General features: G+C 48.9%; 52 protein-coding genes, 2 tRNA genes, 1 rRNA gene and 2 other annotated features (1 of these 57 running past the window's edge). Of the genes, 4 read left to right on the forward strand and 51 right to left on the reverse strand.

Going from position 1 to position 57,671, the window contains the following annotated elements:
* The 15 genes from D328_RS0112690 to D328_RS0112760 form a co-directional block, all read right to left on the reverse strand.
* Window positions 1-152 (reverse strand): 16S ribosomal RNA (locus D328_RS0112690); the annotation flags it as partial.
* A 315-nt stretch (window positions 153-467) separates the two neighbouring features.
* On the reverse strand, window positions 468-2,141 hold the full coding sequence (locus tag D328_RS30285; protein WP_018885395.1) for a LysM peptidoglycan-binding domain-containing protein: 1,674 nt from the start codon (window positions 2,139-2,141) through the stop codon (window positions 468-470).
* 287 nt (window positions 2,142-2,428) lie between these two features.
* Window positions 2,429-3,313: a branched-chain-amino-acid transaminase gene (gene ilvE / locus D328_RS0112700; protein ID WP_018885396.1), complete on the reverse strand. Its 885-nt coding sequence runs from the start codon at window positions 3,311-3,313 to the stop codon at window positions 2,429-2,431.
* A gap of 19 nt (window positions 3,314-3,332) precedes the next feature.
* Entirely contained in the window at window positions 3,333-4,220 is an 888-nt protein-coding gene (gene pheA, locus D328_RS0112705) for a prephenate dehydratase (RefSeq protein ID WP_018885397.1), read from the reverse strand.
* Window positions 4,217-5,188, reverse strand: coding sequence for a homoserine kinase (thrB, locus tag D328_RS0112710; RefSeq protein ID WP_018885398.1), 972 nt, complete (start codon window positions 5,186-5,188; stop codon window positions 4,217-4,219). The genes pheA and thrB overlap by 4 nt, the downstream gene beginning before the upstream one ends.
* 138 nt (window positions 5,189-5,326) lie before the next feature.
* Window positions 5,327-6,613, reverse strand: a complete 1,287-nt coding sequence (locus D328_RS0112715; protein ID WP_018885399.1) for a homoserine dehydrogenase — start codon at window positions 6,611-6,613, stop codon at window positions 5,327-5,329.
* A 22-nt stretch (window positions 6,614-6,635) separates the two neighbouring features.
* Window positions 6,636-7,088: an ACT domain-containing protein gene (locus D328_RS0112720; protein WP_018885400.1), complete on the reverse strand. Its 453-nt coding sequence runs from the start codon at window positions 7,086-7,088 to the stop codon at window positions 6,636-6,638.
* Window positions 7,089-7,366: 278 nt separating this feature from the next.
* Window positions 7,367-8,677, reverse strand: a complete 1,311-nt coding sequence (gene obgE, locus D328_RS0112725; protein ID WP_018885401.1) for a GTPase ObgE — start codon at window positions 8,675-8,677, stop codon at window positions 7,367-7,369.
* A gap of 15 nt (window positions 8,678-8,692) precedes the next feature.
* Entirely contained in the window at window positions 8,693-9,430 is a 738-nt protein-coding gene (locus D328_RS0112730) for a Spo0B domain-containing protein (RefSeq protein WP_018885402.1), read from the reverse strand.
* A 216-nt stretch (window positions 9,431-9,646) separates the two neighbouring features.
* Window positions 9,647-9,958 carry a 50S ribosomal protein L27 gene (rpmA, locus tag D328_RS0112735; RefSeq protein WP_018885403.1) on the reverse strand — a complete coding sequence of 104 codons (312 nt, stop codon included), beginning with the start codon at window positions 9,956-9,958 and terminating at the stop codon, window positions 9,647-9,649.
* A gap of 18 nt (window positions 9,959-9,976) precedes the next feature.
* Window positions 9,977-10,303: a ribosomal-processing cysteine protease Prp gene (locus tag D328_RS0112740; protein ID WP_018885404.1), complete on the reverse strand. Its 327-nt coding sequence runs from the start codon at window positions 10,301-10,303 to the stop codon at window positions 9,977-9,979.
* Between the two features lie 13 nt (window positions 10,304-10,316).
* Window positions 10,317-10,628 carry a 50S ribosomal protein L21 gene (gene rplU, locus D328_RS0112745; RefSeq protein WP_018885405.1) on the reverse strand — a complete coding sequence of 104 codons (312 nt, stop codon included), beginning with the start codon at window positions 10,626-10,628 and terminating at the stop codon, window positions 10,317-10,319.
* Between the two features lie 12 nt (window positions 10,629-10,640).
* Window positions 10,641-10,727 (reverse strand) — a sequence feature (ribosomal protein L21 leader region).
* 89 nt (window positions 10,728-10,816) lie between these two features.
* Window positions 10,817-12,001 carry an Rne/Rng family ribonuclease gene (locus D328_RS0112750; RefSeq protein WP_018885406.1) on the reverse strand — a complete coding sequence of 395 codons (1,185 nt, stop codon included), beginning with the start codon at window positions 11,999-12,001 and terminating at the stop codon, window positions 10,817-10,819.
* A gap of 88 nt (window positions 12,002-12,089) precedes the next feature.
* Window positions 12,090-12,971: a M50 family metallopeptidase gene (locus D328_RS0112755; protein WP_018885407.1), complete on the reverse strand. Its 882-nt coding sequence runs from the start codon at window positions 12,969-12,971 to the stop codon at window positions 12,090-12,092.
* Entirely contained in the window at window positions 12,964-13,905 is a 942-nt protein-coding gene (locus D328_RS0112760; RefSeq protein ID WP_018885408.1) for a peptidoglycan DD-metalloendopeptidase family protein, read from the reverse strand. Before D328_RS0112760 ends, D328_RS0112755 begins: the two co-directional genes overlap by 8 nt.
* Window positions 13,906-14,091: 186 nt before the next feature.
* Between D328_RS0112760 and D328_RS0112765 the strand changes: the two genes are divergently transcribed.
* A complete protein-coding gene (locus tag D328_RS0112765; protein WP_018885409.1) occupies window positions 14,092-14,799 on the forward strand; it encodes a DUF421 domain-containing protein in 708 nt (235 codons plus the stop codon).
* 42 nt (window positions 14,800-14,841) lie between these two features.
* Here the strand turns inward: D328_RS0112765 and minD are convergent, their stop codons facing one another.
* The 29 genes from minD to D328_RS0112910 all read right to left on the reverse strand — a co-directional run bounded on the left by minD (window position 14,842) and on the right by D328_RS0112910 (window position 49,732).
* Window positions 14,842-15,639: a septum site-determining protein MinD gene (minD, locus tag D328_RS0112770; RefSeq protein ID WP_018885410.1), complete on the reverse strand. Its 798-nt coding sequence runs from the start codon at window positions 15,637-15,639 to the stop codon at window positions 14,842-14,844.
* Window positions 15,640-15,642: 3 nt separating this feature from the next.
* Entirely contained in the window at window positions 15,643-16,305 is a 663-nt protein-coding gene (gene minC, locus D328_RS0112775) for a septum site-determining protein MinC (RefSeq protein ID WP_018885411.1), read from the reverse strand.
* A 74-nt stretch (window positions 16,306-16,379) separates the two neighbouring features.
* Window positions 16,380-16,910, reverse strand: coding sequence for a rod shape-determining protein MreD (gene mreD / locus D328_RS0112780; RefSeq protein WP_018885412.1), 531 nt, complete (start codon window positions 16,908-16,910; stop codon window positions 16,380-16,382).
* Complete coding sequence (mreC, locus tag D328_RS0112785) at window positions 16,907-17,740, reverse strand: rod shape-determining protein MreC (RefSeq protein ID WP_407667792.1); 834 nt, start codon at window positions 17,738-17,740, stop codon at window positions 16,907-16,909. The genes mreD and mreC overlap by 4 nt, the downstream gene beginning before the upstream one ends.
* 43 nt (window positions 17,741-17,783) lie before the next feature.
* The gene (locus D328_RS0112790; RefSeq protein ID WP_018885414.1) at window positions 17,784-18,818 is read right to left on the reverse strand and encodes a rod shape-determining protein; all 1,035 of its coding nucleotides are present in this window, start codon (window positions 18,816-18,818) and stop codon (window positions 17,784-17,786) included.
* A 134-nt stretch (window positions 18,819-18,952) separates the two neighbouring features.
* On the reverse strand, window positions 18,953-19,645 hold the full coding sequence (gene radC / locus D328_RS0112795; RefSeq protein WP_197031731.1) for a RadC family protein: 693 nt from the start codon (window positions 19,643-19,645) through the stop codon (window positions 18,953-18,955).
* Window positions 19,646-19,660: 15 nt separating this feature from the next.
* The gene (locus tag D328_RS0112800; RefSeq protein ID WP_018885416.1) at window positions 19,661-20,266 is read right to left on the reverse strand and encodes a Maf family protein; all 606 of its coding nucleotides are present in this window, start codon (window positions 20,264-20,266) and stop codon (window positions 19,661-19,663) included.
* Window positions 20,267-20,293: 27 nt separating this feature from the next.
* Window positions 20,294-20,536 (reverse strand): DUF4321 domain-containing protein, encoded by a 243-nt coding sequence (locus D328_RS0112805; protein ID WP_018885417.1) that lies wholly within the window; start codon window positions 20,534-20,536, stop codon window positions 20,294-20,296.
* A gap of 122 nt (window positions 20,537-20,658) precedes the next feature.
* Window positions 20,659-21,783, reverse strand: coding sequence for an SPOR domain-containing protein (locus tag D328_RS0112810; RefSeq protein WP_018885418.1), 1,125 nt, complete (start codon window positions 21,781-21,783; stop codon window positions 20,659-20,661).
* 133 nt (window positions 21,784-21,916) lie between these two features.
* On the reverse strand, window positions 21,917-23,296 hold the full coding sequence (gene murC / locus D328_RS0112815; protein ID WP_018885419.1) for a UDP-N-acetylmuramate--L-alanine ligase: 1,380 nt from the start codon (window positions 23,294-23,296) through the stop codon (window positions 21,917-21,919).
* A 9-nt stretch (window positions 23,297-23,305) separates the two neighbouring features.
* Complete coding sequence (locus tag D328_RS0112820) at window positions 23,306-24,685, reverse strand: bifunctional folylpolyglutamate synthase/dihydrofolate synthase (RefSeq protein ID WP_018885420.1); 1,380 nt, start codon at window positions 24,683-24,685, stop codon at window positions 23,306-23,308.
* A gap of 151 nt (window positions 24,686-24,836) precedes the next feature.
* Entirely contained in the window at window positions 24,837-27,503 is a 2,667-nt protein-coding gene (locus D328_RS0112825) for a valine--tRNA ligase (protein ID WP_018885421.1), read from the reverse strand.
* 94 nt (window positions 27,504-27,597) lie between these two features.
* Window positions 27,598-27,854: a binding site (T-box leader), on the reverse strand.
* A 231-nt stretch (window positions 27,855-28,085) separates the two neighbouring features.
* Window positions 28,086-29,333, reverse strand: coding sequence for a LysM peptidoglycan-binding domain-containing protein (locus D328_RS0112830; protein ID WP_018885422.1), 1,248 nt, complete (start codon window positions 29,331-29,333; stop codon window positions 28,086-28,088).
* 290 nt (window positions 29,334-29,623) lie between these two features.
* Window positions 29,624-30,529 carry an RluA family pseudouridine synthase gene (locus D328_RS0112835; protein WP_018885423.1) on the reverse strand — a complete coding sequence of 302 codons (906 nt, stop codon included), beginning with the start codon at window positions 30,527-30,529 and terminating at the stop codon, window positions 29,624-29,626.
* Window positions 30,526-31,827, reverse strand: a complete 1,302-nt coding sequence (gene hemL, locus D328_RS0112840; protein WP_018885424.1) for a glutamate-1-semialdehyde 2,1-aminomutase — start codon at window positions 31,825-31,827, stop codon at window positions 30,526-30,528. Before hemL ends, D328_RS0112835 begins: the two co-directional genes overlap by 4 nt.
* 1 nt (window position 31,828) lies before the next feature.
* On the reverse strand, window positions 31,829-32,839 hold the full coding sequence (gene hemB / locus D328_RS0112845) for a porphobilinogen synthase (RefSeq protein ID WP_018885425.1): 1,011 nt from the start codon (window positions 32,837-32,839) through the stop codon (window positions 31,829-31,831).
* 36 nt (window positions 32,840-32,875) lie between these two features.
* Entirely contained in the window at window positions 32,876-34,438 is a 1,563-nt protein-coding gene (gene cobA, locus D328_RS0112850) for a uroporphyrinogen-III C-methyltransferase (protein WP_018885426.1), read from the reverse strand.
* A 5-nt stretch (window positions 34,439-34,443) separates the two neighbouring features.
* Window positions 34,444-35,373, reverse strand: a complete 930-nt coding sequence (gene hemC / locus D328_RS0112855; protein WP_018885427.1) for a hydroxymethylbilane synthase — start codon at window positions 35,371-35,373, stop codon at window positions 34,444-34,446.
* Window positions 35,374-35,397: 24 nt separating this feature from the next.
* Window positions 35,398-36,042 carry a precorrin-2 dehydrogenase/sirohydrochlorin ferrochelatase family protein gene (locus D328_RS0112860; protein WP_018885428.1) on the reverse strand — a complete coding sequence of 215 codons (645 nt, stop codon included), beginning with the start codon at window positions 36,040-36,042 and terminating at the stop codon, window positions 35,398-35,400.
* Window positions 36,043-36,046: 4 nt separating this feature from the next.
* Window positions 36,047-36,874, reverse strand: a complete 828-nt coding sequence (ccsA, locus tag D328_RS0112865; protein ID WP_018885429.1) for a cytochrome c biogenesis protein CcsA — start codon at window positions 36,872-36,874, stop codon at window positions 36,047-36,049.
* A 14-nt stretch (window positions 36,875-36,888) separates the two neighbouring features.
* On the reverse strand, window positions 36,889-38,286 hold the full coding sequence (hemA, locus tag D328_RS0112870; protein ID WP_018885430.1) for a glutamyl-tRNA reductase: 1,398 nt from the start codon (window positions 38,284-38,286) through the stop codon (window positions 36,889-36,891).
* Between the two features lie 304 nt (window positions 38,287-38,590).
* Window positions 38,591-39,229, reverse strand: coding sequence for a ribosome biogenesis GTP-binding protein YihA/YsxC (yihA, locus tag D328_RS0112875; RefSeq protein ID WP_018885431.1), 639 nt, complete (start codon window positions 39,227-39,229; stop codon window positions 38,591-38,593).
* Window positions 39,230-39,245: 16 nt separating this feature from the next.
* A complete protein-coding gene (gene lon / locus D328_RS0112880) occupies window positions 39,246-41,585 on the reverse strand; it encodes an endopeptidase La (protein WP_025680826.1) in 2,340 nt (779 codons plus the stop codon).
* 169 nt (window positions 41,586-41,754) lie between these two features.
* Complete coding sequence (lonB, locus tag D328_RS0112885; RefSeq protein ID WP_018885433.1) at window positions 41,755-43,464, reverse strand: ATP-dependent protease LonB; 1,710 nt, start codon at window positions 43,462-43,464, stop codon at window positions 41,755-41,757.
* A 402-nt stretch (window positions 43,465-43,866) separates the two neighbouring features.
* Entirely contained in the window at window positions 43,867-44,991 is a 1,125-nt protein-coding gene (ispG, locus tag D328_RS0112890; RefSeq protein ID WP_018885434.1) for a flavodoxin-dependent (E)-4-hydroxy-3-methylbut-2-enyl-diphosphate synthase, read from the reverse strand.
* A 113-nt stretch (window positions 44,992-45,104) separates the two neighbouring features.
* Window positions 45,105-46,361 carry an ATP-dependent protease ATP-binding subunit ClpX gene (clpX, locus tag D328_RS0112895; RefSeq protein ID WP_018885435.1) on the reverse strand — a complete coding sequence of 419 codons (1,257 nt, stop codon included), beginning with the start codon at window positions 46,359-46,361 and terminating at the stop codon, window positions 45,105-45,107.
* Window positions 46,362-46,373: 12 nt separating this feature from the next.
* Window positions 46,374-46,964, reverse strand: coding sequence for an ATP-dependent Clp endopeptidase proteolytic subunit ClpP (gene clpP / locus D328_RS0112900; protein WP_018885436.1), 591 nt, complete (start codon window positions 46,962-46,964; stop codon window positions 46,374-46,376).
* A gap of 475 nt (window positions 46,965-47,439) precedes the next feature.
* Window positions 47,440-48,747 carry a trigger factor gene (gene tig / locus D328_RS0112905; RefSeq protein WP_018885437.1) on the reverse strand — a complete coding sequence of 436 codons (1,308 nt, stop codon included), beginning with the start codon at window positions 48,745-48,747 and terminating at the stop codon, window positions 47,440-47,442.
* Window positions 48,748-48,886: 139 nt separating this feature from the next.
* On the reverse strand, window positions 48,887-49,732 hold the full coding sequence (locus D328_RS0112910; protein WP_033413012.1) for a hypothetical protein: 846 nt from the start codon (window positions 49,730-49,732) through the stop codon (window positions 48,887-48,889).
* 315 nt (window positions 49,733-50,047) lie between these two features.
* Between D328_RS0112910 and D328_RS0112915 the strand changes: the two genes are divergently transcribed.
* Window positions 50,048-50,121 (forward strand) — tRNA-Arg (locus tag D328_RS0112915).
* A gap of 460 nt (window positions 50,122-50,581) precedes the next feature.
* Here D328_RS0112915 and D328_RS0112920 read toward each other — a convergent pair.
* The 4 genes from D328_RS0112920 to D328_RS0112935 all read right to left on the reverse strand — a co-directional run bounded on the left by D328_RS0112920 (window position 50,582) and on the right by D328_RS0112935 (window position 54,110).
* Window positions 50,582-51,823 (reverse strand): DUF418 domain-containing protein, encoded by a 1,242-nt coding sequence (locus D328_RS0112920; protein ID WP_018885439.1) that lies wholly within the window; start codon window positions 51,821-51,823, stop codon window positions 50,582-50,584.
* A 331-nt stretch (window positions 51,824-52,154) separates the two neighbouring features.
* On the reverse strand, window positions 52,155-53,081 hold the full coding sequence (locus D328_RS0112925) for an aldo/keto reductase (RefSeq protein ID WP_018885440.1): 927 nt from the start codon (window positions 53,079-53,081) through the stop codon (window positions 52,155-52,157).
* Between the two features lie 118 nt (window positions 53,082-53,199).
* Entirely contained in the window at window positions 53,200-53,622 is a 423-nt protein-coding gene (locus D328_RS0112930) for a GNAT family N-acetyltransferase (protein ID WP_018885441.1), read from the reverse strand.
* A 29-nt stretch (window positions 53,623-53,651) separates the two neighbouring features.
* Window positions 53,652-54,110, reverse strand: a complete 459-nt coding sequence (locus tag D328_RS0112935; RefSeq protein ID WP_018885442.1) for a MarR family winged helix-turn-helix transcriptional regulator — start codon at window positions 54,108-54,110, stop codon at window positions 53,652-53,654.
* A gap of 291 nt (window positions 54,111-54,401) precedes the next feature.
* On the opposite strand from D328_RS0112935, the gene D328_RS0112940 reads away from it, so the two are divergent.
* Complete coding sequence (locus D328_RS0112940; protein ID WP_018885443.1) at window positions 54,402-55,172, forward strand: methyltransferase domain-containing protein; 771 nt, start codon at window positions 54,402-54,404, stop codon at window positions 55,170-55,172.
* Between the two features lie 68 nt (window positions 55,173-55,240).
* Here D328_RS0112940 and D328_RS0112945 read toward each other — a convergent pair.
* The 3 genes from D328_RS0112945 to D328_RS0112955 form a co-directional block, all read right to left on the reverse strand.
* Window positions 55,241-55,314, reverse strand: a tRNA-Arg gene (locus D328_RS0112945).
* A 153-nt stretch (window positions 55,315-55,467) separates the two neighbouring features.
* Window positions 55,468-55,602, reverse strand: a complete 135-nt coding sequence (locus D328_RS31765) for a hypothetical protein (protein WP_018885444.1) — start codon at window positions 55,600-55,602, stop codon at window positions 55,468-55,470.
* 81 nt (window positions 55,603-55,683) lie between these two features.
* The gene (locus D328_RS0112955; RefSeq protein ID WP_018885445.1) at window positions 55,684-56,037 is read right to left on the reverse strand and encodes a hypothetical protein; all 354 of its coding nucleotides are present in this window, start codon (window positions 56,035-56,037) and stop codon (window positions 55,684-55,686) included.
* Window positions 56,038-56,205: 168 nt separating this feature from the next.
* On the opposite strand from D328_RS0112955, the gene asnB reads away from it, so the two are divergent.
* Window positions 56,206-57,671, forward strand: partial view of an asparagine synthase (glutamine-hydrolyzing) gene (gene asnB, locus D328_RS0112960; RefSeq protein WP_018885446.1) — the 5' portion only. The gene runs 379 nt beyond the window's last position; the window shows 1,466 of its 1,845 coding nt (coding positions 1-1,466); the start codon lies at window positions 56,206-56,208; the stop codon falls past the right edge of the window.

Here is a 57,671-nt window from a genome sequence, read left to right on the forward strand (position 1 = left end):
TATCCCAGTCCAGAGGGCAGGTTGCCTACGTGTTACTCACCCGTCCGCCGCTAACTCTCAGGAGAGCAAGCTCTCCATCAAGTCCGCTCGACTTGCATGTATTAGGCACGCCGCCAGCGTTCGTCCTGAGCCAGGATCAAACTCTCCAATAAAGTTATTGAAAAGAGCGATAGCTCATTTTGAATCTGACGAGATTTAATATCTCATTGTTTGAATCTCACTTGCGTGAAATTCGCTCACTCGTTGTTCAGTTTTCAAAGATCAACTTCATTTATTTATTTCTTTTCTTGCGTCATCACTGCATTTCAGCGGCGACTTAAATAATATATCATGATGAATTATTAATTGCAAGCATTATTTTAATAATTAATTTTCCTATCACTTGTAAGCAGCTCATTATCCCCGAGTATGAGAAGAAGCGGTGAGTGCAAGCCTTCACCGCTCCATGTTATTTCACTATAATTGCACTAGCCTTGCAGCCAGGGATTTTTTCGAGAGCTTCCCTTCGTGGTTCGACGTGACTTCGTCACGCTACTCGCCGTTGACTTTTTCTTGGATGAAGATCGAGCACTCGATATTGAAGCTTTACCTGTGGACTTCGTTGCACTCTTCTTCTGCTTCTTTTGTGGAGTCACCCTCGTCGAATCATAGTCTGCTCCTTCTTCAGCACGACATCCGCAATTATAGGGAGGATAAGGTAGCATATTAGCATTAGTGCTTTGAACCTCTGCCTTTTTAGTGACATGCTCCCCTAGTGGCGAATAAGACGTGTTCTCTGTATTCAAATAGCCTGGCGACTGATTATAGTATGGCATATGCTCTCCATGCCCCCAAGGCGTTGGTGAGAATGGATGGCCACCATAATAGGATGGATACTGTGCAGGGTAGCCCCAAGGCTGCATCGGCCACATATACCCTGGAGGACATGAATAGGGCGATTCAGTCGCTTGAGAACTAGGCGCCCATGTATTTGCTTCAGCCTGTGGAGCACTTGTATACTCCGGACTGTAGCCATAAGGCATGTTCATATTTTCTTGGTATCCCATATTTACCATAGGCTGCATGTTCTCATCCGTTGCTGGCATTATATAACTGTTCTCATCACCCGCACCAATCCCTGGAAACATCGGGTTAGATGCCATGGAGACGTTAGCTCCAAGGGTAGGATTAGACCCCATGTAAGGACTGCTCCCCATTCCCATAGGTGAATTACCCTCAGGATAAGCCGGGGAGTAGGCCTCATAGGCAGGAAGCTGGTAAGACATATAGGGATGCTCTACCGTCTCAGACTGCTCCCCCCATGGAGCTACTTGTTGTTTTCCCTTTCCCTTGGACGCAGGCTGGTACATAGGCTGAATATTAGCATTATTGTAGTCAGGCTGGGATAAAGGACTTAATTGAGGATTGATATTGGACTTCTGCGCTGGTGACATACTTTGAGGCTGATAGGCTACGGGTTCAGGCTGCTTCTTGAAAAGCTCGGAGGCCATCTGTTGAAGGTCTGGCATTTTCGGCAGCTCAGGCATCGGCTGGCTCTTCTTCGTTTCTTTCGCTTCCACTTTTGCCATATTCTCTTTTGCGTGTTCTATGGCCTTCTCTTCCTTCCAAGGCTCATTGTACTCAGCCTCTAGCTTCTCATTTTCTTCATTCTCTTCATGCCCTTCATTACTCTCATTAGCTACATTCGTATCTTTTTCCTCAGGTTTCTCCATCTCTTCCTTGACGGCTGTATTTTTCTTTTTGGCATTCATCTCCCCAGACACAGAAGGCATTTGGGGATTAGCGGAATTAGAAGGTGTATTGGCTGCGACGGTACCCGGAATATACACAACCTCACCAACCAGCAGCGCATTTGGATTTTTAAGTTGCGGGTTCGCATCAATCATATCCTTCAGGCTGACTCCCCACGCCTTGCTGAGCTTCCATAGCGTATCTCCCTGCTGCACCTTGTGCTCATGGACGATTGGTTTTGTTGGCTGGGTGGCGACCGGTGCAGTCGGGATTTTCACTTTATCCCCAACGTTCAGGACATCCGGATTTGTAATCTGTGGATTCATGCTGATCAGCTTATCTAGCTCGACATTATACTTTTTAGAGAGAGAGTACATGCTGTCTCCCTTTTTAACAATGTGTATCTTCACCTGTTCGCTAACCTCCTCGGCATTCCTGGGCATGGCATTCGCCCTTGTTCGTTAATACATCCTATGCAGTTTCTGGGCATATGACATCCTATAAACGAAAAAAATACCGTTCCTCACCAAAAGCAATAATGCAATGACGAGAAAAAACCTCTTCAGCCGTAGGTAGCCAAAGAGGTTAACAGAGAATACATACCCATGTAGGACAAATATCCTGGGGCAATAATTAGGTTGTACTTGGAGGAGAGCAAAGCCACTTCTCCAATAAAAAGACTATTCGAATTAAAAAGTTACTCGGACCATACCTTGTAGCCATCTACAGTTACAATTTTACGGAACTCTTCCAGCAGCTTCAATGTGATTGGGCCTGCAACGCCAGCACCAATGGTACGTCCATCCACTTCATAAGCAGCAATGACCTCAGCTGCCGTTCCCGTAAAGAACACTTCATCCGCGACATAGACATCATGCAGGGTAAATGGTTGCTCCTTCAGCGTGTACCCCAGCTTATCGCACAGCTCAATAATGGCATTACGAGTAATCCCCTCAAGGGCACCAAGATAGCATGGAGGAGTAAATACCGTACCGTTTTTGATGATGAAAATATTGTCGCTGGAGCCTTCGGTTACATAGCCCTGCGAGTTCAACATAATCGCTTCCCCAGCACCGGCGTAGTTGGACTGGATTTTTACGAGAATGTTGTTGAGGTAGTTCAAGGATTTGATCTTCGGATTCAACGCATCCGGAATATTACGACGTTGGGAGACGGAGACCGTCTTGAGGCCTGTTTTGTAGGCTTCCTCTGGATAGATCGCAAGCTGCTCTACAATTATGATAACGCTAGCCTTCGGACAGCGATTCGGGTCCAGACCGAGGTTACCAGGGCCACGGGACACGATGAGACGAATATAGCCGTTACGCATGTCGTTTCGGCGGATGGTCTCAGCCATCACATCACGCATTTCGTCCTGAGTCAATGGAATGTTCAATTGAATGGACTTGGCGGAGTCATACAGACGGTCCAAGTGCTCCTTGCATTTAAAGATATTTCCTCCATAAATCCGAATACCCTCAAAGATTCCGTCTCCGTACAAAAATCCGTGATCGTATACGGATACCTTAGCATTTTCTTTCGTAACATATTCTCCATCCAGATAAATCCACTGCTCTGCCATCATGGCCACCTCCGCTAATTCAATCAATCTTTATAGTATTGTCTAAATATGGGAAGCACGGGTAAGAACCCAGCACTCGCACTTGGCATTTCAGAGCTTCAATCTCTGCAAAGGCTGCCGTGAGCAGTACTGATTCAACCGACTCCATCACTTCAATGTAAAAATAATAACTGCCGAGCTGCTTCTTCGTCGGTCTGGATTCGATCCGCAGCAGGTTCAAACGACGCCATGCGAAAGCAGCCAGCACCTGATGCAGCGCTCCAGGATAGTCTGATGGGAGCATGACCAATACGCTCGTCCGATGCCCCTCCGGCTGCCGTTGCAGTACAAGAGGCTGCTGGCCAATCAGGACAAATCTTGTAAAATTATTGTGATGATCCGTGATGCCACTCGCCAATATGTCCAGCTGATGAGTCTGCGCAGCAAGAGTCGTGCCGATGGCTGCCCAGCCTTGGCCCGGATTTTGCTTCACAATCTCTACTGCCTGTGCTGTACTGCTGACGCTTTCCAGCTGTGCTTGCGGAACATGCTCTCGTATGAATTTCTGACACTGGGGAATAGCCACTGGATGAGACATAATCTTTACAATTTTGCTTAAATCCAGCTCTCCCGACGGAAGGGTGAACTCCTGACTTGATCCGATCAGATTCTGCTTGGAAGGATATACCCACTCCACCTGCATGGGAATATCCACCTCATGCACGAGCCAATCCAGATGCAGGCTTACGGAACCGTCGATCGTGTTCTCGATGGGAATGACACTATAATCCGTAGTCCCCTGTGCCGTTGCCCGGAAAACATCCGTGATCTGCTGATAATGAACCAACTGTGCTGGCTCGCCCGCAAGCAGGTTGTTCACTGCCTCGTGGGATACTGTTCCTTCCTGAAGCAATGCAATTCGTTTCATGATTCCGTTTCCCCTTTTATCATATCCAAGAAGGGAAGAACATCCTCCCCGTTGTATACCTTAACTCCATTCGGCTCTGGACGCAACCACATAACCGTAGACTCAATACCCGCTTCTTGCATTTTGCTCGTGACATAATTCTCTAGCTCAGCCTTACGGTCTGATCGTCGATCAGCAAGCACAAGCAACGTTGGCCCAGCTCCGCTAAGAGCAGCTCCCAGCGCACCATGCTTATGAGCGTCCTCCAGTACCTCTGTCATGCCAGGCACAAGTGCAGCACGGTATGGCTGGTGAACACGATCCTTCATAGCTGCTGCGACCTTATCCAACTGCCCCGTCGCCAAAGCCGCCACCAACAGCGATGAATGACTGATATTGTATACCGTGTCCTTCATGCCGAATTCCGAAGGCAGAACTTGTCTGGCCTTGGAAGTGGATAATTGAAAATGAGGGATCACGACGAGCGCCTCCAGATTTACGTCAGGCTCCAATCGAATACAGTCCGCATGCTGTCCATCCCAGATCGCTGTTACAATTCCTCCATACAAAGAAGCCCCGACATTGTCAGGATGATCCTCAATGGAGGTCGCCATATCAAACAGCTTGGCATCAGATAAAGGCGAGCCAATCAGTGCATTCGCCGCAGCCAGTGCACCAACAATCGCTGATGCACTGCTCCCCAGCCCTCTGGTGAGCGGAATATCCGAGTACATCGAGATCTCAAGCTCAGGGACGGCCACATCTGCTGCTTCAAACACCTGCTGTGCCACCTGATAGATTAGATTACTCTTGTCACCAGGCACCCCCTCCAGCTGCTCACCATACATGTGGAAAACTGTATGTTCAGAAGGCTTCATTTCAATCCAGGCATATAGCGACAGGGCCATTCCCAAGGTATCGAAGCCTGGACCGAGATTGGCGGTACTGGCAGGTATCTTGACTCTGGAGACTTTGCCTATGGTCGGCATGGGCTACAAGCCTCCTTCCAGCAACACCTTAAGACTGTTCCTTGATTCATATCACTTGCAAGCATTTCGGGATAATCCAATGGTTACAGCTCCTTTTATCGTCCACGTTTCAGCAAGGGGCTGCTAGAGCTCCCTCTCCTATCCTTCTACGCGGTATACGCTTTTGATTCGGCGAATGACACTCAGTGACTCAAAATGGCTCAGTACCTTCTTCATGTTGGCCTTGCTCGCCATATGGGTCACTATTATAATTTCGGCATTCGGATTATGCTCATTCGGCTGCTGCACTACAGACGCAAGGCTAACTCCAAACTCTGCGAACACCTGCGTAATTCGGGCCAGAACGCCAGCCTTATCATCGACATGGAGCAGAATGAAGTTCTTGCAGTACACCTCTTCGTCACTTGTGATGCTCTTGGTCTTATACGGCACGATCCCCTTCAGTCCGTTCACACCCAGCTTCAGATTCTTAATGACAGCCACCAGGTCTGCTACAACAGAGGTTGCCGTGGGCATCTCACCCGCTCCAGCACCGTAGAACATCGTCTCTCCTACGGCCTCACCATGAACGAAGACCGCATTAAAGACCCCATTCACAGAAGCCAGTGGATGGTTCTGTCTTACCAGCGTAGGCTCGACGCTAATGCTGAACTGATCATCCTTACGCTCAGCTATGCCGAGCAGCTTCACTTCGTAGCCGAGACGCTTGGCATACAGGATATCCTCACTCGATACCCCGGAGATTCCCCGGACTTGAACGTCGCTTAGCTCCACATTGGATCTAAAGCCAAGTGTACCGAGAATCGCCATTTTACGTGCAGCATCCAGCCCTTCTACATCGGAGGTAGGGTCCGATTCTGCATAGCCGAGCTCCTGAGCCTCCTTAAGCACCTCTGCATAGGATGCACCTTCCTTGCTCATTTTCGTCAATATATAGTTGGTCGTCCCGTTCACAATGCCCATGATCTTGGTAATTCGATCCGAAGAGAAGCCCTCAATCAGCGTTCTGATAATCGGGATACCTCCGGCAACACTCGCCTCATAGAACACATCGCATTGCTTCTCCTGTGCCTTGGCCAGAATTTCGGAGCCGTGCAGAGCCATGAGATCCTTGTTGGCTGTCACAATGTGCTTGCCACGCTCCAATGCCTCCAGCAGATAAGTCTTGGTCTTATCTACACCGCCCATAACTTCAATAATGACATCGATCTCCGGGTCGTGAATGACCTCCCAAGGATCCTCGGTGAGCTTGGATGGTTCAATCGGAATGGAACGAGTCTTCTCTGTGTTCTTTACTGCGATTTTCTCGATAACGATCGGTGAGCCAACCTGGCTGCTGAGATCCTCTTGATTGCCTTCCACAATTCGGACAACCCCAGTACCTACAGTCCCTAATCCCAATAAGCCTATCTTCACCGGTTTCATGATATCCCCTCACTATTCCAACTTAGATCACACCCATGTACCCCTGTCCAATCATACGGACTCTCTTGACTCCTGCAACGCTTTGCAGATCCTCCAGCATACCCCCAAGATCCTCATTCAACCTCGACATTTCCACAGAAATGACCACGTTGGCTCGGCCCTGCAGTGGAATGCTCTGCTGAATCGTCAAGACATTCCCTCCATGCTCTGCTACCATTGCCAATACCCTGGATAATAATCCTGATTGATGCTCTAGATCAATAGAGACATTCACAATGCGCTCTCGTTCGAGCTGATTGATCAGGTGGATACCATCTTTGTATTTATAAAAAGCGCTTCTACTCAGGCCCACCTGCTCTACGGCTTCATGAACTGTCTTGACGTCCCCGGAGGCTAGAAGCTGTTTCACTTGAATCGTCTTCACAATGGCTTCAGGCAAAATATCCTCATTAACCAAATAGTAGCGTTCTTTCACAAACGTCCTCTCCTCAAAGACTTATGTTTTCATATAGAGGACATTATATCGAAAGAAATGAATTAGAGCAATAACTTTATGTCCCGATGAGCCAAGTGTCCCTATTACACCAGATGTAAGGTAAGACTCCCATGAATCATTTGTATATGCAAAAACACGACCCTCGCTCTATAGCAAGGATCGTGTTCTTCATATGTGAATCTAATATTCATGCATAGAGGCTTTGCCCCTATGACCTTCTGATCAGTATCCACTACAATTGAGGGATGTCTGCTGACTTAGTAGTAACTGCTACCCTCAACGAATTCAAATTCAAAATCATTAATGCGCACAATCGTGCCATCCTTGGCACCGCGCTTCCGCAGCTCGTCATCCACCCCCATGTGGCGCAGTGTTCTGGCCAGCTTGAGAATTGCCTCATGCGACGTTAGCTGCATCCGCTTCATCATACGTTCGATCTTCACGCTCTCGACAACGAAGATGTCGTTCTCTCTCACGATACGGAAGCTGTTATCTTCCTCCGTCTCCAGCTTGTACACCTTACGCTCCTGAAGCTCTGCTACTTCCTCAACGTCTGGCTCATCAGGAATCTGATCCAGCAGCTCGGCTGCGCGATATAGTAGCTCCTGAATACCTTGGCGTGTAAGTGAGGAAATCGGAAGAATTTCGAGATCCGGACGTACCTCAGCTACCTGACGGCGGAACTCCTCCAGATGCTCAGCAGCTTCCGGCATATCCATCTTGTTGGCTGCAACGATCTGCGGACGGGACTCCAGATTCGCATTGTACTGTCTAAGCTCCTCATTGATCTTCAACCAGTCATCATAAGGATCACGGCCCTCTGAGCCTGCCATATCCACGACATGGATAATGATGCGTGTACGCTCAATGTGACGGAGGAACTCATGACCAAGCCCTACACCCTCACTGGCACCTTCAATCAGCCCTGGAAGGTCAGCCATAACAAAGCTACGTCCATCTCCCGCTTCGACAACACCAAGATTCGGTGTAATGGTTGTAAAATGATAGGCTCCAATCTTCGGAGTAGCAGCCGATACAACGGACAGCAGTGTGGATTTGCCGACACTAGGGAATCCGACAAGTCCGACGTCAGCCATGACCTTAAGCTCCAGCGTAATATAACGCTCCTGTCCATCTTCACCATTCTCAGCCAATTCAGGTGCAGGATTAGCTGGCGTAGCAAAACGCATATTCCCACGTCCACCACGTCCACCTCTGGCAACGATAACCTCTTGCCCATGGCGGGTCATGTCGGCAAGCATCTCACCAGAATCATCATCCAGAATCATGGTACCTGGCGGTATACGAACGACCATATGCTCCGCGTTGGCGCCATGCTGACTCTTGTTACGCCCTTTCTCGCCTTTAGGTGCTTTGAAGTGACGCTGATAACGAAAGTCCATCAAGGTACGAAGACCCTCGTCTACACGAAAGATCACATGACCACCTTTTCCACCATCACCGCCCGCTGGACCTCCATTAGGCACATACTTCTCACGACGGAACGCTACGAGTCCATCCCCGCCGTCTCCGCCTTTGACATAAATTTTGGCTTTATCTACAAACATGCAATTTCACCTTCCTTATGCTTGACACTGCATCCTCATTCGAATAATATGCCCTGACGGATGCTCTTCTGCTCTTACCCGGGTATTACTGACAACGGATCGCAGCTGTAACAGCTTGTCCGATTGCTCAGGTATCCCGTCTCCTTCAATACGCACGACAATATCTTCATGGTCCATCTCAAAATACAAGCTCAGGCTGCGCACTTCTCCCCAGGACGACCGGCCCTCTCTGTGCTTGCAGGCATCAAGAAACTCAATGACGGCTGAAGCAAGCGACTCGCCGTCTTCGGGAGAGATGGCAGTCTCCAGTTGCAGTTGGTCTTCCACATGAATGCTTAGCTGTAGGTCACCAGAGCATGTCCGGAACGACTGCAAGTAGAATACAAGTGATGGGACACCCAGCTTGGCAACTCGGCTCTCCTCAAGAACACGTTCCTTGATTCGTTCCACGTACTGGACCGACCTCTCATGCTTCCCCATACGGATATATCCGTAGAGCACCTGCAGATCATTCATCCAATCATGCCTGTGGTGCGTTAATGTATCCATTGCCGTCTGCTTCAACTCCCGAATGGCTGAAGCTTGCTCGGTATCTTTTTTACGTTGGGCAATCCGCATCGCAGTAACACCTGCCACGCCACCCCAAAGCCCAAGCAGGACTATACTCATTGTACCCGGAAATAAAAGTGCTATAACGAAAGGAATCAGAATCGAACATACCGCCAGCAGCGGTAAATATTTCCGCAATAACATGGCTTCTCTCCGTTCTCAACGCTTAAGGTCAGATCATGAATTCAACATCCAGTATAGCATGAGTTACTTTCCAGTACATTACCAATAAAAAAGAATATTACTGCTATACCTCTAATGCCTGAACCCATGATCCAAATGATTCATAATTCGAATGATCCATGATTCAAAAAAAGCCCCCGGCGTAATGCCGGAGGCCTGGTCACGGTTCAACCGCTATTAAGCTTCTACTGCAGCCGCTACCGGAGCGACATCAACCGGATAGACGCTAACTTTTTTGCGGTCACGTCCCCAACGCTCGAACTTAACAACGCCGTCTACTTTCGCAAACAAAGTGTCGTCTTTACCGATTCCCACGTTCGTACCCGGATGAATTTTCGTTCCGCGTTGACGAACCAGAATGCTTCCGCCAGTAACGGTTTGTCCGTCAGCACGCTTTGTACCCAGACGTTTGGAACGGCTATCACGTCCGTTCTTTGTGGAGCCCACACCCTTCTTGGATGCGAACAACTGAAGGTCCAATCTCAACATCGTGTCAACCTCCTTCATTTAGGAATTGTGTATTTCAATATACTTACCGTATGACGTTGCAATAGTCTCCAACATAACAGCCATAGATTTCATCAGCAGCTGAATCTCGTCAAAGACATGATCATGAGGCAGTTCAGGAAGATCGGCACTTAAAAATCCGTCCTTCATTCTCGAGTTGAGCACGACACCTGTCAAAGCTTCAATCGAGTTAACTGTTCCTACAGTGACGGCTGATACTCCAGCACACACAATGTCTTCACCGGATTTAGCATAGTTCGCATGACCTTTCACCGAAAAACCAGCGATGCTTCCGTTCTCCGTATGCTTAATGTGTACGATAATCACTTATCGAACCCTCTTATGCTTGGATTTTTTCAATCGTTACTTTAGTGTAAGGTTGACGATGACCTTGCTTCACATGGTAGTTCTTTTTCGGTTTGTATTTGTATACAACAACCTTTTGGCCTTTGCCATGCTTCTCAACCTTAGCTGTTACGGAAGCTCCGGATACGAGTGGAGTACCTGCGTTAAGACCTTTGTCATTGGACACAGCCAGGACACGGTCAAAAGTTACAGTATCACCATCATTTGCGTTCAGCTTCTCAATGTACAATACATCGCCCTCTTGAACTTTGTATTGCTTGCCACCAGTTTCGATAATTGCGTACATTGCTTGCACCTCCTTATTTCTCAGACTCGCCCTGATGCAGGTGGTCACATCCACTAGGAATGTCACACTTCGACCTCACTGGTGCGGTTACAGCATGTGCAGCAATAGATCATACACATACCAGATGATTCTAGCATATGTGGTATGTGATTTCAAGATATTATTTCAATCATGCGACCATCAGCTCATTAAGGCACAAGCGTCTTCTCCTCACGAACCTTCTTGCGAGTGATCTCGAGTAACCCCAGCTTCGTCCAGCCTACAATGTAGGACTTGGTCCGATCCTGCTTCAGCTCCTGCTCAAGCACACTCGCCACTTCCTTTCGATGCTCGTCCCTTTCCATATCAATGAAATCGACAATAATGATCCCGCCAATGTCACGTACTCTCATCAGACGAGCAATCTCTGATGCGGCTTCCATATTCGTCTGGGTCACCGTCTCCTCCAGATTACTACCGCCTGTATATTTGCCTGTATTTACATCAATAACGGTCAGAGCTTCGGTATGATCAATAATGATGTAGCCTCCGCCCTTCAACCAGACTTTACGGGCAAAATCCCGCTCAAGCTGCTCTTGGACACCATGGGCGTTAAAAATAGGCTCTGCCCCTTTGTACAGTCTGACGGAGGGTCGGCTGACTCCAAGCCCCTCAAGAAAGGCAATGGCCTCCTCCACCTGTGACTCCGTATCAATGATGAGCTCATCCTGCTCGGGTGTGAATGCATCGCGTATGAACCGCTGTACAATACTTAGATCCTTATGTAGCTCTGCCGGTGCATTTGTCCGTTCTGCCTTGGATTGTATGGCTTCCCATTGCCTGCGAAGCAAGCGCAGATCACTTTCAATCGCCTCCTGGCCCTCGTCCTCGGAGACAGTCCGAATGATTAGTCCTTCCTCGCCAGTTCGCACTTGCTCCCCCAAGGATTTCAGGCGGGCACGCTCCCCTTCACGCTCAATCTTCTTGGAGACGGCTACATAATCAGCACAGGGCATATACACGATCCAGCGCCCAGGCAACGAATAATGGGTTGTAACTCTTGCTCCTTTATTACCGAACTGCTCCTTGAATACCTGCACAATCAGCTCTTGCCCCACATGAAGCAGACTGGCAATATCGGGCTTCACCTTCGGCTGCTTGTCCGTATGAGCGTGCAGTACATCATCCACGTACAAAAAAGCATTCTTACGCTGGCCGATGTCAACGAATGCCGCCTGCATGCCAGGAACCACATTGACTACACGCGCTTTGTAGAAGGAGCCCAGCGTATCCCGCTCCCGTGAACGCTCCGCAGCATATTCTACCAGTCTTCCCTGATCCAGTAGAGCCATCTGCGTGGTCTGCTGCTTATGGTGTACGATCATCTGTTTCATGGAATTCTCCTATCCCGGCTAAGTTCCTCTATCTATCATAACAACTTTTATGATGAGTTTATATCTCTATTTTTTCCATATTACCCCACTATGATATATTTCGGTCAGGTGGACCAGATGCATGATAATTAGTGAAAAAAGATCGTATTAACCGCTGCTCCGGGAGCATGGCTATAATGCCACCCTCTTCATTCATGACATAAATCATATGGTATTTCTCCCTCTTAAATAGACGCAGAATCCCCTCCAAATGTTGCACCGGATGAGAGATGATTGGCGTGGCAATGATTCCCTTCTCTAGCTTTTTACGGTATTGATTATCTCGACCAAGCAGGAAGCGGACAAAACGATAGGGAAGGTTCCTGTAGTCAGTTAAATTGGAGTAAAAGAGAAACAAGCCCATAGCGAGCATATTCAAATACGGTGATCCCTTGCCTGAGAGGGCAGGGATAATCGCCGCTACACACATTATGATACTGCAGACCATACTAACGCGTAACGTATGCTGGAGAACAGCATGATAGGACAGCAGTATACTCAGCAACGCCTGGACAATCTTTCCACCATCTAGTGGAAGCACAGGCAGCAGATTAAATAACATAATCATCAGGTTGCCACGGATGACATAGTCGATAAATTCGTGTTGCTCTGTCCCCAGATTACGAATCAAGAGCAGCACCGCAATCATAAACAGATTTTGCAGAGGCCCGGCGAGTGCAATCACAATCTCCTTCCATGCTGGAAGACAGCCCTGGTCCTCAATCTCGGCCACACCGCCGAAGGGAAGCATCTGAATGGACACTACTCTCGCTCCGAGCATCGATGCAGCAGCAGCATGCCCCAACTCATGAACGAACACAATGGCAAACAAGGTCACTAGCTCGATAAAATGTCCTGTAAGCACCGAGGCCATCATGATCAGAACGAAGAGCGGATGTAAGGACAGCCTTACTCCTCTGACCTTAATCAAACGCTACCACTTCTGCCGGGTCTACATACTGCTCTCCCTGCTTCACAGCAAAGTACAAGGTATTGGTTTCTTGTGCTTCCTGCATGATTGTAAATTGCCCCACAACGTCCCCTTCCTGTACCCAATCATTAGTCCTCAGCGAGGTGCCCGACAAGCGCCCATATATAGCAGTCAGTCCATCTGTATGACGAATGACTACTGTGCTGTCTCCTTCCGTGCCTGGTACGACATCCATGACTCGTCCCGCATCCATACTCTTAACCAGGACTGGGTCGGTTGAAAAGGATTCCGGCACAATCTCTATACCTTTCAAGCTCACGGCAAAGGGCTGGACAATGCTGCCTCGTACAGGAGGTGCCAAGTGATGCTGTCCATGCACCTGCTGCACCTTCTGCTCCAGACCCTTGAATATAGGTAAGAAGGTCGGTGAGCCGCCAAAATGCTCCTCATACCAACCAGCAACAGACTGTACATCCATATCACGATGCATTGCATCCGCTACAAACAAGCGAATCTCCGAGCTATATGGCATTTCCCAGTGGAATACTCCCCACACCAATCCAAACAAAGCAGCACTTACCCATAGCCTTCGGATTAACGATGCCACGAATGAAGGCTTTCGTGGAGCTGTGAAACTATCATTCCAGCGATGCCTATTTTTTTTCCATTCGAATTCTGGATCTGGCTCCATCTCCTGCGCTTGTCCGGCACGCATTGTTGAATCCTTCATAAGTGGCGCCGACGACTTCGGGTTGAGCGAATTGCGCTTTTGTGACTGCCTTCCTCGAATATACGGATCGATGGTCCGTATATTCGAGTTCTCTTCTTGTAGGCGCATGCTCTGCCGGTAAACATCCTGAGGATGTATCTCCTGTGTGAGTAGCTCCTGAATGCGCATTTCGCGACGACGTTTAATTCCTGTATCTCTGTCCATGTTCTGTCCCTCCAGCGAGGATCTTTTGCTTCATGTATATGAGGACGGGCTCCAACTTATGAGCAGAACCAAACGCATTGAGCAGAAGACTTATGTGCCTTATGACCAGTTGGTGAAAAATTGTCGTTAACAAGTGGTGTTTGATCTCGTGTGGAAATAATGAACATAGGAGGAGGGATTATTCAAATGCAGACTTACGCAGACATTATAGTTCGAACTATATTAGCCATTTTCAGCGTATTGCTAATTGCCCGTTTACTTGGTAAACAGACTATATCTAACATGACGTTACATGATTTTGTAACCAATATTACGCTTGGGTCCGTTGCAGCTAATTTGGCGTTTAATGTACCGTTGAAATATTCCTATTTTATTCTGACACTCGGTGTCATGGCCAGCATTTCATTTTTGCTATCCGTCATAGCGATCAAGAGTAGTAAATTGCGAAAATGGATTTCTGGCTCGCCAACTGTGCTGATCGAGAATGGGAAGATCCTTGAGAATAACATGAAGAAGATAAGGTATACGCTTGATACGCTGAATCAGGTATTACGAAGCAAGGGGATTTTCAATCTGAGTGAGGTCGACTATGCGGTTCTTGAGGATAATGGGACAGTTTCGGTGCTATTGAAGGAGGACTACCAACTCGTAACTAGGAAGGATATGAAGCTTGCACCAAGTACCCAGAAGTTCCCTATTGAACTGGTTATGGATGGGGTAATCCTGGAACAAAACCTCCAAAATCAGGGATTAAGCAAAGAATGGCTGGAAAATGAAGTGAGGAGCAGAGGAAAACGAATAGCTGATGTGCTCTACGCGGTGAGAGGAACACATCAGCAGCTCTTTTTTGACTACTATCAAGACGATATCCGTAAGCCAATCGATAAGGAATAAAGGTTGAGCTCACAGCTACAAGGGAGCTACACCTTCAGATAGTCAGCTCTTGACCCCGAAGAATTTCTTGAAGCGAGTCAGCACACTTGTCTTCTGATCCAATTGCATCAATGGAACGGTATCTCCCAGAATACGCCGAGCAATGTTACGATATGCAATCGCAGCCTGAGAATCCGGATTCATGACGGTAGGTTCACCGATGTTAGCTGCCTTGATGACAAGCTCATCATCAGGCACAATTCCGATCAAATCAATGTTCAGTACCTGCAAAATGCCGTCGATATCCAGCATATCCCCGGATTTCACCATGCTGCTACGAATCCGGTTGACGATCAGCTTCGGCGAGCCAATCTCCGAATTTTCCAACAGTCCGATAACCCGGTCTGCATCACGTACTGCTGCATTCTCCGGCGTAGTAACGACAATAGCCTGATCTGCTCCGGCAATGGCATTCTTGAATCCTTGCTCGATTCCTGCAGGACAGTCAATAATGATGTATTCAAAATCCTTCTTGAGCTCCAGAATAATATCCTTGACCTGTTCAGGCGTAATAGCATTCTTATCTTTCGTCTGTGCAGCAGGAAGCATATATAATTCCTCAAAGCGCTTGTCCTTCACCAAGGCTTGGTTCAAGCGGCAGCGTCCTTCTGCTACATCAATAAGATCGTAAATGATGCGATTCTCCAGTCCCATAACCACATCCAGGTTGCGGAGGCCGATATCCGTATCGACCAGGCACACCTTCTTGCCGAGCAGTGCGAGAGCTGTTCCGATATTTGCTGAGGTCGTCGTTTTACCGACGCCGCCTTTTCCCGAGGTGACAACTATGGCCTCTCCCATGCGCTACACTCCTTTAAACACATTAAATTCACGGCGAAGTCTGCCAATATTCGTAATTTTGTCAATTTGCATGGTATCCTCCTGCAGATATGCAAATTCCATGCCGGCCTCGCGTGATTCCCATTCATCCGGGGGACGACTGATTACGTCCGAGATCCGTACCTGAGTAGGGGCGAAGTAAGAAGCGGCAATAATCGCCTCTCTATTGCCTTCCATTCCCGCATGAGCCATTCCTCGCAATGAACCGAGAATGAACAGATCACCCGTGCAAGTAATCGCTCCTCCCGGATTCACGTCACCCAGAAACAACAGATTTCCGTTGTAATGCAGCACCTGGCCCGAACGGACCATACCTGTCATCGTATGAATATGCTGTCCCTTGTCATCCTCGGACTGCAGGTTCGGTGATTCAACGGAGCGAATAAGCAGATTTCCCCTAGTACGTAGTACCTCCAGTAAAGATTCCTTCTGCTCTTCGCTGATTTCACGGTTCCCCATCTTAATATCTACATGAACTATCGGTCCAGTCAATATATTTTGGTGGCTATGCTCAAGCTTGAAGCGCAATTCTCCCAGCAGTTCATCAAATTCACATTGATCATCCAGCAGGAATACCAGGCCGTCTTTGATGCCTTTAATCGTAACACGATTTGGTTTAACCGTCATTAGCCTGTCCCTCCCATCCCAACTCTTTCGCGCCGGAACGTCGAATCTCCTGCTTGGCCCCGCAAAAACTGCAGCTACAAGCTCTCTTCTTTTTTGGGACGGCCACCCAGAAGCTCGAACTGCTTACGCATAGGTACATAGATGATCAATGCAAACAGGAAATGCACGCATAGATTGGGGATCATATATTGGGTAAGCGCCCAGTTAAATGAGTGCACATTGAGCTGAAATAGCTGATAGATGCCGAACAGAGTGGAGTCAAAGAGTAGACTTCCTAGCAGTACTACAGTCATCATGATCGGCATGGGAGCACGCGGGGCCTGAAAGATCAGACCCATCAGGTAAGCTGCACACCCCATAGCGAATGAATAAGGTCCAATCATGGCTCCATAAAAGATGATATCATGTAGCAATCCGAAGATAATGCCTAGCACAAGTGCAGTATGACGATGATAATATACCGATACGAATAAAATAATGATAAAGACCAAATTAGGAGACAAACGATACTGCCAGCCACCTGGAATCAGCCAAGGGATAATCGTACCCTCCACGATAAAGAGCACAAATAGAAGCATGATCAGGACATGTCCGCGGAACCTCATGATTCAGGCACCTCTGGAGTGAATACAACAAAGAGTTCCTTCCAGTCTGAGAATTTCGCGGCTGGTTCAATAATTGCTGTACGTGTCTGACCGAACTCTCCGACCTTTACCTCTTCTACCTTCCCAATCAGCATGTACTTTGGAAATTCCCCACCAGTCCCGGAGGACATGATCTGATCACCGGGCTTTACAACATCGCCCTCTTCGATCCGTGTCATCTCGAACTTACCTGTATTAGGATTATAACTTTCAAGCATACCGAAGGCTTGATCCTCTCTGCCCACTACTGTAGCTGCGATGGCATTTGTAGTCGGGTCCAGTGAGGTCAGCAGCTTGACTGTAGAAGTGAAGTTGGCCGTATGATCAATCACACCGACCAATCCATCAATGGAGCGAACGGCCATACCAGGCTTGACGCCTTCATTAGAGCCGATATCAATCGTCAAGGTCTTCACGACAGGATCAGAGCCAACATTAACAACATTGGCAATCTTGTCCGTGTAGTTGTATTTATTTTTCTGCATTTCCGTGAAATTGAGCTCTTCCTGCAGACGCTTGTTCTCTTCTTCAAGACCACTAATGCGAACTTCATTTTGGGTATAACGAGCAACTGCAATCTTCAGCTGCTCATTCTCCTGATAGACAGCTCGCATATTCGCAATATCTTTGAAGAAGCCCGCTACGGCTCCAGCGGGCTTGTAAAAGATGCTTTGTACAAAACCAGTAGTATCCCTGACAAACTTCTCAGGCCAGGACAGAGATTCCCTGTTATTCAATGTGAAGCCCATCAGGGCTATAAATGTAACAATACCGATCAGCAGAATAAACAGTCTTTTGTTCCCAAGCAGCTTAAACAGTGGTTACACCCCCGATTCAACGTTTGGAGCGGACTGCAGAGCTGCTACGCGATTTGAACAGGTGGATGTTTTCGAGTGCTTTTCCTGTACCGATGGCAACGCAATCCAATGGATTCTCAGCGACAATGACTGGCATGCCAGTCTCGCCAGCAAGCAGCTTGTCCAGATTCCGAAGCAATGCGCCACCGCCTGTAAGCACAATACCGCGATCCATGATATCAGCCGCCAGCTCGGGAGGACACTTCTCCAGAGTCACTTTCACAGCATCTACGATCGCATTTACTGTATCCGATAGCGCTTCACTAATCTCATCTGATGTAATTGTAATGGTCTTCGGAAGGCCTGTCACCAGGTCACGTCCGCGAATCTCCATTGTCTCCACGGTCTCCAGTGGCATAGCCGAACCCACTTCCATCTTCAACTGCTCGGAGGTGCGCTCACCAATCATCAGATTATATTGACGCTTGATATATTGGATAATGGATTCATCCATTTCGTCACCGGCTACTCGCACAGAGCGGCTGGTCACGATACCTCCAAGGGAGATCACAGCAACCTCAGTTGTTCCTCCACCGATATCTACGACCATGCTACCTGTAGGCTCCCATACTGGCAGATCAGCTCCAATCGCTGCTGCAAATGGCTCCTCAATGGTGTATGCTTCACGAGCTCCTGCCTGTCTTGTCGCATCCTCCACTGCCCGCTGTTCTACAGCTGTAATGCCGGAAGGTACGCATACCATGACGTTCGGATGGCGCGGAAATATGGAGCGTTGCTTCTGAGCCTGACGAATAAAGTACTTGATCATCGTGGCTGTAGTATCAAAATCGGCGATTACTCCATCCTTCATAGGACGAATCGCACGAATATTGCCAGGCGTACGTCCAATCATTTTCTTGGCAGATTCACCAACTGCCTCTATGCTCTTCGTGTCTGTCCGCAGAGCCACTACCGAAGGCTCTCTTACGACAATGCCGCGTCCACGTACATAGACCAATGTATTTGCTGTCCCGAGATCAATTCCCAAATCCTTTGTAAATCCACCAAACATGCTGTAATCTCCTTTTCTAGTCAGTTCCATTATTGATGTAATATGTTATTATGCGGTCATTCCGACCGAATGCATACGTTGAGGGAAATGTGTGGTATTCATGAGCCTATGGTATTACCAACCAACACATTATATTATATAAGACCTCGTTCCTTCAAACTTACGTATTGTCCATCCCCGATGACGATATGATCCAGTACATCAATTCCGACGATGCTGCCCGCCTCGATCAGGCGTTGCGTCAATTGAACATCTTCCTTACTGGGTGTAGGATCTCCGCTCGGATGATTATGGGCGCAAATGATAGAGGCGCTGCTGCATTTGATGGCTGCCCGGAACACTTCTCTAGGATGCACCACCGCAGCGTTAAGACTGCCAATCGACAAGGTCTCTTGAGCAATCACTACATTCTTCGTATTCAGAAAAAGACAGACAAAATGCTCTTTCTGCAAATATCGGAGCTGCTCAGAGAGCAGGTCGGAGACATCGCGAGGACTACGGATTGCGGGAGACAACGTATGCCGGGACAGGGCTAACCTACGCCCGAGTTCGATACCTGCCTTGAGCTGAAGTGCCTTGGCTGTCCCAATTCCCTTGATCTCCATCATTTCTTCAAGACTGAGATCCACCAGTTGGCGCAGATTACCTGCTTGCATCAAAATCCGCTGTGCCAAATGTAAAGCTGATTCCTGCTGTGTGCCTGTCCTTAGTAGAATGGCAAGCAACTCAGCATGACTTAAAGCCTCGGCCCCATACTGCATCATGCGCTCTCTTGGTCGTTCTTCATGGGGGAGGTCGCGAAGCATGAACTTATGCGACTCCATCATAGCATTCCCCTTTTATTACGGGCGAAGCACATGTATCCCGAATTCAGACAACATGTCCGTCAAAAGAGACACTGGTAGCCCAACCACGTTAAAATAGCACCCCTCGATCGCTTCCACCAGGGTGGCTCCAAGTCCTTGAATTCCGTAGGCACCCGCCTTATCTGCGGGCTCTCCTGTAGCAACATACGCCCGAATAGACTGCTCATCCAGAGGCTTCATCGTTACGAGCGTTCTACGACTACTAATCCGTGTCATTCCGTTTCCTGTATGTAGACAAGCCACACCTGTGAATACTTCATGGGTTCTTCCTTGCAATGCTGTAAGCATTCGAACAGCCTCCGAATGATCTACAGGCTTGCCGAGAACCTCGCCATCGAGCACCACAATCGTATCGCTCCCAACGATAACAGCCTCTGCTGCGTCAGGCTCCATCGTATCACGCACAGAAGATGCCTTCCGAAGAGCCAGAGATTCAACAATCTGTGTAGGACTTAGACCTTCCTCAACCTCTTCGTCCGCATGACTGACAATTACCTCGAATGGCAACTGCAATGCAGTCATGAGCTCTCGTCTACGCGGTGATCCCGATGCCAAGATGATATGCGGAACATCCATATTCATCACAGTAGCTTACTCCTTTGACCACAACTAGAGCCTGCGGTACAGCCAGATCGCTACAATAATGCCGATCAAACTGAGCAGGCTCATCTGCAATGTTAATGTTATATTGTAGCTGATGATATCCAGATCAGCCGCAGGCTTCCATGTTATGGACGTAGCCTTCGTCAAGAAGGACAGAACCTGAACCGACTGAAGCGCCTTGGCAATCCAAGCCCCCAGCAGCCAGCCGAGAATAATAAACAGCGTAAATATGCCTGCATTTTTCCTCATCCTGATCTTCCCTCGCCATTTTTTTACACCATATTATTATACGGTGATTTCAGGTGCAACACAAACAGAAATCCGGCACGGGGAAGTATTTCCAGTTCCACGCCGGATCATAGGACACTTGGCTATTGTTTGATGAATTCCAGCAGCTGCCGCTGTCCAAAAACATATTTCATCATGGAGGATTGTACCTCCCATAAATGCTCCTTCGCCTTATTCTTGTTGTACTCCGACAAAGCCGACATCGCACTGTTCATCGACTTGATTAATTCTCCCTCTACGAGCGATTTCGCTTCGCCGGGAATCCCCTTGGACAATAAAGTCACGCTCTCCGTCCAGCGTTGATGTATGCTCTCTAGCTCTGACATGGTGGAGTCTTGCACCTCACCAGGCTGCGCCACACGAAGCAATGAGGCAGACAAAGTTGCCAAACTGTGAACAAGCTCGGTGCTGACCGTAAAATATTCCTCTGCTCCGTCCGGAGTACCCGTAAAAGCAAGCCTGTCTGCTCCAGGAAGATCCAACTGGCGGACATACAGCTCCATGCCTTGCGTCTTCATTTGCCCTCCCAGCAGCTTCGCCTGCTCCCGGTCAGGAGAGATTCCCGCATATACCCTGTTATCCTCAAGAGTCTCCCTTCCAGAGGCTACACCAGCGGCGGCAAGCTCTGTTGCAGCCTGCTGGGCGCGTTCCTCCGAGCTGAATACTCCATATTGAAGCATGTAGTAAGAGCTTGGAGATATCTTCGCCTCTACCACAGGAAATGATGGAGGTACAGTAAGCTCAGCAAGTGTGCCCTGCTCCTGAGAGAATACAGGAACAGCAGCCTGATTCTCAAGTGATGGTGCTTGCACACTGCTGCTATCACCGAAGATGGCCAGCACAATATAGCCGAACAAGGCACCCGTCATCAAAGCGCTGGTTACAGAGCCAGCAATTTTCCAGGGTGAGGTACGACGGACTCGTGCAACAGGACTTACCTTTTCTCTCCAGTAAGCAGGAGAAGACCATGAAGAAGCAGATGCTCCGAACGGGTCGTCCCAGTCCTCATGTCCCGGTACAGGCACTTTGTCCACCTTGGACGGACTGTCTTCGAACTCTTCTATGCTTTGCACAGCAGGCTCCGTCACTAAGAATTCAGTCGGCTCTTGCCGAGCCTGTCGCAGTCTGTTAGCAGAACCATGCGTCGTTTGCTTCGATGGATCAGCCTCTGGCTGATTGAAGTGGAACGTCATTCTGGAATTATTCACGGTACACACCCCTTGTCCCTTTAAGCCTCATATCAAGTTGTATGCACCGCGTTCCCGTTTTATGACTGTTTTGTTCAAAAAAAAGTGCCCTGAGCCGCCGATAAATCGACGACAGGACACTTCAAGTTGTAGTCTAGGACAAACGCCCCTTCAGATGCTGAGCAAGTGCTTCCCCAGCCTTCCAGATATCTCCGGCTCCCATCGTAATGACAAGGTCTCCCGGCTGAATTCGCTGCTGAAGCTCCTGCACTACGGCCTCCTTGGTAGGCAGATAGCGAGCATTAGCATTGCTATTACTTACAATCAGCTCCACCAGCTTGGAGGAATGAATTCCTTCAATCTGCTTCTCTCCAGCTGGAGAGTAAATATCGGTTATGATGACCTCATCCGCTCCGCCAAAGGCACGACTGAACGCATCCAGCAGGAAGAAGGTACGGGTATACCGCTGTGGCTGGAATACAGCAACGATACGCTTCCCTGTAGCTCGTGCAGCACTGATCGTGGCTTCAATCTCCGTAGGATGGTGAGCATAATCGTCAATAACCAGAATATCATTATAATCACCCAGCACTTGAAAGCGTCGCTTGGCCCCGTTAAATTCTACAATCGCCTCGGCAATACGGCTGAATTCAATTCCTGCCTCCAGACAAGCAATGACTGTAGCCATGGCATTATACACATTATGGCGTCCAGGTACAGACAGACGAATCACACCAAGCGGCTGACCTTTATGATTCATCATAAAGGATACCTGACGATCTCCCAGGTGAATATCGGTTGCAGTGTATTCCGCCTCGGAATCGATTCCATAGGTCGTCAGACGAGTCGTCAATTGCGAGCTAAGCTCCTGAATATTAGCGTCATCCGCACATACGACAGCTGTTCCCTCAGGTCTAATCTGATTCAGGAACTGGACATAGGCTTTCTTGAGCTCGGCAAAATCCCCATTGTAGTTCTCAAGATGATCCGCTTCAATATTCGTAACGATCCCTAGCCACGGATGATATTGCAGGAAGGAGCCATCGCTCTCGTCCGCCTCAGCAACGACGCAATCTCCCGTGCCAGCCTTGGCATTGGTGCCCACATTCATAATCTCTCCACCGATAATGTATGTGGGATCCGTTCCGCAACGTTCCATGACGAGAGCGATCATCGAAGAGGTCGTTGTCTTGCCATGAGCTCCAGCTACCGCTACACCTTTCCGTTCATTCATCAGCCGTGCCAACATTTGTGATCGATGCAGGGTAGGTATATTCAACTGCTCAGCTGCTACGCGCTCCACATTATCACGTGATAATGCTGTTGAATATACGACCAGATCAGCACCATGTACATGCTCCGCCGTATGGCCAATGTATATTTTTGCACCCTTTGCTGCCAGCTTCTCGGTCAGCTCCTGTGCCGCAACGTCCGAGCCGGTCACCGTGTACCCCATTTCCAGCATGACCCGTGCAATGGCGCTCATTCCATAACCGCCGATACCGATAAAATGAACATGTTCTGCAGTATTCAACAAAAAATTTCACCAACCTTTTTCCGAATCGGTCTGATGCACAAGAGTCGCACGCACATCGGAAATCAGATACAATGTGCCGGACACGACTCCTAGATCCCCCTCTTCTGTACGCGACTTCAACAGCTCAAGCGACTGCTTCCAGTCTCGTTCCACAATGACTTGTAAATCTTGTTTTGCATATAATGGGCGCAATCTATCCACCAGGTCTGCCAGTTCTCCGGCATCCATCTTGCGGCGAAAATCGGGCTCGGTCAGGATAAGCGTATCCACTAGTGGCAGTATATGCTTGAGATAAGCTTCGTGATGCTTGTTCGCAAGCATCCCCATCATGAAAATCAACTTCCGGTACTTGAACAGCGAAGGAATGCTCTTGGCCAGTGACTCTGCCCCTTCAGGGTTATGAGCACCATCGACGACGATTCTCGGCTCCGTTGATAACAGCTCCAAGCGCCCCGCCCAGTGTGTCTTTCGGAAGCCCTCCAACAACGGCTCATCGTCAAGTACGAAAGCCATATACTGGCGCAGTACCTCCAGTGTCATCATAGCACCGGCTGCGTTCGTACATTGGTGCTCGCCCAGCATGGTGATCGAAATCTCCAATTCTCTGAACGGACCAGCAAAGCGGAAACTCTGTCCATGCTCATCGGCCCCAAGCAGCTCATATATGAAATGCTCACCAGCAAGATAGAGCGTAGCCCCCTTAGCAATGGCAGTCCTCCGAATCACTTCAAGAGCTTCCGGCTGAGTGACACAGCTCACGACAGGCACACCGGATTTGATAATCCCTGCCTTCTCTCCAGCAATCTGCTCCAGCGTATCCCCCAGAATATCCGTATGATCGAAGCCGATATTGGTAATCACCGACACAATCGGGGTGACAATGTTGGTAACATCCATCCTTCCCCCGAGCCCTGTCTCCCATACCACAACATCAGGAAAAGTAACTGTTGCATAATACAAAATGGCAAGGGCCGTAGCTACCTCGAACATGGTGGGGGAGCCAAGCTCTGTCTCCGCAATTTCCTGTACCAATGGGTACAGACGATTGGACAGCATCACAAGATCCGATTCGGAAATGTCAGCTCCGTTAAACTGAAAACGATTTGTAAATTTGGTGATGTAGGGAGAGGTAAAAGTCCCAACATCGTAACCATTCTCCAGCAGCACGGATGTAAGCATCGCGCAGGTAGAGCCTTTGCCGTTGGTTCCAGCTACATGGATGAACTTCAGATGTCGATGCGGCTCACCAAGCATGGTCATCAACCGTTCAATTCGTTCCAGGCCAGGTCTGATACCAAATGGAATCAGACCATTAATCCAGTCAACTGCTTCAGTATATGTGTGTAAGGGTCCCGTTGACCCGGGAGCCTCGTACTGTTCAGACATGCTTTTCACCTTCAGGTCGCTATTATTTGTCACGCTGCTACAGCCAGTTCTCTTCCAGCCGTACCAAATTACACAGCCAAATTGCTGACAAGCACCTCAGACCATGGGGGTTTGTCAGCAAAGTGGTTGTTATTTCATCAACAAGCGTGTGTTAGTCCTTCAACTCCTGGATACGAGCGATCACCTTATCCCGCTTATCAGAGTAGTCTGCATGCTTGGCACGCTCCTCCTCAATGACCTTCGCTGGTGCCTTGGCCACGAAGCCCTCATTAGACAGCTTCTTGTCAATACGCAGCACCTCGTTGTTCAGATGCTGAAGCTCCTTCTCCAGTCGGGCAATCTCCTGTCCGATATCGAGCAGACCCGCTAGCGGTAAATAGAGCTCTGCCCCGGTTACTACTGCAGACATCGCCTTGTCTGGTACATTCAGCTCAATTCCATGCAAGAAGTCGGAGGTATTGCAGAAGCGACGAATGTACTCTCCATTACGGCTCAGAATATCCAGAATATGCGAATCTGCTGCCTTCACCTGCAGCTCAATCTTCTTACTCATTGGAACATTCACTTCAGCACGGATATTTCGCACCGAGCGAATCACATCACGCAGATGATTCATCTCGGCTACCGCTGCTTCATTCTCCAGGGCAGCATCGTATACTGGCCAGGAGGCAAGTGTGATGGTCTCCCCTTCATGAGGCAAATGCTGCCAGATTTCTTCGGAAATAAACGGCATGAACGGATGAATCATGCGCAGTGTACGATCCAGTACATAAGCAAGGACGGATTGTGTCTTCTTCTTGGCTGCTGGATCCTCTCCATATAGTGTGAGCTTGGAGAATTCAATATACCAGTCACAAAGATCATCCCATATGAAGTTATACAGAAGACGTCCAGTCTCCCCGAATTCATAGGCATCTATTAGACGCGTAATATCACGTGAAGTTTCGTTCAGTCTATGCAAGATCCAGCGATCTGCCGTACTGAGTTCACCCGTAATATCAATATCCTCGTACGATACGCCTTCCAGATTCATCAGAGCGAAGCGGGAAGCATTCCAGATCTTGTTGGCAAAATTACGAGCCTGCTCCACCTTCTCAATACGGAAGCGCAGGTCCTGCCCAGGCGTACTGCCTGTCGAGATCATGTAGCGCATGGCATCCGCACCATAGCTCTCAATGACCTCCAGTGGGTCTACCCCGTTGCCAAGTGACTTAGACATTTTGCGTCCTTCAGCATCACGAACAAGTCCGTGAATCAATACATCCGCAAACGGTCTTTGTCCAGTGAATTCCAAAGCGGTGAAGATCATCCGTGCTACCCAGAAATAAATAATGTCATAGCCTGTTACGAGTACATTATTCGGGTAGTAGCGCTTGAAGTCTTCTGTCTCATCAGGCCACCCCATGGTAGAGAACGGCCACAGTCCTGAGCTAAACCAAGTGTCGAGCACATCCTCGTCCTGCTTCAGCTTGCGTCCCGCATACTCTGGCAGCGTCGTAGGATCCTCGGCGCTGACGATAATCTCGCCAGTCTCCTCGTCATACCAGGCTGGAATTCGGTGACCCCACCATAGCTGTCGGGATACACACCAGTCTCTGATATTTTCAATCCAGTGCAGATAGATTTTCTCGAAGCGATCCGGTACGAATTGTACACCATTACCGCCTTTTTGCGCTTCAATAGCAGCATCGGCGAGCGGCTTCATCTTCACGAACCACTGTGTGGACAAGTATGGCTCGATTACAGCATTCGTCCGCTCACTATGTCCTACCTGATGCACATGATCCTCAATGCGAATCAGCACACCCTGTTCCTTCAGGTCCGCGACGATCTGCTTCCGGCAATCACTACGATCGAGTCCTTGATATTTGCCAGCTTCTTCATTCATCGATCCATCTTCATTCATCACATTGATCTGTGGCAGCTGATGGCGTTGCCCCATCTCGAAGTCATTAGGGTCATGGGCAGGCGTAATCTTGACTGCGCCACTACCAAATTCCTTATCTACATAATCGTCAGCAATGACAGGGATCTCACGGCCCACAATAGGGAGGACCAGCATCTCGCCGATCATATCCTTGTAGCGCTCGTCCTCTGGATGAACGGCTACGGCCACATCTCCCAGCATCGTCTCAGGACGTGTCGTTGCCACCGTAATATGCCCATTACCATTCTTAAGCGGATATTGCAGATGATACAGGTGACCATTCACTTCCTTGTATTCTACCTCGATGTCAGACAGCGCTGTACGAGCCACAGGGTCCCAGTTAATGATCCGCTTGCCGCGATAGATCAGACCTTTATTATAGAGCTTGACGAACACCTCACGAACGGCCTTGGATAGACCCTCGTCCAGCGTAAAGCGTTCACGGGAGTAATCCAAAGAGAAGCCCATTTTTTCCCATTGTCTATGGATATTGTTCAGGTAAAGGTCTTTCCACTCCCATACCTTCTCCAGGAATTTCTCGCGTCCTAGATCATAACGGGTCAGCCCTTCAGCGCGAAGCTGCTGTTCTACCTTGGTCTGTGTAGCGATCCCTGCATGATCTGCTCCCGGCAGCCACAGTGCATCATAGCCCTGCATCCGCTTCGTACGAATAATAATATCCTGTAAAGTGAAATCAAGGGCATGACCAATGTGCAGCATTCCTGTCACATTCGGAGGCGGGATAACGATCGAGAACGGCTCTGCTTCTGGCAGACGTCCTGCACGAAAATATCCTCCATCCATCCAGTACTTATACCACTTTTGCTCCGCCGATTTCGGATCATAGGTTGTCGGCATCTCGGTTGTTGCTTGGTGCTCTTGCTCTGACATATCTATTCCCTCCAACGTAATTGGTTTTCCGTGCTCTAATCCGCATTCAATACCATGCATATATGGGGACGAAAATAAAAAAAGCCCTCCATCCTCAAAGGACGAAAGGCTGTTCTTTCGCGGTACCACCTTTGTTTCACATCCCTGCAATTGACCCATAGGGGTACAAGGTTGTGACACTCTACGGATAACGGCCGTCCCCGGCTTGTTCTAATACGCATCTTGCCTCGGCGGGTTCAAACAAGCGACTCCCGGGCGACTTCGGCCAGCTGCATCCTGCGGAACCTCACAGCGCTACAATTCCGCTCTCTGAAGGGCTCACTGCCTACTCTTCCCGTTCAATGTCTGTTGTATAGCTGGCAGATGACCTTGCGCTATTCAAAGCGCGTGATGTCAAGCACATCATCTCTCCAGTTGCTATACCACATCATAACTTGCTGAATGCTGTTAGTCAATATCCAAAGCCCCGCATTGCCTTTTACACGGAGTATAGCTGTCTTTTCAGAGCTCTAGTAGAAGGCATAATTCAAAAAATCAGACACAAGTTGCTTAGAGGCTACAAGCTCACTCTCCGTTCATACATCATGGGATGAGCAATACCTGTCCTTCCTCCACCCCATGCTCTGTAAGCCTGTTGTATAGCTGCAGCTCACGTACACTTAGCTCATAGCGGTCGGCAATGGTCTCCAATGTCTCCTCCCGCTGCACAATACATAGCCTCAGCTTACGGAAAGCTCCTTGCTCCTCTTCGCTGCGCTGGAACAGGGAATTCCACCGACCACCTGCTGCTGTGAAATCCTCTGGCTCCTGCTCAGCATGTGCTTCTGCCTCCGTTGCTTCATTAGCAGGCGGCTCCTTGGATACCCGTGAGGTTGGTAGCAATGTAGAGAACGGAACAGACTCCAGTTCGGTAACCAGAACATCCTTTTTGCTGCCAAAGGCCACCTTCATTTCCTTCTTGTCCTCTGAGGATGAATCCACAGCTGCAGTCACTTCTTCTTGCTCGTTCTGTAGTTCGGATTCAGACAGAGCTGATACCGCAGCATCGGAGTCTTCTATCTGAATATCGGAGGAAGGATCACGCTCATCCTCATCCACCTGTTGCTCCCGTTCTTCATTCCATGGCGAATGGTCAGCATCCGTGTTCGCTTGGGATGTACCAGATGGCCTGTCAGGCTCACGAATTTCTTCTCTCGCATGGGAGGCACTCTCGAACTGCCAGACCTGTGGCTTATTCGATGACTGTTCAGCAGCCGGTTTATCTGACGAAGAAGTGCTATGTGCAGCAGAATCGCCAAAATGAGGACTCCATTGCTCTGGAGCAGTCGTTGATGATGCCACAAAAGCAGAGTCCGGCTCACGCTGTTGCTCCTGTACTTCCTCTCGCTGCTGCACAAGATTTGTGGGAGGCTGCGGTGTATGCACGACCGTAAATTCGTCCTCGGCCCAGACAGAAGAGTCGGCTGGCTCTATCCCTTCCACCCCATGGAGTGACAACACCCCGGTAATATTCAGACTTCGCAAAGACAACAAATCCACATCGAAATTTTCAATTTCTACCGAGATGTCCTCTACACTGCTGACCCGGTTCATAGGAATCGTAATTTCCACAGGGATGAGATGAGTAAGGCTCTGAAGCTCATTTTCCTCTCCCCGATATACCCCTTCAAGCAGCAAATGTCCGCGTAACGCCGCCTGATCCTCCTGCTCAACAACCTGAATCCGCGGCAGTAGCTCAATCTCCTCTAACTCTGCTATGCCCGCAGCTTCCTCCGTCAGATGGATACGTTCATAGATATCAAAACGCAAGCCATAGGGCCTATCTTGCATGGATAGCATCCTCCTTTCGGGAGCTTCCGCATGTTCGTTGCCTGTGCGGATAGTCCTTAATCCAACCATTGTTCGTTCGGTTCATGTATATGCACCAGAAAGAAGAGCATGCCATCTTTTGCAAAAAGAACCCTTGTCATCAGCCCAATGCTGTATACGTTATAGCTCTCTTCTTAACAAAAAAACAGTGCCACACTTCCCCTGACAAGCGGTCTCGGACGAAGTCCTTCCTGCTTAACTTGTTAATTGGGGAAGTCTAGCACTGATCTATTTGCATATTTTGTAATTTGCTATGGCTTCAAACGGTCATACAACTCTCGAAAGTCCGATGGCCAAGGATCATGGACGAGGATCTCCTGTCGACTGATTGGATGCTGGAATGTCAGCTCCTCACCATGAAGTGCCTGCCTCCGCATCTGTAATGACGGACCTCCATATAACACATCACCTAGCAGCGGATGGCCGACATGACTCATATGTACGCGAATCTGATGGGTCCTGCCTGTCTCCAGAGTCAGGTGTACAAGAGTAGCTCCTTGCAGATATTCCTCAGTCTGCACAAGGGTAACTGCCTCTTGACCGGTAGTCGATACGCGCCGTCTCTGCTTATGGTGTCGATCCTTACCGATCGGCTCATCAATCCGAACCAGATCCTTTGGCACCTTACCCTGACCAATAGCAACATAGCGGCGGTGGATTTCCTTGCTCCTCATTTGCTCGTCCAGCTTGAGCTGAGCAAAGCCATTCTTCGCATACAGCACAGGACCTGTCGTATCCACATCCAGACGGTGGATATGCCGCACAGGTGTCCGAATTCCGTTCATCTCATAATAAGATGCCACCGCATGATCCAGAGTGACAGGACCGTCTCCCGCTCCTCCATCCGGATGTACAGGCATGCCGGCAGGCTTGTGCACGACCAGACAAAAGTCGTCCTCGTACAGGACTGTCAGTTCATGCCACCTCGGCTCCACACCATAGTCCAGCTCAGGGAACAACTGTATCCGCAACCGATCTCCGGCTAGCAGGATAAGCTTATCCTGCTGTAATCTACGGTATAGCTTCTCAGGCATGCCAAGCTGCCCCTGTATCCAACGCTCTGCGGCAAGGTGCTTGTCCTCACTTGAAGTGACCTCCTTGCCAGGAGTCAGCTCTAGCCACGGTCCGCGTCGCTTCCAGCTCTTCCGCCAGCTCATAGACGTCTCAGCGCATTATAGTTGGCTTCAATCGTGGCATCAATATCCTGAATAGTGTGCGCTGCCGATACGAACATGCCCTCGAACTGAGAAGGCGCTACACTGACTCCCTCACGGACCATTTCCGCGAAGTAGCGACGGAAATGATCCGGATTGCTTGCACGTGCCACTTCATAATTTGTAACCTGCTTGTCGTTAAAGAACGGACACACCATAGAGCCGACACGGTTAATGGATACAGGAATTCCGATCTCCCGCGTATTACGTTCGAAGCCCTCCTGTAGTCTAGCCGCCCGCTCCTCCAATTGGTCATAGATCTCTGGCGTGAGTAGACTCAGTGTGGTGTAGCCTGCTGCCATAGCCAGTGGATTGCCACTCAGCGTTCCCGCCTGATAGATCGGGCCAGCTGGTGCCATCTGCTCCATAATCTCTCTTCGTCCACCATAGGCACCGACCGGAAGACCGCCACCAATGACTTTGCCAAGACACGTCAGATCCGGGGTAATGCCAAAACGCCCTTGAGCTGAATGATAGCCGACACGGAACCCTGTCATGACCTCATCGAAAATAAGCAGACTGCCGTATTGCTCGGTCAATCGGCGCAAGCTCTCCAGGAATCCAGGCAGCGGAGGAACAACCCCCATATTTCCCGCTACGGGCTCAACAATGACGGCTGCGATATCCTCACCATATTTCTCAAAGACCAGAGACACCGAAGCCTCGTCATTATAAGGCACCGTGATCGTATTGCTTGCTACGCCTTCTGGTACACCCGGGCTGTCAGGCAGCCCCAGTGTAGCTACCCCGGAGCCTGCCTTGATCAACAGGCTGTCAGCATGACCATGGTAAGAGCCTTCGAATTTGAGAATTTTGCTACGTCCGGTATAGCCTCTCGCCAGACGAATAGCGCTCATGGTAGCCTCGGTGCCTGAGTTAACCATCCGTACAATATCAACAGAAGGCACCCGTTCGCAGACGAGCTTCGCCATCTCGGTCTCTAGCAGTGTTGGTGCACCAAAGCTTGTGCCCTTGATCGCGGTATCATGCAACGCCTTAACGACCTCTGGGTGTGCATGTCCCATGATAAGAGGCCCCCACGAGCCGACAAAATCAATGTAAGCATTGCCGTCAATATCGTATACATAGGCCCCTTCACCACGTTCCACGTAAATGGGGGTAATCCCTACGGACTTGAAGGCGCGAACAGGGCTGTTCACTCCACCTGGAATATACTGCTTGGCTTCAGCAAAGGCTACTGCTGATTTTCCATCATCATGTCTTCCAAAGGGTTTGCTCATTTTATTTTTTGCCTCCATCCGCCAGCCATTTGGCTGCATCCTTAGCTGAATACGTAATAATCATATCCGCTCCGGCACGCTTCATGCTGGTGAGAATCTCCAGCACGGTCGCCCGCTCATCAATCCATCCCTGCAGGGCAGCTGCCTTCACCATCGCATACTCACCACTTACGTTGTAAGCGACCAGCGGCAGATCGAACTGGTCCTTAATCGTCCGCATCACATCTAGATAGGACAAAGAAGGCTTGACCATTAGCATATCAGCACCCTCCAGCACATCAGACTCCGCCTCTCGCAGCGCTTCACGAGCATTGGCCGGGTCCATTTGATAGGACTTGCGGTCTCCGAACTGCGGAGCTGAGTCAGCTGCTTCTCGGAACGGTCCGTAGAAGGCAGAGGCATACTTCACCGAGTATGACATAATCGGAATATGCGTAAAGCCAGCCTCGTCGAGGCCATGGCGTATCGCCTGTACGAATCCATCCATCATGTTCGATGGCGCAATAATGTCTGCACCAGCCTCCGCTTGGGATACGGCCGTTTTGATCAGCAACTCTAATGATTCATCATTAAGAACATCGCCACACAGGACACCATCCTGCTCATAGGTATGTACCATCCCGCAATGTCCGTGATCAGTAAATTCGCATAGACAGGTATCAGCCACGACGAGCAGATCGGGATACTGCGCTTTGATCAGACGCGTCGCCTCTTGTACAATGCCATGCTCATCATAAGCAGATGAACCGACATCATCCTTGGTATCCGGAATGCCGAACAACAGCACCGCAGGAATGCCAAGACTATGAATCTCTTGTAACTCTGGCCCCAGCTGATCAAGTGAGAAGCGGTATACACCCGGCATCGACTTGATCTCCTGCTTCACACCCTCACCATAAGTGACATAAATCGGCTGTATAAAATCAGCAGGGTTCAACCAGGTCTCACGAACCATGCTGCGCAGTGCCGCCGTCTGCCGTAGACGGCGATGTCTCGCAAATGATTGTATCATCAAGTACTACCTCCTATTATTTCTATTGCGTCCCTTTTACAATTTCCGTTCTCTCGAAGCTGCCGCTTGTTTATTCCAATCGCATAAGCATTGGATCAGGCTAGGAATGGTCGCTTCCTCCGACATCAGTTCGACCTCAAGGCCTGCCTGCTTCGCAGTCTCCGCCGTGAGCGGACCAATCGCAGCCAGCGTAACCCCACGTAGCTTCTCCTGTGGGTTGTCCATGCCCATCCGGCGCAATGCCTCCAGCAGATGAGTCACAGTCGATGAACTGGTTAGTGTAATCGCATGAATGGCTCCACCCTCTATAAGCTTGATCAGTTCATCATCATGAATATGGGTTGGAACTGTTTTATACACAGCAGCTTCCGTGACCTCTAGCCCCATCTCGAGCAATTTGCCTGGGAGCCATGAACGAGCGAGATCGCCTCGCGGCAACAGCACCTGTTGTCCTGCATGCATGTTCTTGCCAAAGGTAGCCACGAAGGATTCTGCCTGGAATGGTCCTTCCACCTGTTCGGCTGCAATCCCCCTGCTGCGTAGGGCAGCATAAGTAGCCGGCCCAACAGCGCCAATCCGTGCCTTGTAAAGAGCCCGCACATCCAGCCCTAACTGGTCCAGATGGGTGAAGAAGAACTCGACTCCGTTCACACTCGTGAAAAATACCCAGTCATATGTTTCCAATCGAGTCAGGGCTTCCTTGATCTGTTCCAGTTCATCAGCCTCGTCTGGCATGACTGTCTCAATGACAGGGAATTCGTAAGGCTCGCCGCCCAAATCCTCAATTTGCTGTACTAGGTTGCTTGCCTGCTTTTGGGTGCGCGTAACCAGGATACGCTTCCCGAATAAAGGCATATACTCAGCCCACTTCAGTTCCTCGCGCTGACGAACGACATCACCGACGACAATGACAGCTGGCGGCTTGAAGTTCGACTCCTGCACCTTCTGCTCAATATCAGCAAGTGTGCCGACCAACGTATCTTGCTCTGCACGTGTCCCCCAGCGAACCAGTGCTACAGGTGTCTCGGGAGAACGGCCATGACGAATGAGCTGCTCGCTGATATATCCAATCTTGGCAACTCCCATGAGGAAGATTAATGTACCCGTAGCATTCGTAACTTTGTCCCAATGAATACTCCGATCCAGCTTGTCAGGGCTCTCATGTCCAGTAATGATGGATAACGATGACGCCAGATCCCGATGTGTTACTGGAATACCTGCATATGCAGGCACGCTGATGGCAGACGTAATGCCTGGAATGATCTCATATGGAATGGAATGCTTGCGGAGAAGGCCCGCCTCCTCTCCCACTCTTCCGAAGATCGTTGGGTCGCCACCCTTCAGACGAACTACCGTCTTTCCCTCCAGAGCAAGATCAACCAGCAACTGATTGATCTCCTCCTGCTTCATCGTATGACGATCAGGCAGCTTGCCTACATAGATCTTTTGTGCACCCGGCTTCATCAGATTCAGCAAGCGAGGGCTCGCTAATCTGTCATAGACGACCACATCGCCTTTCTGAATGCATTGCCAGCCCTTTACTGTAATCAACCGCGCATCACCTGGTCCTGCTCCAACCAAATATACCTTCCCCGTCATAACCTTCAGCCCCTAACTTCTGCCAATATCTCTTCTGCACCTTGCTTCTTCAGATTGTTCGCCAGACGTGTCCCCAGTTCCTGTGCGTCGTTGCCGGAAAGTGTCTCCTTCAGAATGATCTGTCCATCTGGAGAGCCGACCATTCCTGTCAACTCAATAACTCCTTCCGCTGACAGGGTTGCATGAGCACCAATCGGGACCTGACAGCCTCCGTTCAGCTCGCTGAGAAAGCGTCGTTCAGCCGCTACCGTCAGCGCAGTATCCTGATCATTATACAACGCAAGCAGTGCCAATAGCTCCTCATCATCTTCCCTGCATTCGATTCCAAGTGCCCCTTGCCCGACCGCAGGCAGACATATCTTCTCAGGTAAATACGCACTAATCCGGTCTTCCCAGCCCATGCGCTGCAAGCCAGCTACTGCCAGGACAATCGCGTCGAAGCCCTCCGTCTCCAGCTTCTTCAAGCGGGAGTCGATATTGCCACGTACAGGTTCAAGCTTGAGGTCAGGCCGCATTGCCTGCAATTGACTGGAACGCCTCAAGCTACTCGTACCTACCTTAGCTCCCACAGGAAGGCTGTCCAGGTCTCCTCCCGTACGAGAGATCAGACAGTCCCTAGGGTCAAAACGCTTTGGCACTGCTCCATTCACCAAGCGCTCAGGAAGCTCGGAAGGCATATCCTTCATGCTATGCACGGCCATATCTATATCCTCAGCCAGCAATGCTTGCTCAATTTCCTTCACGAACAGACCTTTACCACCAACCTTGGACAATGTAACATCCAGAATTCGATCTCCTTTGGTCACAATCTTGCGCACCTCAAAGTTCATGGCGATTCCATGCTGCGTACACAGCTTCTTGAGGTCCTCGATTACAAAGCCTGTCTGGGTCAAGGCAAGCGCACTTTGTCTGCTTCCTACAATAATCGTTCTCATGTCAGTCCTCCAATATTTCGCATGTCAGCCCTCAAGCTGCTGGGCAATCCAGCGTTCCACCTGTTCTGCTGCAGCTTTCCACTCAACAGAGCCCGATGGCTCCGGTAATTCGAGCGCTGCCAGCCCTCGCAGCACCCTGGCTCGTGTATCTGAATCAGGAATGGTTTCCTTGACACGCTGCCTCACTTGGGCCATGAAATCCAAATATTCCTCGTATTCGGGGCCCCATAGCTCTGCGAGCCGGGCCATGATCCTCCTTGACACCGCTGGTCCAGCACCATCCGTAGAGACGCTCACCGTAAGCCTTCCTCTACGTAGCACGCTAGGGCTAATAAATGTACTCTCAGTTGCATCATCACTTCTATTCACCAGTATACCCATCTGATGGGCTTCGCGCATTACTGCCTCATTCACTTCAGGTCTATTTGTGGCTGCAAATACAAGAAATGCTCCCTGTAAATCACCGGCGGCATATGCTCGGGCGATCCAGCGGAGCTGCTTCTGTTCGGCCATGGCTTGAAGACCTGGCGTAAGCGTGGGGCTAATGAGGACAAGGGAGGCTCCGCTGTCTGCCAGTCCGGCTGCTTTGCGTTCGGCCACTTTTCCCCCACCGATAATATAACAAGTTTGTCCCTTGGCATTCAGCATCACAGGAATCATGTGTGACATCCCTCTACTCCCCTGTCCATTGGTGAAATGCTGACCAGGAATTCACCACAAAATTCAAAATCATGAACCCGTACCCGATCAGAGCCAGACGTGCATTAATGACACCCGAAGGACTCTTGAAGCGCCTGACAAGTAAAAAAATAATGTACAAACACGTAGCCGCAGTCGTGGCTATTACTTTCGAATCCAGCAGCAGAAACCAGCGACCTTCAGCGACAATCGAGATCACCGCAACGAACACAGAGACCATCAGCAAAGGCGTTCCGATCAGCAATGAGGTATGTGTGTAGCGATCGAGCACCTCCAGACTCGGTAAGCGCCGCAGAGTGTCACTCCACCGTTTGCCCTTGAGATTACGATGCAAGAATAAGTACAGAGCAGCAAATACAGCACCGACGGTCAGTGCAGCAAAGCTCAGGTTAGCCAATACAATATGCAAAATCAAAAAGCCATGTACGGTCTGCCATGTGCTCAAGGGATCATCCACAGGTCGGAACCAGAGCTTATTCAGGACAACGATTGTACATCCGATCAAATTCAGGAGCAGTACAACCATCTCTGAGCGCTGAAATCGCGACATGATTAAGGAAAGCGCCACGAGCAAGCATGAGACCAGGAACAAAAAGTCATACGTTATCAAAAAAGGGAGATGCTCGTCGGTCCATGTCCTGACTCCCAGATAGGCCAGCTGCAGGACCAGAACAGCAACAAGAAGCCCTGTGCCCGTCCGCTTGGCCGTCGCATTACGACGAATGCAATCCGAGAACACAAACAGTAGGCTCAGGGCATATGTGTACATCATGGCATCATAAATTCCATTACCCGGTGACAATATGCATCACCTGCCTATAGACCGACCGGCGCGTATGAAGCCGATGCAGATTCGGACGCGCTGGCTTGCTTTTCTTTCTGGGCTGTCCCTTTCATCCTCATAGCCAACGCGTGACTATGTTCCACCTTCGCTGCTGCATCGTCCAAGCGATCCTCCAGTGCAAATATCTGGCTGAACATCTCCAGTGATTCATTCCCCTGCTTCTCGACAGCCAGCTCCTTGATCCGATTAATCGGGTCATGCAGCATCTGATTCATCATACTCTTGGTCAGCTTGCGAATGACAGTACGTTCATGCTCATCCAGATCAGGCAGACGATTGAAGAGGCTCTGCAGAGTCTCTTCATGCACAGAAGCAGATTTCTCCTGTAGTGCACGAATGACCGGACGAACACCCATGGTCTTAAGCCATTGATAGAATTGCTCCATCTCTGATTCCATCATCACTTCAATCTTGGCTGCTTCTGTTCGACGCATTTCGAGATTACTCTCCACGATGCCTTCCAGATCATCAATATCATACAGGAACACGTTATGGATATCCCCAGCAGCAGGATCAATATCCCGTGGGACCGCAATATCAATCATGAATAGTGGCCGCGACTGACGCTGCTTCATCTGCTCTCGTACACTTCTGGTATCCAGTACATATTCCTTGGCTCCTGTGGAGCTAATGACGATATCCACCTCATGCAGACGCTGGAGCGCTTGGTCCATCGTAACAGGAGTGCCCTGGAATTTGGAGGCCAGCTCCTCGGCGCGCGCCAGTGTCCTGTTAGCAACAATCACCTCTGCTGCCCCGCCTGCGTACAGATGCTTCACTGTCAGCTCACTCATCTTGCCAGCACCCAGAATCATAACCTTCTTATCCTTAAATGTGCCAAAAATCCGCTTGCCAAGCTCTACCGCTGCATAGCTGACAGACACTGCACTCTCGCCAATAGACGTCTCCGAATGCGCTCTTTTGCCAAGCGTCACAGCCTGCTTGAACAGCATATTGAACCAGGTCGCCGTTGCCTTCCGCTCCTGAGCAGCAAGGAACGCATGCTTCACCTGACCGAGAATCTGTGTCTCCCCAAGCACCATGGAATCCAGCCCACAGGTTACACGGAACAGATGACGGATGGCTTGTTCGTCTTCGTATATATATAGATGCTGTGTAAATTGATCCCGAGGAATACCGAACCATTGCTCCATAAAGCTGCGAATAAAATACCCGCACATATGCAGCCGATCTACCACCACATAGATTTCCGTACGATTGCAGGTAGCTACAATAACACCCTCAAGCACACTCTTCGTGAGTTTTAGCTTCTCCAGTGCTGCTGGCAAATCCTGCTCAGCGAAGGTAAATCGTTCTCTGACCTCCACAGGAGCTGTTCTATAGTTTAATCCCACTGCGAGGATGTGCATGAATCGTCCACCTGCCTTACTGTAGTAAATAAAATCACATACGTTCTTTCAACTATGTTAAGTATATCACAGAACCTCCATAGCTCCAGGCGATTTTTATGAAAAGTTTATGAAGAAACTAAGACCCCTTTAGTGTAATCTGTGTCCACTTATGTTATACCTAACCAAGTCACCACACAAAAAAGCACCCCGTTCGGGATGCTCATGATGTAAACCTTATATCAGAAATATCTATAATCATATTGTATAGCTAGTGCATCGTATTATTAAGTCAGACTTTCCACGCTCATACTCTCCGATAAGACTAATCACGCTCTGTCTCGTTCTCAGACTCATCCGTGGCTGTTGTCTCCTGTCCAACTCCTGTATACTGCGAGATCACAGACCACAGCTCATCTCTTCCCAGGCCCTCTTCCGACGAAAATGGGATGAACAACCCTCCAGGGCCGATTCCTAGCTCCTGCTTGATCATCTTGATGTGCTTGTCACGACGGGTCTTCGGAATTTTGTCTGCCTTCGTTCCTACTACACACAATGGCAGGTCATAATGCATAAGCCATTCATTCATCAGTCGATCATCCCTGGATGGTGGGTGACGAAGATCTACCATCTGCAGAACCAGCTTGAGTGGCTCCCGTTGCATCAGATAGGTCTCGATCATATTGCCAAATGCTTGGCGAAGCGACTTGGAGACCTTCGCAAATCCATAGCCTGGAAAATCAACAAAATATAATTCATCATTAATGCGGTAATAATTCAGCTGTTGAGTCTTGCCCGGTGTTGAGCTGGTCCGGGCCAGATTCTTGCGGTTGATCATGCGGTTAATGAGCGATGATTTCCCGACATTGGAGCGCCCGGCCAGAGCAACCTCCGGCAGGGCGTCCTCAGGATATTGATCAGGGCGTACTGCACTGATCACGAATTCCGATTTGGTTACTTTCATGTGATATGTGTCCTCTCTAATGCACGCTCGCCTGCTCGACAAGCGCATGCTGCAGCACTTGATCCATGTGAGCCACAGGAATGAACTCCACATCATCCTTGATACTATCAGGGATGTCTTTCAGATCCCGTTCATTATCCTTAGGCAGCAATATTTTCTTGTACCCCGCTCGATGGGCGGCTAGTGATTTCTCTTTCAATCCCCCGATGGGCAGTACACGCCCGCGCAGTGTAATCTCCCCAGTCATGGCAACCGTCTTGGAGACATGGCGATTGGTTAGGGCAGATACAAGCGCTGTAGCAATTGTAATACCAGCCGATGGACCATCCTTCGGTATGGCCCCCTCAGGGATATGGATGTGAATATCGTTCTTCTCATAAAAATCCGTCTCAATGCCAAGCTCCGAGGCTTTGGAGCGCGTGTAGCTGAAGGCAGCCTGTGCTGATTCCTTCATCACATCTCCCAGCTTGCCCGTGAGGATCAGCTTGCCCGAGCCAGGCACTACCGTCACCTCAATCGTGAGAGTCTCGCCACCAACCTCTGTCCAGGCAAGGCCTGTAACGGTCCCAACCTGATCCTCAAGCTCAGCCATGCCATATCTGAATTTGGGTATACCAAGATAATCCTTTACATCATCAGGCTGGATATGAATCGCTTTCTCCTCAGACGTGGAAACAATAGTCTTCGCAGCCTTCCGACACAGAGAAGCAATCTGCTGCTCCAGATTACGGACGCCGGACTCCCGTGTATACTCACGAATGACGGTAAGCAGTGTGTCTTCTTCAATGATTAGCTGCTGATCCTCAAGTCCATGCTCCCGCTTCTGCTTGGGTACCAGATAACGAGTTGCAATCTGAAGCTTCTCCAGTTCCGTATAGCCCGGAATGCTCAGTATCTCCATCCGGTCCAGCAATGGGCGCGGAATATTATGAAGTGCATTAGCCGTTGTCACGAACATCACATTCGACAGATCGAACGGCAGCTCTACAAAATGATCGCTAAACGTATTGTTTTGCTCCGGGTCCAGCACCTCCAGCAGAGCGGAGGCCGGATCACCACGGAAGTCCGAAGCCATTTTGTCAATCTCATCAAGCAGAAAGACAGGATTCATGGTACCGGCTGACTTCATACCCTGAATGACCCGACCAGGCATCGCACCGACATACGTACGCCGATGCCCACGAATCTCGGCTTCATCACGCACACCACCCAAGGAAATTCGCACGAATTCTCTGCCAAGTGCTTTGGCAATCGAGCGAGCAAGTGATGTCTTCCCGACCCCTGGCGGCCCAACGAGACATAGAATCGGACCCTTCATCGTCTTCACCAGCTTGCGTACAGCCAAGTATTCCAGCACACGCTCCTTCGGCTTCTCCAGACCATAATGATCTTCATCGAGCACTTCTTCTGCACGCGCCATGTCCAGATCATCATCTGTCGTCTTGCTCCATGGCAGACTGAGCAGCCAATCCACATAGTTGCGAATGACCCCGCCTTCAGCAGAGCTGGTAGGCATTTTCTCCAGTCGCTCGATTTCCTTCTCCAGCTTCTCTTTTACCTTGTCAGGCAGCTCTTGCTCCGCCATCTGTGCGCGAAGCTCCTCTACCTCACCGGCACGGCCTTCCTTATCACCCAGTTCCTTCTGGATCGCTTTCATCTGCTCACGGAGATAGTACTCTTTTTGCGTTTTCTCCATCTGCTTCTTCACACGCTGGTTGATTTTGCGCTCCAGCTCCAGCACTTCACGTTCGTTGTTCAGAATATCCAGCAGCTTTTCGAGCCGTTCTGCAACATCGATCGTCTCCAGAATTTCCTGCTTGTCTTTTATTTTGAGTGCCAGGTGACTGGTAATGACATCAGCCAATCTGCCAGGCTCCTCGATATCAGAGACAGCCGCCAGCGTCTCCGGGGTGACCTTCTTCGATAAATTGATATAGTTCTCAAATTGGTTCAGCACCGTGCGCATCAGAGCATCAATCTCCAGATGAGTCACGTCAGGCTCAGGCAGTTCTTTTGCCATCACCTCGTAATACTCGTCATTCTCCAAGTACTGGATAATCTCCGCACGCTCCAGCCCCTCTACAAGAACACGAATGGTGCCATTCGGGAGCTTGAGCATCTGACGTACTTTGGCCACTGTACCAATCTTGAAAATATCATCCTGCGTAGGTTCTTCAATATTAACATCAGATTGAGAACACAGCAGGATCAAATTATTCTCTACCATCGCTTTTTCCAAAGCCTTGACCGATTTTTCCCGGCCCACATCGAGATGCAGAACCATACTCGGGTAGACAAGAAGTCCTCTTAAAGGCAGTAAAGGAAAACGACGGCCTTTAGTTTTACTTAGTCCCATCGCTTTCGCACCTCCAATGGTTCTCAGGTTCAGCATCATGTACCCTCAGGCCTATATCGATAAGCCGAAATACCTCACATACAAGATGCCCAGGTTGTCATTATTGCTATTTTAACAAATGTTTCATGGAAAAACCAATGAGAGGCACCCATCTATGCCAAATAGGAACTCACATGCTGCTTCCCTGCGGCCCTTCTGCCTGTAAAAAGCTCGTTCTTGCTGGCAAAAAATTCTCCATTGGCGCTGTTGCTTCCTGCTCTGGATTCCATGCCTCCCCGAAAATATGTCCGAAGGCTTCATCTACGGACTGCACGGGAATAACCTGTAAATCCGCTAGCTTATCAAAGGAGCTCTGCCAGTTATCCAGTGGAATGATGACACGCTTGGCGCCAGCTTGCACGGCTGCTTCAATCTTCGCCAGCACTCCGCCTATCGGCTTGATTCTGCCATGGATACTGACCTCTCCAGTCATGGCCAGCTCATGATCAATCGGAATATTCCGAATGGCAGATGTGATGGCCGTAGCCATGGCAATGCCAGCTGATGGTCCATCAATCGGTGTTCCACCCGGGAAATTGATGTGCAGCTCATAATCCTCTGGCCGTAGCCCACAGGTCCTCAATACTGTGAGTACGTTTTCCACAGAGCCTTTAGCCATACTCTTGCGCCGCAGCGTTCGTGAGCCGCCCCCGATCTCTTCTTCATCCACTATACCAGTAATATTATAGTTCCCCTGTCCTCTGGGCACAGGAACGGCCGTAACCTCAATCTCCAGCAGCATGCCGAGATTCGGTCCATAGACCGCAAGTCCATTCACAAAGCCTACCTGTGGACGGGAAGGCACCTTCCGGTCCGGACGTGGCTGGATCTGGCTGCTGCCAGCGACCCATTCCAGATCATCTGGATGCAGCGTATTGCGTTGCTCTGTCAGTGCAATCCCAGCAGCCAACTGAATCATGTTCACCGCTTCTCTTCCGTTCGTGGCATAGCGTTGTACCACCTTCACGGCTTCAGGACAAGGCTCGAAGCTCAGCTTGGATACAGCGTCCTCCGCGATCCGCCCGATCTCCTCCGGCAGCAGCGAGCGGAAGTAAATCTCCATGCAGCGGGAGCGAAGCGCTGGCGGAAGCTCGTGTGGAGAACGTGTCGTTGCCCCGACCATACGAAAATCCGCTGGTAAGCCATTCTGGAAAATATCATGAATGTACGCAGGTGTATGCGTATCTTCAGAATTATAATATGCGCTCTCCAAAAATACTTTACGATCTTCCAGCACTTTCAACAATTTGTTCATCTGGGTAGGGTGTAGCTCTCCAATCTCATCTATGAACAATATGCCGCCATGGGCCTTCGTAACCGCACCCGGCTTCGGCTGGGGAATTCCAGCCACCCCCATCGCACCAGCTCCCTGATAAATGGGGTCATGAACAGAGCCAATGAGTGGATCAGCAATTCCGCGTTCGTCAAATCTCGCCGTCGTTGCATCAATTTCAGTGAACTTTGCATCTGCCCGAAATGGAGAGGACGGATTCTTCTTCGCTTCCTCCAAGACAACACGAGCCGCGGCTGTCTTACCTACTCCAGGAGGTCCATAAATAATGACATGCTGAGGATTCGCGCTGCATAGTGCTGCCTTGAGCGCACGTAGCCCATCCTTCTGTCCCACAATATCTTGAATAGCTGCAGGACGAGTACGTTCAGCCAAAGGCTTGGTCAATGAGATGGAGCGCAGCTTTCTTAGCTTATCCAATTCCTTACGTGATTCTCGATCCACAGCGCCCCGATTGGTCTTCTGGCTGCGAAGCAAATTCCAAAAGTACAATCCGATTACAATTCCAAAGAACAACTGCACGAGCATGATAATCATAGTGAAATCCATTTGTCATTCCTCCGTTTTACTCCCTGTCTGCAGGGATCGTCTATGACAACCATTATTTCCTTTTCATCGACCTCTAAACGATACATACAAAAGAAGTTACAGACAGAGATAATAGGGGGATATGTCAAAGGTGAATGACGTAGCAAAAACGGAGGTGACAGATAGAAGTGGCAACAGAGGTGATAACAGAGATGGTAACAAAGCAAAGAAGCATGCGAGCTACTCACATGCTTCTTCAATATAACAAGCTGCAACTGAACCCAGCAGCCCGCTCATATGCGGTTGTGACACAAGAACAGCGACATATACAGCTGTTAGGGTCACATTTATCTATAGCCAATCCGGCAGATATTCAATGTATTAGTTCACAAGCCACGTCCAACACAAGCACTCTCTCCATCCTCAAGCCTCTTGCTTTTGATGACCGTGCCGTTCCTTACGTCCCGGAATCTCGCCGGTCTCCTCATAGGCCTTGACGATAATATCAATCTCTTTCTTCAACTCGTCTACCATATCGGCCTCAGGAACCTTGCGAATCATCTGTCCGTAACGGAACAGCAGACCCTCGCCGCGTGCTCCGGCAATTCCGATATCCGCTTCCTTCGCTTCACCAGGTCCATTCACCGCACAACCCAGCACGGATACCTTGATAGGCACCTTCAGCTTGGCAATATAATCCTCAACCTCGTTGGCGATGGAGAACAAGTCAATATCCAGCCGTCCGCAAGTTGGACAGGAGATGAGTGTCGCTGCGTTGGTAATCAGCCCAAATGTCTTCAGCAGCTCACGAGCCACCTTAACCTCCTCGACAGGATCAGCACTGAGCGAGATACGCATCGTTGAGCCGATACCTGCAGAAAGCAGAGCTCCCATCCCGGCTGCACTTTTTACAGTTCCTGTGAACAGTGTTCCTGCTTCGGTAATACCCAAATGCAGCGGGTAAGGGATGATTTTAGCAGCCTTCGTGTACGCCTCAATCGCCATCGGCACATCCGATGCCTTCAGAGACACGATAATATCGTGGAAGTCGAGCTCCTCCAGAATGTTAATGTGAAAGAGGGCACTCTCCACCATCGCATCAGGCGTAGGGTAGCCGTATTTGTCCAGCAAATGCTGCTCCAGGGAACCAGCATTGACTCCGATCCGAATCGGAATCCCCTTCTCCTTACAAGCCTTAACGACTGCCTCTACCTTCTCACGACGGCCGATATTTCCGGGATTGATCCGTACCTTGTCGATGCCGTTCTCAATGGCAAGCAGAGCGAGCTTGTAGTTAAAATGAATATCCGCAACAAGAGGAATATGAATTTGCTTCTTGATCTCTTTGATGGCGGCAGCAGCCTCTTCATTGTTGACAGTTACCCGAACAATCTGACAGCCGGCCTCCTCCAAGCGCAGAATTTCAGCTACGGTAGCCTGTACGTCAGCTGTCTTCGTCGTACACATACTCTGAATGATCACTTCGTTGCTTCCGCCAATGGTCAGATTGCCGACTTTGACGGGACGGGTGTCTTGTCTTAAGAACATGGTCATATCTCTCCCATAATACCAAAGCTCCACCCCCGCCCGCTTAGACGTCAAAGCGGGCGAAACGTGGAGGATGGCAGGCTCATGTTATCGAGGTCGCAAAAGTTACTGTCTTAGGCGCTCTCTTCTTGTGTTTTATCTTTGTCGGCACCACGAAGCTCGGGAGCCATTTTATCCTGAACGACTTTCTCGTTAATGATGCAAGTAGTAACGTCATCACGGGACGGTACCTCGTACATGACATCCAGCATAATGCCTTCAATAATCGCACGCAGACCACGAGCACCGGTATTACGCTTGATTGCTTCTTTGGCAATGGCCTCCAGTGCGTCCTGCTGGAACTCCAGCGTGACATTGTCCATTTCCAGCAGCTTCTGATATTGCTTTGTCAGCGCGTTCTTAGGCTCCGACAGAATACGTACCAGTGTATTCTCATCAAGCGGCTCCAGCGTAGAAATCACTGGCAGACGACCTACAAATTCAGGGATTAGACCGAACTTGAGCAGATCCTCAGGTAGTACCATTTGCAGATATTCACCTGGTTTCAAATCTTTCTGGTCTGCCGAAGCATTGAAACCGATGACCTTTTTGCCAATCCGGCGTTTGATCATTTGCTCCAGGCCGTCGAATGCACCACCACAAATGAACAGGATGTTCGTGGTATCGATTTGAATAAATTCTTGATGCGGATGCTTACGTCCACCTTGCGGAGGAACAGAAGCTACTGTACCTTCGAGAATCTTCAGCAAAGCCTGCTGAACACCTTCCCCGGATACATCTCTTGTAATGGAAGGATTCTCGGACTTGCGAGCAACCTTATCGATCTCATCAATGTAGATAATACCGCGTTCGGCCTTTTCTACATCGTAATCCGCTGCCTGAATGAGCTTCAGCAGAATGTTCTCTACATCCTCACCGACATAGCCTGCTTCCGTCAGGGACGTTGCATCGGCAATGGCGAATGGCACATTCAGAATCTTGGCCATCGTCTGTGCTAGCAAAGTCTTACCTGAACCTGTTGGTCCCAACATCAGAATATTACTCTTCGTCAGCTCAACATCATCGGCTTTGCTCTGTGTATTGATCCGTTTGTAGTGATTATATACGGCAACAGACAGGGATTTCTTAGCTTGATCCTGCCCGATGACATATTGATCCAGAATTGCGCGAATCTCAAGTGGCTTTGGAATGTCCTTCAGGTCAAGCTCTTCCTCGTGACCCAGCTCTTCCTCCACGATCTCCGTACATAATTCAATACACTCATCGCATATATAGACTCCAGGTCCCGCAACCAGCTTGCGCACCTGCTCTTGTGATTTTCCGCAGAAGGAGCACTTCAGTTGCCCTTTCTCATCGTTAAATTTGAACATGTAACCACCCCTTTACAAATTGGTCGGCTTGGTAAGCACTTGGTCTATGATCCCGTATGCTTTAGCTTCTTCGGCATCCATGAAAAAGTCGCGGTCTGTATCCCGTTCGATTTTTTCCAGGGGCTGACCTGTCCGCTCCACATAAATCTGATTAAGCTTCTGGCGTGTCTTGATGATCCAGTCAGCATGAATCTGTATATCGGATGCCTGCCCTTGTATGCCACCAAGCGGCTGATGAATCATAACCTCACTGTTGGTGAGAGCGTATCTCTTCCCAGGCGCGCCGGCCGTGAGCAGCAGAGAGCCCATACTTGCAGCCATACCTACACAAATGGTTGATACGTCAGGCTTGATGATTTGCATTGTATCATATATACCCATACCGGCTGTTACAGAACCGCCGGGCGAATTGATATACAAGCTGATATCCTTCTCAGGATCATCCGCAGCCAGAAACAGAAGCTGTGCTATAACGAGATTGGCAACATCATCGTCAATTGCGCTGCTCAGAAAAATAATGCGATCCTTAAGCAAGCGGGAGTAAATATCGTAGGATCTTTCTCCTCGATTCGTTTGCTCAACAACCATAGGTACGAGACTCATTGTGACCAACCTCTTTTCCATTGGTAAAATGAAAATCGGCAAAACCGAAACAGAATTTTACCTAAACGTATTTTAACATGTTACAGGTCCAATGTCATATTGCAGACCTTATCATATTTAAACATGTTTTATATGTGCAGTGCAAATGGCATTCAGGCAGCCCGATTAGCAAGGCTCTGAATCAGTATATGTACTTCGTAATGGCGATAACACGTCAAAATGGAACCTATGTACAACAGATGCTGGCTCTGAATCCCCGCGGCTTCTTGCACTCCGTCATAAGGAATCCCCAAGTAGTATCAGGTACTATTTGCCTCCTGAAATGCCAGGGTTTGGATGCCATAAGTTAAAAATAAGGCACGAGTTGATTAACTGCGTGCCCTATTTCTGTATCATTCACTATTAGGAGCGGAGTATACCTCACCCAATAGTAATTTGTCATGTAATTCGGTGAATCTCCCTGTTGCTGATGAGCTTACTCAGCCGCTGGAGCTTCTACTTCTTTGCTGCTGTCTACCAGCAGAGCAATTGTTTTGCGAAGAGAGATTTCTTCACGAAGATTGCTGATGGAGCCATTACCTTCAAGGATTCCGCGAATCTCTTCAACAGAACGCTTGTAAGTGTCAGCCATTTTTTGCAGTTCTTCGTTCACTTCTTCTTCGCTTACTTCAACATTCTCGGCTTTGGCTACTTGCTCCAGCACCAGGTTGTTGCGTACGCGCTTAGCAGCGTCATCACGCATTTGTCCTTGCAGATCCTCACGAGTCTGGCCGGAGAAGCTCAGGAACATGTCAATGTTCATGCCTTGATTGCGAAGACGGTTGTCGAAATCACGCATCATGTTCTCAACTTCGCTGTTGATCATGGCTTCTGGAATGTCGATTGTTGCGTTCTCGCCAACTTTTTCTACTACAGCATTTTCACGTGCTGCTTTAGCTTCGTTGTCTTTACGCTCTTGAAGTTGTTTCTTGAGATCTTCTTTGTACTCAGCCAAAGTATCGAACTCGCTGACATCTTTCGCGAACTCATCATCCAGAGCAGGCAGTTGCTTGCGCTTGATCTCATGAATTTTCACTTTGAATACCGCTGCTTTGCCAGCCAGTTCAGCAGAGTGGTAGTTCTCAGGGAAGGTTACTTCAACATCCTTGAAATCACCAGTGTTCATGCCGATGACTTGATCTTCAAAGCCTGGGATGAAGGTACCTGATCCGAGTTCCAGAGAATAGCGTTCAGCTTGTCCACCTTCAAATTGCTCGCCGTCTACATAACCGTCGAAGTCCAGCACAGCTGTATCGCCGGATTGAGCAGCCTCTTCTTCTACCACGATCAGTTCAGCATGACGCTGTTGCAGACGCTCCAGTTCAGCTGTAACTTCTTCATCCGTTACTTCGGATTTGGCTACAGGCACTTCAACGCCTTTGTACTCGCCCAGCTCAACTTCAGGCTTCACAGTCACTTTCGCTTTGAACTTGAAAGTCTCGCCTTTGTTGAATTGCTCGATATCTACGTCTGGACGATCTACCGGGAAGATATCCGTCTCATTCACTGCTTCGCCGTAAGCTTCTGGCAGCAAAATGTCGATTGCATCTTGGTAAAGGCTTTCCACTCCAAAACGTTTTTCGAAAATTGGACGTGGTACTTTACCTTTACGGAATCCTGGTACGTTTACTTGTTTCACTACTTTATTAAAAGCTTTGTCAAGCGCTGCGGAGACACGTTCCGCTTCCACTTCAACCTCAAGAACGCCAACGTTCTTGTCTATTTTCTCCCAAGTTGCTTTCATTTTATGCTTTCCCCTCCAACAATATCTTAACTTGAATTCACGCTAAAAATACGCACAAAATTTCCATCATAGTATATACAACTTTGAAAACTTTTTCAAGGGCAACCCTGATGGCAGGGAGTGGAAATTGTTCCCGAGGCTACGGAGTTTGCATGCCAACAGATACAAAATGCTTCATGGATCGATACGCCTGCTCATACCTAAAGCGCATGGAATCGGTAATGCCGTAGAGACTTCTTGTCTCTTCCTCGTCCTTTGCCCCTGTCAGGCTCTCTGATACGGTCTGATGCAGTGCTGCCGCCCAAATATCCATCATACTGTCGTCTTCACTCAGCATTGACCGATAATCGTCCGTTCCATACACTGCCATGACAAATTGAGACCACAATTCCTGTGCAAAGTAAAACAGTGTCGGTTCATGCACCTCCGTCTGATCCGCCACACGTTCCAGAATACGAATAATCGGTTGTGGAAAATCATCCGGCTGCAGTGGCACTGTATCCATGTCAATCTCTGCTGCCGATCCATCCCGTTTGAAGCGAATCGTGCCATCCACGCCCCGCTTGCGCAGCGTCTGCAGCACTCGGAACTGCAGCAAGGGATGCATCGGCTTCTCCTCAAGCCATTGCATCAAGGCCTCATCAATTTCAGGTTGCTCAAGATAAGATAGTTGCTCCAGTGCCAGCATCGTCTGCTCGGACAATGGCTCCTCCATGACCATGCGAAGAAGCTTGTCGCCATATCCCGAATCCTGCTGAAGCTTCAGGTGCGCCTGCCTTCTTGCCAACTCCTCTTCACTGACGTCTCCCTCATCATCCGTACGATTCTCAGACAGCTCGGTATGTACAGTTCCTTGCGGAAAAGCCGCTTCCAGCCATTGCAAAAGTGCATCCCATTCTTCGTAATGCTTCGGATTCTGTCCCTGACATTTCAACAAAAAGCGCAGCAACCCCATGGCTTCCTGATATCGCTCGTTCTCAAGCATCACGGTCAGTTGAATCTGGTAATAATCCAGCGTCTTCGGGAACAGGATAATATTGTTATCTTCTGTGGATACCTTGGAGTCCTTTATAATATTCCCCCCTCTCCTCCAAAAGCTCAAATGCCCAAATGATTGTAGATTATACTGGGAAACAACAGTTGAAGTCCAATAGCGTGTTTTTAATAGAAACCTATATGATTCTAACATACCCTATTTCGAAAACGAAAAAACCTGTATTGCTTACTTTAGAAATTGTTAGAAAATAAAACTTGAACTTGTATCGGATATATGGTATATTAATATTCGCTTGAATTTTATGTCCCAGTAGCTCAGCTGGATAGAGCAACGGCCTTCTAAGCCGTCGGTCGGGGGTTCGAATCCCTCCTGGGACGTACAGTTAAGAAGCACTCCACTAGGAGTGCTTCTTTTACGTCTGGGGATGAGAACCCCTTCAGAGGGGGCGTCGGAGCATAGGCTTCGGTAGCATTACTTCGCAGTCGGCTCGATTTTTGAGCCGTATCCCTCCTGGGACGTAACACAGGAAGCGCTCCATCACGGAGTGCTTCTTTTACGTCTGGGGATGAGAACCCCTTGAGGGGGCGTCGGAGCATAGGCTTCGGTAGCATTACTTCGCAGTCGGCTCGATTTTTGAGCCGTATCCCTCCTGGGACGTAATACAAGAAGCACTCCGCTTGGAGTGCTTTTTTTTGCGTCTGGGGATGAGAACCCCTTCAGAGGGGGCGTCGGAGCATAGGCTTCGGTAGCATTACTTCGCAGTCGGCTCGATTTTTGAGCCGTCTTTCATATGGCAGACGGCTTCTTTGTGTTCTGTGACTATAGTTAGTTAACAACTCAGTTGACGCCGGGTGCATTTTCTGTGGCCATTTGCTGCGCTCTTCTTTTCTTTTTCGGCTGCCCTTTCCAGGACAGATACGTCCAGATCCGTAGGACATGCTCGAACGGTCCATTGCTAAACTTCTTTAAGTAGAGCGGGCTGAACCACAATTGAAAGCCGTAGACAGCAAGCGCAATAACAGCCCCGATGAACACACCAGCACGTCCAAATAATCCCAAGCCATATCCGTAAAAAATCATTGTGCAAATCACACTTTGCATCAAGTAATTCGTCAACGAGAGTCGACCAACCGCCTCGAATCTGCTGATCAGCCTCGCATGGTTGCGCCCCACATAAAGCCACGCAAATGCATAAATATACCCAAGCGCAAGTAACGTTCCTCCGAGTGCCCCACCGATGCCCATACCGGGCCATCCTCCTACACTGAGTTGTGGCGCCAATACACCGTATGCTTTGAGCAGTAAGCTGACCGGAATCAGAATCACGGCCCGACGCAGATACGTATGCCGCATTGCCTCAGGATCGTCAAACGTACCCACTCTGGCGGCGCGCATACCGAGCAGAAACATCGGCACCAGCAACAGCGGAACAGACACCAAAATCAACAGGGCTAACGTCTCATCGAAGTCCCCGCCGAATGGATCGGCGTTGTTCATGAAATTTCTGATCTCTGCATAGCTGCCACTGCCGTAGACATCTTTACTCTGTAGAATATAATTTTCCATATGCGTGGACGGTGTATGGGCCAGCGGATCCAGTGGATTGAAGGCAAGAAGACCAAACAAGCCTGACCCGGCGAGCAGCAGTACCGCCCAGATTAGCAGCGTTCTCGGCTTCCTGTTGAGGAACATCAGCAAGAAGAAGCCAAGGACCCCGTAAAACATCAGAATGTCCCCTTCCCACAGAAAGGTCATATGCAGCATACCGATGCCAAACAACATTAGGAAGCGGCGAGCCAGATGGCACTTTGGGCGCAGCTCTCGTGATTGTAGACTTTCTGACAACTTAATCATGCCGAAGCCAAACATAAATGCAAAGATCGGCATAAAACTTCCCACCACAGCGATAAGGAGGAGCGAGTGCAATGCCCGCTCAGCTCCGACTATCCCGAATAATTGCGGTGTACTCTGGCCGAACACCCCATATTGAAATGCCAGTATATTCGCTAACACGATCCCGGCCAGACTGAATCCGCGCAATGCATCGATTAATTGGATGCGCTTTTTGGGTGTACTCACTCTAATCACCTCTATTTATAGAATAATGTTCAACATCAGGAATACGACCTTGCTTGGTACCACTGAATCCTGATTTGAGTTATATATACGTTTCGGATACGGTGACACATCACGTTGTTAATAGAAATAACATTCATTTATTTCCACAATGTATCATTCGAGTTATTTTAACACTTGATTTCTAAAAATTCTTTATATAATTCAATTATTTTAAATATTTAAGAGACGAGGGATTATGTTCCTCGAAATAAAAAGGCACCCTCCATAATGAGAGCGCCTCTTCTACTCTAAAAAAATATACATCGAACAGCATATTCGACATTTAGTACATTCAGGACTTCACAGCCTGTGGATGCTCGTCATTTACCAGTGCAAGCGAGGCAGCAGCCGCATTGGACTCAACCTGCTCAGGAGTCTTGCAACCTGGAATAACAGCCGTCACAGCCGGATGCTGCAAGCACCAGGCCAGTGCCCACTCTGCCATCGGTACGCCTGCTGGTACTTCCTCACGCTGAATCTGCTCCACCTGTGCCAATCGCTCGTCCCGCTGCTGCACGTCATGCTTATGACGGACATCATTTTCACCAAAGGCCGCTCCCGGCTTATATTTACCACTTAGATACCCACTTGCCAGCGGCACTCGTGCCAGCACACCGAGCTTCTGCTCTTCGCAGGAAGGGAACACCTCTTCCTCAGGCACTCGATCCAGGCGATTGTACACCACTTGAATAACCTCCGCTTTCAGATCACTGGCCTGCGAGGTCTGATGAATGTTCGCATTGCTCCCGATGGAGATGCCCAGATGCCTGATTTTCCCAGCCTCCACCTGCTTGTCCAGCATAGTCCATAGCTTATCATTGTCAAAGCTGGTATCCGGCCCGGAATGAAATTGGTAAATATCAATATACTCTGTTCGAAGCGCCTTTAATGATTGATCCAACTGTGCAAGCACTGCTTCAGCCGAGAATTGATCTGTTCGTTCGAACAATCCATGAAAATGATGACCGAATTTGGTGGCCACGATCCAGCGTTCACGTTCACGCCGACTAAGATAATCACCAATGAACGATTCAGACAAATGATCGCCATAGCATTCCGCCGTATCAATTAGATTGATATCCAATTCAGCAGCCTTATCCAGTATGCGGTCCACTTCATCCTGCGTATACGTCAATCCCCATTCACCACCGAATTGCCAGGTCCCTACTCCAATGACAGAGGTCTTCACCCCGGTCGTGCCCAACGTTCTGAATTTCATAGCAAGCGCTCTCCCTTCTATGTATACACTGTTGATTTTTTCACTACATTCACTTTCTGTAATATTATCACAATTGGAGAAGTTGATTTTGTTAAATTCAGTTTAGAAATATATATGGTTATCGTTCCCATAACATCAAAAATTCCTGTTCGCCTGTGTTCTCATCTATTTTTTCAGCCTCTATTATAAAACTTTCTCTTTGATAAAATTTTATAGCACGCTCATTTTTTTGATACACACTCAAGGACAGCTCTGTTTTGATAGATTTGGCATAATTCAACAATTCCCTCCCAATTCCCTTAGATTGTGAAATGGTAGAAACAAAAATACCTGCAATATAATTATCTGAAAGACCTACAAATCCAAGTATTTCATCGCCTTGTTCATAAACATATACCTCTGATTGAGGTAGTATTTCTTTTACAGCATTAAATTGTTCTGTCCAATATCTTTCTGGGATAAAATTATGAGTTCTAGTATTAACTTCAAGCCAAATTTGTGTAACTTGATCAATATCATCTTTATTTAGTTTTCTTATCACGCTGTATTAACCTCCAAATTTTGCTTAAATTAATTTATGCTTTTCCCCGTTTTCATTATCTTGCGGAATGTATCACAATATAGTTGCATTCCCTCTAGGAAAGCTTCTCGTTGTTCGGGTGTTAGCTCTGCAATAGCACTGCGTTCTGCTTCTCTTATTTGAGGAATTATTGAATTAGCAAATTCTTCCCCCGACTTTGTTAAATGAATTGTTTTAGCTCTTCGATTATTTGGTATTTCCCTTAATTCAATCATTCCTTTTTTATAAAAGTTGGTAATGACTGTATTCACAGTTTGTTTCGGCAAAAAGGTTTGTTCACAGATATTTTTTTGTGTGCAGTTTTCGATCTGCGTGATGAGATTGAGTATTTGTAGACTGGTATATGGAAGATTAACTGACTTTGCATAATCTTCGTAAATCATATTCATTTCGTGCAAACCAATGGCAAATTGCTTTAATTGGCTGTCTGTAATGTTACATTCCGTCATTGATAATCCTTTCTTCGTACAGTACTGTAATAGGACTATTCTAATATAAAAAATAATTAATTGTAAATATTCACTGTCCGAATCACCACATCTGAAGTCAGATCCGGTAAAGGCATTGCGAGAGCTTAATCCTGATTCTATCCACGTAATATACTTATAAATTAATAAACATTTGTTTAGTGATAGGTTTTGCCTATTAACGTGGTAGTTTTCCAATATTTCTATACAGGTGCCTTTCTGTGCAACAATAGCTTCATAACTACAGATGATATGATGAAGGAGATGGCCCTGATGTCTTCAAATGCTTGGAATCCAGATACCTACGATCAGCAGTTAGCCTTTGTAACTCAATATGGCAAGGGATTGGTTGAGGTGCTTGCTCCTCAGACGGGAGAGCTCATTCTTGATCTGGGATGCGGCACTGGCGATCTATGCCATGCAATTTCGGAGACTGGTGCACGAGTTATTGGCATAGATATGTCACCTGAAATGATCGAGAAGGCACAGCACAAATATCCCGCTCTAGCTTTTATGCAAGGAGACGCGGCAAGCTTTGCCGTCCCTGAGCCGCTGGATGCGATCTTCTCCAACGCGGCTCTGCACTGGGTCACCGAGGCTGCGGAGGTCGTATCTTGCATGTGGCAAGCACTTAAGCCGGGAGGACGGCTGGTGCTGGAATTCGGTGGTCACGGCAATGTGCAGCAAGTCGTTAATGCCATTCATCAGGTCTTAAGCGCTGATTATGGGGTTGATGGTAACAACCTTCATCCCTGGTACTTCCCAACGCTTGGTGCTTACAGTTCTCTGTTGGAGAAGCAAGGGTTCCGTGTGCTGTCTGCTGTCCAGTATGATCGTCCAACTATGCTCGAATACGGGGAGCAGGGACTTCACATTTGGCTGGAGGCTTTTGCAGGAAAGCCCTACTTCTCAACTTTTACAGAACCAGAAAGACAAGAAATCTACAGTAAAATAGCCGCTGCATGCCGTACCGAACTGTTCCAGGATGGGAACTGGTATGCGGATTACAAGCGGCTTCGAATAACGGCTGTTAAGCCACGCTAATGTCCTTACAAGGGGTTCTCTTCCACTGACGTAAAAAAGCACTCCTAGTGGAGTGCTTCTTAACTGTACGTCCCAGGAGGGATTCGAACCCCCGACCGACGGCTTAGAAGGCCGTTGCTCTATCCTGCTGAGCTACTGGGACACTTTAAAATTATGTATTTAGTGCGTTTTTGATTATAGCACAGATTGGAGGTCTATGGAAAGTGTTTTTTCTTAAATTAATAATCAGCCACTAATGTTCACATAAAAATATAGCCGCCCACATCAAGTAGACGACTATTTTTCACAAGCAGGGCTACTTATTTCCTGTACGCCATGGATTCTTTCCAGATGGATGCTTTACGTTCTGATCAAGGACTTTTTCTGCATACTCAGAGTCATGCGAATAATTGTTGCCTTTGTTCTTCTTATAGTTATCCTTAACGTTCATAATCCCCCTCCTTTCCATTACGGCCCTAATGCTCCTTATAGTGCTTGGCCTACAAGGTATGTCGCGTCATGCATGGACTTGCTAACGAGCACCGAACTCCTCCGACAGCTCTGCCTCCAGCTTTCCGAACCCTACTAGCTCAGAGGTGAATTTGCCACGTTCCTCGCCAGCTGTAGTTAAGGTTGAATCCGTAAAGGCTTGCTCTGTCGCATCCTCAAAGGCAGAATGAAGATTGTTATCGTACCAGTCGAGCTCCAGATCAGCATCATTACGTACAATGCGAAGCAATTGATACTGATGGCCGTCTGCGGCGGGAGCAACGTACACGAGCAAAGAAGGGTCATCTGCGGCTCCTGGCTCCACCTCAATCTCGGCACAGCGCATCCCATTGATTTCCGTATATCTTCTGATCTTGGCATCCTTAATGTAATACATTTGGCGTCCTCCTTCCTGAGGGTACTGGGTGCTTGCAGTCCCCCGGATCATATGTAGTTTTCGAAGCGGACAGACATTTTATGCCCTGATTCGGCATATCCTTGTTTATACTCTCGATGTCAAAAACCAGACACTGGATGAACTATGACAAGGAAGGGATGAATCTACATGTGCGGAATTACTGGATTCATACAGTGGAATACAGATCTCACCCGACAATCCAATCTGCTCCTGCAAATGACGAACACGCTCGTGAGCCGTGGACCGGATGCATCGGGCACCTGGATCTCCAATCCCTGTGCCTTTGGTCACCGGAGACTAAGCGTCATGGACCCTGAGAACGGCGCACAGCCCATGATCCGCAAGCGTGAGGACACTACGTATACGATCGTCTATAACGGGGAGATTTATAATGCGCCAGAGCTTAAGCTGGAGCTGCAGCAGAGAGGTCACTCGTTTACGACACAATGTGATACCGAGGTTCTGCTCGTTGCTTATATGGAATGGGGGCCAGACTGCGTAGACCGGTTGAACGGAATCTTTGCATTTGCGATATGGGATGGCAAGGAAGAACAGGTCTTTATGGCCAGGGACCGACTGGGGGTAAAACCTTTTTTCTATAGCGAGACCAAGGATGCTTTCATTTTCGGATCAGAGCCCAAGGCTTTGCTTCAGCATCCTGATGTAGAGGCTGTCGTGCATGCAGACGGTCTTGCGGAGATTTTTATTGTTGGCCCGGCAAGAACCCCCGGTCATGGTGTATATGCCTCCATTAAGGAGCTTAGACCAGGACAGACGCTGACCTACGACCGTAATGGAAGCCGAATTCGTACCTACTGGAAGCTGGAAAGCGCCGCACACGAAGACAATGTGGAGGACACCGCTGCCAAGGTAAAAGAGCTTCTGCAGGATACGGTGGAACGGCAATTGGCCTCGGATGTTCCGGTCTGCTCCCTGCTGTCAGGAGGACTGGATTCAAGTGCACTATCCTCACTTGCAGTGCGCTATTATAATCGAACAGGACAAGGACAGATTCACACGTATTCCGTCGATTACGTCGATAATGATAAGCACTTCAAAGCCCATTCCTTCCAGCCTGGAGCAGATGCACCATGGATACAGCGTATGGTTGAGGATTTGAACACCCAGCATCACTGGATTGAATTTGACACCCCCGAGGTTGTAGAGGCTTTGGAATATTCGACTCGCACGAGGGATCTGCCAGGAATGGCAGATGTGGACTCCTCTTTATATCTGTTTTGCCGAGAAATCAAAAAGGGAGCGACCGTGGCCATTTCCGGCGAGGCTGCTGATGAGGTCTTTGGAGGCTACCCCTGGTTCCATCGGGAGGAAATGTTGAATGCAGGCACCTTCCCGTGGGCAGTAGCTCCAGAGCTACGGGCTAATCTGCTCTCTCCCGAGATCAGGGACTGGATCAAGCCACTGGAGTATTTGCAGGATCGTTATAGCGAGGCTGTCGGAGAGGTTCCCCGTCTGCAGGGAGAGACAGGTAAAGCCGCACAGATGCGGGTGATGTCCTATCTCAACATTACACGCTTCATGCCCACATTGCTGGATCGCAAGGACCGAATGAGCATGGGCGTAGGCCTGGAGGTGCGTGTCCCTTACTGTGA

This window comes from Paenibacillus massiliensis 2301065 = DSM 16942 (assembly GCF_000377505.1).
In the GTDB taxonomy this organism is placed as follows: Bacteria; Bacillota; Bacilli; order Paenibacillales; family Paenibacillaceae; genus Paenibacillus; species Paenibacillus massiliensis.

What these genes read in the sequence shown, in the direction of transcription:
- D328_RS0112715 (WP_018885399.1), bottom strand. Translation starts at nt 6,613, where the DNA reads ATGAAACCGGTGAAGATAGGCTTATTGGGATTAGGGACTGTAGGTACT.
- D328_RS31765 (WP_018885444.1), bottom strand. Translation starts at nt 55,602, where the DNA reads ATGAACGTTAAGGATAACTATAAGAAGAACAAAGGCAACAATTATTCG.
- cobA (WP_018885426.1), bottom strand. Translation starts at nt 34,438, where the DNA reads ATGACGGGGAAGGTATATTTGGTTGGAGCAGGACCAGGTGATGCGCGG.
- D328_RS0112765 (WP_018885409.1), top strand. Translation starts at nt 14,092, where the DNA reads ATGCAGACTTACGCAGACATTATAGTTCGAACTATATTAGCCATTTTC.
- lon (WP_025680826.1), bottom strand. Translation starts at nt 41,585, where the DNA reads ATGGGACTAAGTAAAACTAAAGGCCGTCGTTTTCCTTTACTGCCTTTA.
- D328_RS0112835 (WP_018885423.1), bottom strand. Translation starts at nt 30,529, where the DNA reads ATGAGCTGGCGGAAGAGCTGGAAGCGACGCGGACCGTGGCTAGAGCTG.
- tig (WP_018885437.1), bottom strand. Translation starts at nt 48,747, where the DNA reads ATGAAAGCAACTTGGGAGAAAATAGACAAGAACGTTGGCGTTCTTGAG.
- pheA (WP_018885397.1), bottom strand. Translation starts at nt 4,220, where the DNA reads ATGAAACGAATTGCATTGCTTCAGGAAGGAACAGTATCCCACGAGGCA.
- D328_RS0112825 (WP_018885421.1), bottom strand. Translation starts at nt 27,503, where the DNA reads ATGTCAGAGCAAGAGCACCAAGCAACAACCGAGATGCCGACAACCTAT.
- D328_RS0112860 (WP_018885428.1), bottom strand. Translation starts at nt 36,042, where the DNA reads ATGTCACACATGATTCCTGTGATGCTGAATGCCAAGGGACAAACTTGT.
- thrB (WP_018885398.1), bottom strand. Translation starts at nt 5,188, where the DNA reads ATGCCGACCATAGGCAAAGTCTCCAGAGTCAAGATACCTGCCAGTACC.
- ilvE (WP_018885396.1), bottom strand. Translation starts at nt 3,313, where the DNA reads ATGGCAGAGCAGTGGATTTATCTGGATGGAGAATATGTTACGAAAGAA.
- D328_RS0112760 (WP_018885408.1), bottom strand. Translation starts at nt 13,905, where the DNA reads ATGGACAGAGATACAGGAATTAAACGTCGTCGCGAAATGCGCATTCAG.
- clpX (WP_018885435.1), bottom strand. Translation starts at nt 46,361, where the DNA reads ATGTTCAAATTTAACGATGAGAAAGGGCAACTGAAGTGCTCCTTCTGC.
- D328_RS0112935 (WP_018885442.1), bottom strand. Translation starts at nt 54,110, where the DNA reads ATGACGGAATGTAACATTACAGACAGCCAATTAAAGCAATTTGCCATT.
- D328_RS0112730 (WP_018885402.1), bottom strand. Translation starts at nt 9,430, where the DNA reads ATGTTATTGCGGAAATATTTACCGCTGCTGGCGGTATGTTCGATTCTG.
- clpP (WP_018885436.1), bottom strand. Translation starts at nt 46,964, where the DNA reads ATGAGTCTCGTACCTATGGTTGTTGAGCAAACGAATCGAGGAGAAAGA.
- D328_RS0112750 (WP_018885406.1), bottom strand. Translation starts at nt 12,001, where the DNA reads ATGAAACAGATGATCGTACACCATAAGCAGCAGACCACGCAGATGGCT.
- rpmA (WP_018885403.1), bottom strand. Translation starts at nt 9,958, where the DNA reads ATGTTGAGATTGGACCTTCAGTTGTTCGCATCCAAGAAGGGTGTGGGC.
- D328_RS0112830 (WP_018885422.1), bottom strand. Translation starts at nt 29,333, where the DNA reads ATGCAAGATAGGCCCTATGGCTTGCGTTTTGATATCTATGAACGTATC.
- hemB (WP_018885425.1), bottom strand. Translation starts at nt 32,839, where the DNA reads ATGATACAATCATTTGCGAGACATCGCCGTCTACGGCAGACGGCGGCA.
- D328_RS0112910 (WP_033413012.1), bottom strand. Translation starts at nt 49,732, where the DNA reads ATGCTTGAGAACGAGCGATATCAGGAAGCCATGGGGTTGCTGCGCTTT.
- D328_RS0112800 (WP_018885416.1), bottom strand. Translation starts at nt 20,266, where the DNA reads ATGAATATGGATGTTCCGCATATCATCTTGGCATCGGGATCACCGCGT.
- D328_RS0112940 (WP_018885443.1), top strand. Translation starts at nt 54,402, where the DNA reads ATGTCTTCAAATGCTTGGAATCCAGATACCTACGATCAGCAGTTAGCC.
- mreD (WP_018885412.1), bottom strand. Translation starts at nt 16,910, where the DNA reads ATGAGGTTCCGCGGACATGTCCTGATCATGCTTCTATTTGTGCTCTTT.
- D328_RS0112820 (WP_018885420.1), bottom strand. Translation starts at nt 24,685, where the DNA reads ATGTCTGAACAGTACGAGGCTCCCGGGTCAACGGGACCCTTACACACA.
- hemC (WP_018885427.1), bottom strand. Translation starts at nt 35,373, where the DNA reads ATGAGAACGATTATTGTAGGAAGCAGACAAAGTGCGCTTGCCTTGACC.
- D328_RS0112805 (WP_018885417.1), bottom strand. Translation starts at nt 20,536, where the DNA reads ATGAGGAAAAATGCAGGCATATTTACGCTGTTTATTATTCTCGGCTGG.
- obgE (WP_018885401.1), bottom strand. Translation starts at nt 8,677, where the DNA reads ATGTTTGTAGATAAAGCCAAAATTTATGTCAAAGGCGGAGACGGCGGG.
- rplU (WP_018885405.1), bottom strand. Translation starts at nt 10,628, where the DNA reads ATGTACGCAATTATCGAAACTGGTGGCAAGCAATACAAAGTTCAAGAG.
- yihA (WP_018885431.1), bottom strand. Translation starts at nt 39,229, where the DNA reads ATGAAAGTAACCAAATCGGAATTCGTGATCAGTGCAGTACGCCCTGAT.
- D328_RS0112955 (WP_018885445.1), bottom strand. Translation starts at nt 56,037, where the DNA reads ATGTATTACATTAAGGATGCCAAGATCAGAAGATATACGGAAATCAAT.
- minC (WP_018885411.1), bottom strand. Translation starts at nt 16,305, where the DNA reads ATGACGGTTAAACCAAATCGTGTTACGATTAAAGGCATCAAAGACGGC.
- D328_RS0112925 (WP_018885440.1), bottom strand. Translation starts at nt 53,081, where the DNA reads ATGAAATTCAGAACGTTGGGCACGACCGGGGTGAAGACCTCTGTCATT.
- ispG (WP_018885434.1), bottom strand. Translation starts at nt 44,991, where the DNA reads ATGTTCTTAAGACAAGACACCCGTCCCGTCAAAGTCGGCAATCTGACC.
- hemL (WP_018885424.1), bottom strand. Translation starts at nt 31,827, where the DNA reads ATGAGCAAACCCTTTGGAAGACATGATGATGGAAAATCAGCAGTAGCC.
- minD (WP_018885410.1), bottom strand. Translation starts at nt 15,639, where the DNA reads ATGGGAGAGGCCATAGTTGTCACCTCGGGAAAAGGCGGCGTCGGTAAA.
- lonB (WP_018885433.1), bottom strand. Translation starts at nt 43,464, where the DNA reads ATGGATTTCACTATGATTATCATGCTCGTGCAGTTGTTCTTTGGAATT.
- radC (WP_197031731.1), bottom strand. Translation starts at nt 19,645, where the DNA reads ATGATGGAGTCGCATAAGTTCATGCTTCGCGACCTCCCCCATGAAGAA.
- D328_RS0112790 (WP_018885414.1), bottom strand. Translation starts at nt 18,818, where the DNA reads ATGTTTGGTGGATTTACAAAGGATTTGGGAATTGATCTCGGGACAGCA.
- hemA (WP_018885430.1), bottom strand. Translation starts at nt 38,286, where the DNA reads ATGCACATCCTCGCAGTGGGATTAAACTATAGAACAGCTCCTGTGGAG.